Origin of the sequence: Pseudomonas sp. B21-032 (assembly GCF_024748965.1) — a bacterium.
Taxonomy (GTDB): domain Bacteria; phylum Pseudomonadota; class Gammaproteobacteria; order Pseudomonadales; family Pseudomonadaceae; genus Aquipseudomonas.
The window spans coordinates 1,202,279-1,258,848 of the sequence record NZ_CP087180.1 but is presented as its reverse complement, the minus strand read 5'-3'; the positions used below and the strand labels follow the sequence as shown (position 1 = coordinate 1,258,848).

General features: G+C 63.9%; 53 protein-coding genes (2 of these 53 running past the window's edge). 19 read left to right on the top strand and 34 right to left on the bottom strand.

The features are described 5' to 3' along the window. The 13 genes from LOY54_RS05685 to LOY54_RS05625 form a co-directional block, all read right to left on the bottom strand. Positions 1–351, bottom strand: the 5' portion of a protein-coding gene (locus LOY54_RS05685; RefSeq protein ID WP_045193667.1) for a flavohemoglobin expression-modulating QEGLA motif protein. The gene continues 927 nt to the left of window position 1, outside the view; 351 of the gene's 1,278 nt are visible here — the first part of the coding sequence; its start codon is at positions 349–351; the stop codon falls past the left edge of the window. Between the two features lie 24 nt (positions 352–375). After that, positions 376–921, bottom strand: coding sequence for a hypothetical protein (locus LOY54_RS05680; RefSeq protein ID WP_258609744.1), 546 nt, complete (start codon positions 919–921; stop codon positions 376–378). Between the two features lie 28 nt (positions 922–949). Continuing rightward, positions 950–1,654 (bottom strand): TetR/AcrR family transcriptional regulator, encoded by a 705-nt coding sequence (locus LOY54_RS05675; RefSeq protein WP_045193669.1) that lies wholly within the window; start codon positions 1,652–1,654, stop codon positions 950–952. 100 nt (positions 1,655–1,754) lie between these two features. Continuing rightward, a complete protein-coding gene (gene lysS, locus LOY54_RS05670; RefSeq protein ID WP_045193670.1) occupies positions 1,755–3,257 on the bottom strand; it encodes a lysine--tRNA ligase in 1,503 nt (500 codons plus the stop codon). A gap of 93 nt (positions 3,258–3,350) precedes the next feature. Then, a protein-coding gene (gene prfB / locus LOY54_RS05665) for a peptide chain release factor 2 (protein ID WP_143013309.1) occupies positions 3,351–4,446 on the bottom strand; the annotation gives its coding sequence in 2 pieces (ribosomal slippage) (positions 3,351–4,373 and positions 4,375–4,446; 1,095 coding nt in all). A 153-nt stretch (positions 4,447–4,599) separates the two neighbouring features. Continuing rightward, entirely contained in the window at positions 4,600–5,604 is a 1,005-nt protein-coding gene (locus LOY54_RS05660; RefSeq protein ID WP_045193671.1) for a PleD family two-component system response regulator, read from the bottom strand. A gap of 51 nt (positions 5,605–5,655) precedes the next feature. After that, the gene (locus LOY54_RS05655) at positions 5,656–6,669 is read right to left on the bottom strand and encodes a chemotaxis response regulator protein-glutamate methylesterase (RefSeq protein WP_045193672.1); all 1,014 of its coding nucleotides are present in this window, start codon (positions 6,667–6,669) and stop codon (positions 5,656–5,658) included. Next, positions 6,666–8,951: a hybrid sensor histidine kinase/response regulator gene (locus LOY54_RS05650; RefSeq protein WP_045193674.1), complete on the bottom strand. Its 2,286-nt coding sequence runs from the start codon at positions 8,949–8,951 to the stop codon at positions 6,666–6,668. The genes LOY54_RS05655 and LOY54_RS05650 overlap by 4 nt, the downstream gene beginning before the upstream one ends. After that, on the bottom strand, positions 8,948–9,613 hold the full coding sequence (locus LOY54_RS05645; protein ID WP_045193675.1) for a chemotaxis protein CheW: 666 nt from the start codon (positions 9,611–9,613) through the stop codon (positions 8,948–8,950). Before LOY54_RS05645 ends, LOY54_RS05650 begins: the two co-directional genes overlap by 4 nt. Beyond that, positions 9,610–10,884, bottom strand: coding sequence for a CheR family methyltransferase (locus tag LOY54_RS05640; protein WP_258609742.1), 1,275 nt, complete (start codon positions 10,882–10,884; stop codon positions 9,610–9,612). Before LOY54_RS05640 ends, LOY54_RS05645 begins: the two co-directional genes overlap by 4 nt. Further along, complete coding sequence (locus tag LOY54_RS05635; RefSeq protein ID WP_045193678.1) at positions 10,881–11,411, bottom strand: chemotaxis protein CheW; 531 nt, start codon at positions 11,409–11,411, stop codon at positions 10,881–10,883. The genes LOY54_RS05640 and LOY54_RS05635 overlap by 4 nt, the downstream gene beginning before the upstream one ends. Before the next feature lie 7 nt (positions 11,412–11,418). Continuing rightward, complete coding sequence (locus LOY54_RS05630) at positions 11,419–13,041, bottom strand: methyl-accepting chemotaxis protein (protein ID WP_045193679.1); 1,623 nt, start codon at positions 13,039–13,041, stop codon at positions 11,419–11,421. A gap of 130 nt (positions 13,042–13,171) precedes the next feature. Then, a complete protein-coding gene (locus LOY54_RS05625; RefSeq protein ID WP_258609740.1) occupies positions 13,172–13,891 on the bottom strand; it encodes a tellurite resistance TerB family protein in 720 nt (239 codons plus the stop codon). Between the two features lie 152 nt (positions 13,892–14,043). Between LOY54_RS05625 and ydcS the strand changes: the two genes are divergently transcribed. The 8 genes from ydcS to LOY54_RS05585 all read left to right on the top strand — a co-directional run bounded on the left by ydcS (position 14,044) and on the right by LOY54_RS05585 (position 22,032). Then, a complete protein-coding gene (ydcS, locus tag LOY54_RS05620) occupies positions 14,044–15,195 on the top strand; it encodes a putative ABC transporter substrate-binding protein YdcS (RefSeq protein ID WP_258609738.1) in 1,152 nt (383 codons plus the stop codon). A gap of 72 nt (positions 15,196–15,267) precedes the next feature. Then, complete coding sequence (locus LOY54_RS05615) at positions 15,268–16,308, top strand: ABC transporter ATP-binding protein (protein WP_258609736.1); 1,041 nt, start codon at positions 15,268–15,270, stop codon at positions 16,306–16,308. Position 16,309: 1 nt separating this feature from the next. After that, entirely contained in the window at positions 16,310–17,248 is a 939-nt protein-coding gene (locus LOY54_RS05610) for an ABC transporter permease (RefSeq protein WP_258609734.1), read from the top strand. Next, complete coding sequence (locus LOY54_RS05605) at positions 17,238–18,044, top strand: ABC transporter permease (RefSeq protein ID WP_258609732.1); 807 nt, start codon at positions 17,238–17,240, stop codon at positions 18,042–18,044. The genes LOY54_RS05610 and LOY54_RS05605 overlap by 11 nt, the downstream gene beginning before the upstream one ends. 18 nt (positions 18,045–18,062) lie before the next feature. Continuing rightward, on the top strand, positions 18,063–19,487 hold the full coding sequence (locus LOY54_RS05600) for a gamma-aminobutyraldehyde dehydrogenase (protein ID WP_258609730.1): 1,425 nt from the start codon (positions 18,063–18,065) through the stop codon (positions 19,485–19,487). Between the two features lie 13 nt (positions 19,488–19,500). Further along, positions 19,501–21,363: an NAD(P)/FAD-dependent oxidoreductase gene (locus tag LOY54_RS05595; RefSeq protein WP_258609728.1), complete on the top strand. Its 1,863-nt coding sequence runs from the start codon at positions 19,501–19,503 to the stop codon at positions 21,361–21,363. An 85-nt stretch (positions 21,364–21,448) separates the two neighbouring features. Next, positions 21,449–21,703: a type II toxin-antitoxin system HicA family toxin gene (locus LOY54_RS05590; protein ID WP_258610693.1), complete on the top strand. Its 255-nt coding sequence runs from the start codon at positions 21,449–21,451 to the stop codon at positions 21,701–21,703. Next, a complete protein-coding gene (locus tag LOY54_RS05585) occupies positions 21,700–22,032 on the top strand; it encodes a type II toxin-antitoxin system HicB family antitoxin (RefSeq protein ID WP_093386790.1) in 333 nt (110 codons plus the stop codon). Before LOY54_RS05590 ends, LOY54_RS05585 begins: the two co-directional genes overlap by 4 nt. 85 nt (positions 22,033–22,117) lie before the next feature. Here the strand turns inward: LOY54_RS05585 and LOY54_RS05580 are convergent, their stop codons facing one another. The 3 genes from LOY54_RS05580 to LOY54_RS05570 all read right to left on the bottom strand — a co-directional run bounded on the left by LOY54_RS05580 (position 22,118) and on the right by LOY54_RS05570 (position 25,645). Then, complete coding sequence (locus LOY54_RS05580) at positions 22,118–23,224, bottom strand: NADH:flavin oxidoreductase/NADH oxidase (protein WP_045193692.1); 1,107 nt, start codon at positions 23,222–23,224, stop codon at positions 22,118–22,120. A 117-nt stretch (positions 23,225–23,341) separates the two neighbouring features. Further along, positions 23,342–25,051: a single-stranded-DNA-specific exonuclease RecJ gene (gene recJ / locus LOY54_RS05575; RefSeq protein ID WP_258609726.1), complete on the bottom strand. Its 1,710-nt coding sequence runs from the start codon at positions 25,049–25,051 to the stop codon at positions 23,342–23,344. Between the two features lie 54 nt (positions 25,052–25,105). Continuing rightward, positions 25,106–25,645, bottom strand: a complete 540-nt coding sequence (locus LOY54_RS05570) for a YaeQ family protein (protein ID WP_045193694.1) — start codon at positions 25,643–25,645, stop codon at positions 25,106–25,108. Between the two features lie 130 nt (positions 25,646–25,775). Between LOY54_RS05570 and LOY54_RS05565 the strand changes: the two genes are divergently transcribed. Both LOY54_RS05565 and LOY54_RS05560 read left to right on the top strand, forming a co-directional pair. Further along, the gene (locus tag LOY54_RS05565; RefSeq protein ID WP_258609724.1) at positions 25,776–26,975 is read left to right on the top strand and encodes a CaiB/BaiF CoA-transferase family protein; all 1,200 of its coding nucleotides are present in this window, start codon (positions 25,776–25,778) and stop codon (positions 26,973–26,975) included. Between the two features lie 44 nt (positions 26,976–27,019). Further along, positions 27,020–27,907 carry a TIGR02285 family protein gene (locus LOY54_RS05560; protein ID WP_093386805.1) on the top strand — a complete coding sequence of 296 codons (888 nt, stop codon included), beginning with the start codon at positions 27,020–27,022 and terminating at the stop codon, positions 27,905–27,907. Positions 27,908–28,066: 159 nt separating this feature from the next. Here LOY54_RS05560 and LOY54_RS05555 read toward each other — a convergent pair whose 3' ends face one another. Next, entirely contained in the window at positions 28,067–28,363 is a 297-nt protein-coding gene (locus LOY54_RS05555) for a DUF3509 domain-containing protein (protein WP_408980558.1), read from the bottom strand. Between the two features lie 138 nt (positions 28,364–28,501). Between LOY54_RS05555 and LOY54_RS05550 the strand changes: the two genes are divergently transcribed. Beyond that, positions 28,502–29,164 (top strand): response regulator transcription factor, encoded by a 663-nt coding sequence (locus LOY54_RS05550; RefSeq protein ID WP_045193697.1) that lies wholly within the window; start codon positions 28,502–28,504, stop codon positions 29,162–29,164. 7 nt (positions 29,165–29,171) lie between these two features. On the opposite strand, the gene LOY54_RS05545 is transcribed toward LOY54_RS05550, so the two are convergent. The 6 genes from LOY54_RS05545 to xerD all read right to left on the bottom strand — a co-directional run bounded on the left by LOY54_RS05545 (position 29,172) and on the right by xerD (position 38,837). Continuing rightward, the gene (locus tag LOY54_RS05545; RefSeq protein WP_258609720.1) at positions 29,172–30,392 is read right to left on the bottom strand and encodes an EAL domain-containing protein; all 1,221 of its coding nucleotides are present in this window, start codon (positions 30,390–30,392) and stop codon (positions 29,172–29,174) included. Between the two features lie 84 nt (positions 30,393–30,476). Then, positions 30,477–34,073, bottom strand: coding sequence for a transporter substrate-binding domain-containing protein (locus LOY54_RS05540; RefSeq protein WP_408980557.1), 3,597 nt, complete (start codon positions 34,071–34,073; stop codon positions 30,477–30,479). Positions 34,074–34,162: 89 nt separating this feature from the next. Next, positions 34,163–35,572, bottom strand: a complete 1,410-nt coding sequence (gene thrC / locus LOY54_RS05535; RefSeq protein ID WP_045193698.1) for a threonine synthase — start codon at positions 35,570–35,572, stop codon at positions 34,163–34,165. Between the two features lie 105 nt (positions 35,573–35,677). Next, positions 35,678–36,982 (bottom strand): homoserine dehydrogenase, encoded by a 1,305-nt coding sequence (locus LOY54_RS05530; RefSeq protein WP_093386830.1) that lies wholly within the window; start codon positions 36,980–36,982, stop codon positions 35,678–35,680. A gap of 79 nt (positions 36,983–37,061) precedes the next feature. Further along, positions 37,062–37,790 carry a bifunctional protein-disulfide isomerase/oxidoreductase DsbC gene (dsbC, locus tag LOY54_RS05525; RefSeq protein WP_045193700.1) on the bottom strand — a complete coding sequence of 243 codons (729 nt, stop codon included), beginning with the start codon at positions 37,788–37,790 and terminating at the stop codon, positions 37,062–37,064. 150 nt (positions 37,791–37,940) lie between these two features. Next, a complete protein-coding gene (xerD, locus tag LOY54_RS05520) occupies positions 37,941–38,837 on the bottom strand; it encodes a site-specific tyrosine recombinase XerD (protein WP_258609718.1) in 897 nt (298 codons plus the stop codon). A 76-nt stretch (positions 38,838–38,913) separates the two neighbouring features. Here xerD and LOY54_RS05515 point away from each other — a divergent pair, with 76 nt between their 5' ends. Continuing rightward, a complete protein-coding gene (locus LOY54_RS05515; RefSeq protein WP_258609716.1) occupies positions 38,914–40,710 on the top strand; it encodes a sodium:proton antiporter in 1,797 nt (598 codons plus the stop codon). Positions 40,711–40,784: 74 nt separating this feature from the next. Here LOY54_RS05515 and LOY54_RS05510 read toward each other — a convergent pair whose 3' ends face one another. From LOY54_RS05510 to ffh, 6 genes are all read right to left on the bottom strand, one after another. Further along, entirely contained in the window at positions 40,785–41,192 is a 408-nt protein-coding gene (locus tag LOY54_RS05510) for an acyl-CoA thioesterase (protein WP_045196557.1), read from the bottom strand. Between the two features lie 95 nt (positions 41,193–41,287). After that, positions 41,288–41,638, bottom strand: a complete 351-nt coding sequence (gene rplS / locus LOY54_RS05505) for a 50S ribosomal protein L19 (protein ID WP_038996821.1) — start codon at positions 41,636–41,638, stop codon at positions 41,288–41,290. 43 nt (positions 41,639–41,681) lie between these two features. Next, complete coding sequence (trmD, locus tag LOY54_RS05500; protein WP_045196554.1) at positions 41,682–42,434, bottom strand: tRNA (guanosine(37)-N1)-methyltransferase TrmD; 753 nt, start codon at positions 42,432–42,434, stop codon at positions 41,682–41,684. A gap of 3 nt (positions 42,435–42,437) precedes the next feature. Then, positions 42,438–42,974 (bottom strand): ribosome maturation factor RimM, encoded by a 537-nt coding sequence (gene rimM / locus LOY54_RS05495; RefSeq protein ID WP_093386845.1) that lies wholly within the window; start codon positions 42,972–42,974, stop codon positions 42,438–42,440. A 5-nt stretch (positions 42,975–42,979) separates the two neighbouring features. Further along, entirely contained in the window at positions 42,980–43,231 is a 252-nt protein-coding gene (rpsP, locus tag LOY54_RS05490; protein ID WP_028942918.1) for a 30S ribosomal protein S16, read from the bottom strand. Between the two features lie 238 nt (positions 43,232–43,469). Further along, the gene (gene ffh / locus LOY54_RS05485) at positions 43,470–44,846 is read right to left on the bottom strand and encodes a signal recognition particle protein (protein ID WP_038996825.1); all 1,377 of its coding nucleotides are present in this window, start codon (positions 44,844–44,846) and stop codon (positions 43,470–43,472) included. Between the two features lie 196 nt (positions 44,847–45,042). Here ffh and LOY54_RS05480 point away from each other — a divergent pair, with 196 nt between their 5' ends. The 3 genes from LOY54_RS05480 (at position 45,043) to LOY54_RS05470 (ending at position 48,655) form a co-directional block, all read left to right on the top strand. Next, entirely contained in the window at positions 45,043–45,855 is an 813-nt protein-coding gene (locus LOY54_RS05480) for an inner membrane protein YpjD (protein ID WP_045196549.1), read from the top strand. 13 nt (positions 45,856–45,868) lie between these two features. Next, positions 45,869–47,083, top strand: a complete 1,215-nt coding sequence (locus LOY54_RS05475) for a transporter associated domain-containing protein (protein ID WP_045196547.1) — start codon at positions 45,869–45,871, stop codon at positions 47,081–47,083. Positions 47,084–47,350: 267 nt separating this feature from the next. Next, entirely contained in the window at positions 47,351–48,655 is a 1,305-nt protein-coding gene (locus LOY54_RS05470; protein WP_258609711.1) for an MFS transporter, read from the top strand. A 59-nt stretch (positions 48,656–48,714) separates the two neighbouring features. On the opposite strand, the gene purT is transcribed toward LOY54_RS05470, so the two are convergent. The 5 genes from purT to LOY54_RS05445 all read right to left on the bottom strand — a co-directional run bounded on the left by purT (position 48,715) and on the right by LOY54_RS05445 (position 51,886). After that, positions 48,715–49,896 (bottom strand): formate-dependent phosphoribosylglycinamide formyltransferase, encoded by a 1,182-nt coding sequence (gene purT, locus LOY54_RS05465; RefSeq protein WP_258609709.1) that lies wholly within the window; start codon positions 49,894–49,896, stop codon positions 48,715–48,717. 88 nt (positions 49,897–49,984) lie between these two features. Then, complete coding sequence (locus LOY54_RS05460) at positions 49,985–50,452, bottom strand: VUT family protein (RefSeq protein ID WP_093386864.1); 468 nt, start codon at positions 50,450–50,452, stop codon at positions 49,985–49,987. Between the two features lie 63 nt (positions 50,453–50,515). Then, complete coding sequence (locus tag LOY54_RS05455) at positions 50,516–50,719, bottom strand: DUF1289 domain-containing protein (RefSeq protein WP_045196539.1); 204 nt, start codon at positions 50,717–50,719, stop codon at positions 50,516–50,518. Further along, a complete protein-coding gene (locus LOY54_RS05450; RefSeq protein ID WP_045196537.1) occupies positions 50,719–51,243 on the bottom strand; it encodes a gamma carbonic anhydrase family protein in 525 nt (174 codons plus the stop codon). Before LOY54_RS05450 ends, LOY54_RS05455 begins: the two co-directional genes overlap by 1 nt. A gap of 43 nt (positions 51,244–51,286) precedes the next feature. After that, positions 51,287–51,886 (bottom strand): CoA pyrophosphatase, encoded by a 600-nt coding sequence (locus LOY54_RS05445; protein ID WP_010220257.1) that lies wholly within the window; start codon positions 51,884–51,886, stop codon positions 51,287–51,289. A gap of 134 nt (positions 51,887–52,020) precedes the next feature. Between LOY54_RS05445 and LOY54_RS05440 the strand changes: the two genes are divergently transcribed. The 4 genes from LOY54_RS05440 to LOY54_RS05425 form a co-directional block, all read left to right on the top strand. Further along, positions 52,021–52,575, top strand: coding sequence for an NUDIX hydrolase (locus tag LOY54_RS05440; RefSeq protein WP_195885790.1), 555 nt, complete (start codon positions 52,021–52,023; stop codon positions 52,573–52,575). A gap of 21 nt (positions 52,576–52,596) precedes the next feature. Then, complete coding sequence (locus LOY54_RS05435; RefSeq protein WP_045196533.1) at positions 52,597–53,154, top strand: murein L,D-transpeptidase family protein; 558 nt, start codon at positions 52,597–52,599, stop codon at positions 53,152–53,154. Positions 53,155–53,305: 151 nt separating this feature from the next. Further along, a complete protein-coding gene (locus LOY54_RS05430; RefSeq protein WP_408980556.1) occupies positions 53,306–55,003 on the top strand; it encodes a ShlB/FhaC/HecB family hemolysin secretion/activation protein in 1,698 nt (565 codons plus the stop codon). Positions 55,004–55,031: 28 nt separating this feature from the next. Next, positions 55,032–56,570 carry the 5' end (the start) of a hemagglutinin repeat-containing protein gene (locus LOY54_RS05425; protein WP_258609705.1) on the top strand. It continues 2,934 nt past the right edge of the window, so 1,539 of the gene's 4,473 nt are visible here — the first part of the coding sequence; its start codon is at positions 55,032–55,034; its stop codon lies beyond the right edge, outside the window.

The window sequence follows — 56,570 nt, the reverse complement described above, 5'->3', positions numbered from 1 at the left end:
GGAGATCAGGCCGAAATCCTCGGTGCCGCGCGCTTCGAGCATGCGCACCACCATGCGGTATTCCTTGCACATGCGCCGCATGATCTGCCCGACCGGGTTGAACTGGCCAAGCTGGCGGGTGATGTCGCGCTCGATGTTCTGGAACTCAAGCTTGACTGCCGCCGAGTCGAACGACAGCGGCCGGCCTTGGTAGTAGGCGCGGTCTACCGCTGGCAGCTCCTTGCCCTTGGCCTTGAGGAAACCCTGGCGGATATTGTCGTCCCACTTCACCGCATCGAGCACGCGAATGGGCGTTTGCGCCAGGACAATGCGATCAGACAGGGCACGTATCGTCTGCTGGTACTCGTCCACCCTACACTCCTTGAATTGCGCTGATTACTTGCCGGCCCGCTTGAAGCGCGCCACTTCGATGAACAGGTCGGAGTTGGCCGGGTCGTCCAGGTAAGCCAGGACGCGCTCGGCCGGGCTGTCGATTAGAACCCCTTCGCCGTTTTCTTCGGGCACCTCGATGCTGCGGCCGCTGAGCTCTTTCTTCTGCACGGCCTGGTTGACCTGCTCGACATCAAGGTTGTAGACCACCAGTTCCTTGTTATCGAGCACTTCAAAACCGCCGATCAGGAAGTTGCCGCCCAGACGCTTGGGCACGCCGGCCGAGAGGTACCAGCGATTGCCGTGCTGGGACACGGTGAAGGCGTACTCGTCGCGCTTCTTGTTCTTGCCGATGGCCACTGCCTTGTAGGCGTTGCCGCCGCTGCGGCTGATCTGCAGGGTCAGCGGCTCGCCCCAGGCGTCCTTGCTGGTCCATTTGCCGAGCAGAGCCTTGGGCGCGGGCTTATTGGCCGGGATCGGCTCGTTGAAGGTGACCAGACAACCGCCAAGCAGCAAGAACGACAATGCCAACAGCAGGGTTCTGGCTTTCATCAACCTCTCCTTGAAATAGGTTCGCGCCTTACACCGACGCCAAGACCAGATGCAGGTACCGGGTAAGAATAGCGAGCATCGGCGCTTCAGCCTGGGCTTGTTCAGCGTCGAGCAGGCCCTGATATTCCATCTGCTCGATAATCGCCGTCAACACCAGGGCATCCTGTTGTGGCTGACACGAGCCTACCACCTGCAGCATCTGCACGGCGCCGCGCAGCAGAATCTGCTCGTGCAGCTTGACCAGCTCGGCCAGGCGCGGGCACAGCAGCGCCTCCTGGCGAAAGGCCTGCTCGGCCATCAGAAAGTCGCGGCGGTTATGCAACTGGCGCTGCACATAGTCGGTGGTCATCTTCGCTACTTCATCGGCCAGGCGCGCCCGCCACTGCGGGCTGCCATCGCCCTGGGAGAGCAACTGGCGCAGCACCACCTCGGTGTTCTCCCAGAGCTTGGCCATGTAGGCCGCGCTGCGTTCGACATACTGGGCGAAGGTGTCGGTGAGCAGGTCTTCGATGTCCTTGAAGTAATAGGTGGTCGCCGACAGCGGCACGCCGGCCTCGGCTGCCACCGCGCGGTGGCGCACGCCGCGCACGCCATCACGCACGACGATGCGCATGGCCGCGTCGAGGATCTGCTGGCGGCGCTGCTCGCTGCCTTCGCGGCTGGCCTTGCGGCCCTGGTACTGCACGCTTTCGGCCACCGCTGTAGCCACGCAGGCGGCGCCTTGTTGAGTCATTGCAGGAGTCACTGCTGGTCTACCCCAAACGTTGGATCCGATCGATGAATTTCTTCCAGGCATGAAAAAGCCGCCCCGGAAGGCGGCTTGTTCAGTTCGCTCAGGCCTGTGGGCGCATGTGCGGGAACAGGATGACGTCGCGAATCGATGGCGAGTTGGTCAGCAGCATCACCAGACGGTCGATGCCGATGCCTTCACCGGCGGTTGGCGGCATGCCGTATTCCAGGGCACGGACGAAGTCGGCATCGTAGTGCATGGCTTCGTCGTCACCGGCGTCTTTCTCGGCCACCTGGGCCATGAAACGCTCGGCCTGGTCTTCGGCATCGTTGAGCTCGGAGTAGGCGTTGGCGATTTCACGGCCACCGATGAACAGCTCGAAGCGGTCGGTGACGTTCGGGTTGTCATCGTTGCGACGGGCCAGCGGCGAGACTTCGAACGGGTACTGGGTGATGAAGTGCGGCTGCTCGAGCTTGTGCTCGACCAGCTCCTCGAAAATCATCACCTGTAGCTTGCCCAGGCCTTCGAAGCCGAGCACCTTGGCGCCGGCCTTCTTGGCGATTTCGCGGGCCTTGTCGATGTCCTGCAGGTCGGCGGCGCTGATCTCGGGGTTGTACTTGAGGATCGAGTCGAACACCGACAGGCGCACGAACGGCTCGCCGAAGTGGAACACCTTGTCGCCGTACGGCACGTCGGTGCTGCCCAGAACCAGCTGGGCCAGTTCGCGGAACAGCTCCTCGGTGAGGTCCATGTTGTCTTCGTAGTCGGCGTGGGCCTGGTAGAACTCGAGCATGGTGAACTCGGGGTTGTGCCGGGTCGAAACGCCTTCGTTACGGAAGTTGCGGTTGATCTCGAAGACCTTCTCGAAACCACCGACCACCAGGCGCTTGAGGTACAGCTCCGGGGCGATGCGCAGGAACATCTGCATGTCCAGGGCATTGTGGTGGGTTTCGAACGGCTTGGCTGCGGCGCCACCAGGAATGGTCTGCAGCATTGGCGTCTCGACTTCGAGGAAGTCGCGGGCCATCAGGAAGTTGCGGATGTGGGCGATGACCTGCGAGCGAACGCGGAAGGTGTGGCGGGTTTCATCGTTGACCATCAGGTCGACGTAGCGCTGGCGGTAGCGCTGCTCGGTGTCGGTCAGGCCGTGGTGCTTGTCCGGCAGCGGGCGCAGCGACTTGGTCAGCAGGCGCACGCTGGTCATTTCGACGTACAGGTCGCCCTTGCCGGAGCGCGCCAGGGTACCTTCGGCGGCGATGATGTCGCCCAGGTCCCAGGTCTTGACCGCGGCCAGGGTTTCTTCCGGCAGGGTCTTGCGGTTGACGTAGACCTGGATGCGCCCGGTCATGTCCTGGATCACCATGAACGAGCCACGGTTGAGCATGATGCGCCCGGCAACCTTGACCGGAATCGCTGCTGCTTCCAGCTCTTCCTTGGTCTTGTCGACATACTGTTTCTGCAGGTCGTTGCAGTAGCTGTCACGGCGGAAGTCGTTGGGGAAGGCGTTACCCTTGGCGCGCTCGGCAGCAAGTTTTTCCTTGCGCAGCGCGATCAGGTTGTTTTCTTCCTGTTGCAGGTCTTGCGATTCGGTCTTCAGGTCGCTCATGTCGTCATTCTTTCCATCAGGTATTCGTTGCCCTTTTCGGGCAGGGCACGCGATGCCGGCGGGCGGCCGGGCATCGCGGCGGTGGTGTGCGGCTTACAGCCCCTGCTTGAGGCTCGCTTCCAGGTACTGGTCGAGGTCGCCGTCCAGCACCTTCTGGCAGTCGCTGCGCTCGACGCCGGTACGCAGGTCCTTGATACGCGAGTCATCCAGCACGTACGAACGGATCTGGTGGCCCCAGCCGATGTCCGACTTGCTGTCTTCCAATGCCTGCGAGGCGGCGTTGCGCTTCTGCATTTCCAGCTCGTACAACTTGGCCCGCAGCATTTTCATGGCGGTGTCCTTGTTGGCGTGCTGGGAGCGTTCGTTCTGGCAGGCCACCACGGTGTTGGTCGGCACGTGGGTGATACGTACTGCCGAGTCGGTGGTGTTTACGTGCTGACCACCGGCGCCCGAGGAGCGGTAGGTGTCGACGCGCAGGTCGGACGGGTTGATGTCGATTTCGACCTTGTCGTCGATCTCGGGCGACACGAACACCGCCGAGAACGAGGTGTGGCGACGGGCGCCGGAGTCGAACGGGCTCTTGCGCACCAGGCGGTGCACGCCGATCTCGGTACGCAGCCAGCCAAAGGCGTACTCGCCCTTGATGTGCACGGTGGCACCCTTGATGCCGGCGACTTCACCCTCGGAAAGCTCGATGATGGTGGCGTCGAAACCGCGCTTGTCGGCCCAGCGCAGGTACATGCGCAGGAGGATGTTGGCCCAGTCCTGCGCTTCGGTACCACCGGAGCCGGCCTGGATGTCCAGGTAGGCGTTGTTCATGTCCATCTCGCCGCTGAACATGCGACGGAACTCAAGCTGTGCCAGGCTTTCTTCCAGACCTTGCAGCTCGGTCACGACGTCGCTCGCGGCGCCTTCGTCATTTTCCTCGACGGCCATGTCGAGCAGGTCCTGGCAGTCGGCCAGGCCACCGGACATCTTGTCCAGGGTCTCGACGACCTGCGCCAGCATGGCACGTTCGCGGCCCAGGGCCTGAGCGTACTCGGGCTTGTTCCAGACGTTCGGGTCTTCGAGCTCGCGGTTGACTTCGATCAGGCGGTCATGCTTTTGATCGTAGTCAAAGATACCCCCGAATGGACTCGGAGCGCTCGGTGAGGTCCTTGATGGTGTTCAGGATCGGTTGGATTTCCATGGGCGGGCAGCTCTCGTGCGTATTCTGTAGAAAAGCCGGAGAGTATAGCGGAGTTACAGCTTCAAGCGGCAAGCTACAAGCGACAAGAGGCCGGAGAAAAACCCGGCGCCAGGTTTTTTCTTGCAGCTTGAAGCTTGCCGCTTGTAGCTACCGTCAATCCACCCCGACCTGGTTACGGCCGTTGTTCTTGGCCAGGTACAGGCCTTTGTCCGCTGCCGAAATCAGTTGTCGGCAATGGCTGCCGATGCCCGGGGTAAGGGTCGCCAGGCCGATACTCACGGTGAGCACCGAGTCGGCGTTGGGCATGGTGTGGGCGATGTTCATGGCCGCGACGGTCTGGCGCAGTTTTTCCGCCACCAGGCGGGCGCCACCCGGCGAGGTGTTGGGCAGCACCAGGGCGAATTCCTCGCCACCGTAACGGGCCGGCAGGTCGCTGGGGCGGGCGCAGGAGGCGCGAATGGCTTCGGCGACCTTGCGCAGCGCTTCGTCACCGGCCAGGTGGCCGAAGGTGTCGTTGAACGACTTGAAATAGTCGACATCGATCATCAGCAACGACAGCTGCGCCTGTTCGCGCATGGCCCGGCGCCATTCCAGCTCCAGGTACTCGTCGAAGTGGCGACGGTTGGAAAGCCCCGTGAGGCCGTCGGAGTTCATCAGCCGCTGCAGCACCAGGTTGGTGTCGAGCAACTGCTGCTGGCTGACGCGCAGGGCCCGGTAGGCCTCGTCGCGCTGCAGCAGGGTCAGGTAGGAGCGCGAGTGGTAGCGGATACGCGCCACCAGCTCGATGTTGTCCGGCAGCTTCACCAGGTAGTCGTTGGCCCCGGCGGCAAAGGCGGCGCTCTTGACCAGCGGGTCCTCCTTGGTCGACAGGACGATGATCGGGATGTCCTGGGTGGCCGGGTTGTTGCGGTATTCGCGCACCAGGGTCAGGCCGTCGAGGCCGGGCATGATCAGGTCCTGGAGAATCACCGTGGGCTTGATGCGCACAGCCTGGGCCACCGCCTGGTGCGGGTCGGCGCAGAAGTGGAAATCGATGTTCTCTTCGTGAGCCAGGCCACGCCGCACCGCTTCGCCGATCATTGCCTGATCGTCGACCAAGAGGACCATTGCCGAATTTTCATTCATGGTCGGAAAACCGTCGAGCGGTAAATCATTCATGCGCTGTCACCTGGTCACTGCCGGCCAGCCGGCGTGGCTCAATACATATCGTCATTTTGGAAAAATTTCCATCAATCGCGCGGCGATTCGCTCCAGAGGGCGAATTTCGACGGCGGCGTCTATCGCGGCGGCTGCCTTGGGCATGCCGTACACCGCGCTGCTCTGCTGATCCTGGGCGATGGTCAGAAAGCCCTGTTGGCGCATCAGCTTCAGGCCCTGGGCGCCATCGCGCCCCATGCCGGTGAGCAGTACGCCGACCGCGTCGCCGCGCCAGTAGCGGGCCACGCTTTCAAAAAATACGTCGATCGAGGGCCGGTAGATTTCGTTTACCGGCTCAGCGGTATAGGCCAGGTTGCCGTTCTTGAGCAGGCGAATGTGGTGGTTGGTGCCGGCCAGCAGCACCTGCCCCGGTTGCGGCGGCTCGCCTTCGCTGGCCAGGCGCACCGCCAGGCCCGAGGCGCTGCTGAGCCATTCGGCCATGCCGGCGGCGAACACCTGGTCAACGTGCTGGACCAGCACGATGGCCGCCGGAAAACTGCGCGGCAAGCCCTTGAGCAGCACTTCCAGGGCCGCCGGGCCGCCCGCCGAAGAGCCAATGGCAACCAGGCCCTGGCGCTGCGCGGCTTCTCGAACCGGCGCGGCCATGGCCCGGGTCGGGGTGCTGCGCTGCTGGCCGATCAGCCAGCCGATATTGAGGATCTTGCGCAGCAGCGGCGCTGCCGCTTCACGCGGATCGCCGGCGCCAAGGGCCGGAGTATCGACCACGTCGAGGGCGCCATGGCCCATGGCCTCAAACACCCGGTGGACGTTCTGCTGGCGGTCGACGGTGACGATCACGATGGCGCACGGCGTCTCGGCCATGATCCGCCGGGTGGCCTCGACGCCATCCATGACCGGCATGATCAAATCCATGAGGATCAGGTCCGGTAACTGCTCGGCACACAGCTTGACCGCATCGGCGCCATTGCTGGCGACCCAGATCACCTGATGGGCCGGTTCGAATGCCAACGCCCGGCGCAAGGCCTCCACGGCCATGGGCATATCGTTGACGATGGCGATTTTCATCCCTGCGCTCCCCCGATCAGCTCGACGACGGCGTCGAGCAAGGCATCATCGTGAAAACTGGCCTTTGCCAAATAGTAGTCGGCCCCGGCGTCCAGTCCACGGCGACGATCTTCTTCGCGGTCTTTGTACGACACCACCATCACCGGCAGCGATTGCAGGCGGCTGTCGCGCCGCAGCAGCGTGACCAGTTCGATACCGTCCATGCGCGGCATGTCGATGTCGGTGATCAGCAGGTCGAAGTCTTCGCTGCGCAAGGCGTTCCAGCCGTCCATGCCGTCGACCGCAACGGCCACTTCATAGCCCTTGTTGCTCAGCAGCTTGCGCTGCAGTTCGCGCACGGTCAGCGAGTCGTCGACCACCAGCACGCGCTTGCGCGCCGCCTCGCGCACGCTGCGCTGGCCGCGCTCGATACGCTCCAGGCGGCCGGTGCTGAGGAGTTTTTCCACCGAACGCAGCAGGTCTTCGACGTCAATGATCAGCACCACCGCGCCGTCGTCGAGCAAAGCCCCGGCGGAAATATCCTGGACCTTGCCCAGGCGCGCATCCAGCGGCATCACCACCAGCACCCGTTCGCCGATCAGGCGCTCGACCGCCACGCCGTAGAGCATGTCGCGCTCGCGAATCACCACCACCTTGATGCTCTGCCCTTCGCCCTGGCTTGGCGGACGGTTGAGCAACTGACTGGCCGCGACCAGGCCGATATGCCGGCCCTCATGCCAGAAATGCTGGCGGCCCTCGATCTGCACGATGGCCTCGGCCGGCAGCTCCAGGGTGCGTTCGATATGTGCCAGCGGGAAGGCATAGGCTTCGGCGCCAACCTCAACCACCAGGCTGCGCACCACCGACAGGGTCAGCGGCACTTCGAGGTGAAAGCAACTGCCCTGGCCGCTGGTCTGGGTCAGCTCGATCGAGCCGCGCAACTGGCGAACCATGTGCTGCACGGCGTCCAGGCCGACACCGCGCCCGGACACCTCGGTAACCCGGTCACGCAGGCTGAAACCGGGCAAAAACAGGAAGGTCAGCAGCTCGGCCTCGCTCATCTGCGCCACGGTTTCGGCCGGTGACAACTGGCGCTCGACGATGCTCTGGCGCAAGTGTGCCAAGTCGACGCCGCCGCCATCGTCGCTGATCTCAAGCACCAGCAGGCCGGCCTGGTGCGAGGCACGCAGGCGGATCTGCCCTTCCAGGGGCTTGCCGGCCACCAGGCGCCGCTCGGGCGATTCGATACCGTGATCGACGGCATTGCGTAGCAGGTGGGTCAAGGGCGCTTCGAGCTTTTCCAGTACGTCGCGGTCGACCTGGGTCTTCTCGCCGTCGATGTCCAGGCGCACCTGCTTGCCCAGCGAGCGACCAAGGTCACGGACCATGCGGCTTTGCCCGGTCAGCACATCGGCAAACGGACGCATGCGACAGGCCAGTGCAGTGTCGTACAGCAGCTGCGCGCGCTGGCTGGCCTGCCAGCCGAACTCATCGAGATCGGAGGCTTGCTGCAACAGAATTTGCTGGGTCTCACCGAGCAGACGCTGGGCCTGGGCCAAAGCGTCCTGGACTTCGGCGCTCTGGCCGCTGCTTTCCAGTTGCTGCTTGAGGCCGTCGAGGGCACGGATGCTTTGCCCGTGCATGCGCTTGAGGCGCTGCAGGGTGGCCAGGTAAGGCTTGAGCCGCTGGGTTTCGACCAGCGATTTGCTCGACAGGTCGAGCAGGCTGTTCAGGCGCTCAGCCGTGACCCGCAAGACCCGCTCACCGCCCTCGGTCGTGCGTTTGCCGCTGCGCACCGGCGCGGCTTCAACCTCGGGCTCGGGGTCAACGCTTGGCAGCTCGACCGCCAGTGGTTCGGGTTCGGGCTCGGGTTCCGGCAATGGCGGCGCTGCGATCGCAGGCGCTGCTGGTGCACCTGGGTCGAGCAACGCGGCCATCTGCACCAGAAAGGTCTGCACCGCGGCGTCGATACTGGCATCGCCCGGAGTGGCGATGCGCATCAGCAGGTCGGTGCCCTGCAACAGCGCATCGATGTGCTCCGGGCGCAGCAGCAAGCGGCCTTCCTGGGCGCCGACCAGGCAGTCTTCCATGACATGGGCGACGCTGACCCCGGCATCGACGCCGACAATCCGCGCCGCGCCCTTGAGCGAATGGGCTGCGCGCATGCACGCTTCAAGCTGGTCGGCCTGGGTCGGGTTGCGCTCCAGCGCCAGCAGCCCGGCACTGAGCACCTGGGTCTGGGCTTCGGCCTCCAGGCTGAACAGCTCGAGCAACGAGGCGTCGCGCATTTGCTCTGGGGTCATGACAGGCTCCGGTTCACGGCAGACAGCACTTGGTCTTCATCCAGCACGCGAACACTGCGTCCGCGCCATTGCAGCACCGCTGCGGTAAAACGCGTTTCGCCCTGCTCGGCCCCCAGACGGACGGGGTCCAGAGCATGGATGCCGTCCACTTCATCGACCTGGACCACCACCGAGCCGCCGGCAGCGGCGATGATCAGCATGCGCGGCATGATCCGCGCCGAGGTTGGCGCCGAACCCTGGGTTTCAAGGCCGAGCAGGTCGCCCAGCGACAGGCAGGGCACCAGCGCGCCACGTACATTGGCCACGCCATGCAGCACCCGCGAGCGCTGGTGTGGCAGGGAATGCACCTGCTGCAGCGGCGCAACCTCGACCAGGCAGCGGGTGGCCAGCGCCAGCCACTCCTCGCCCAGGCGAAACAGCAGCAATGAGCGGCCACTGCTGGCTTGCTCAGGCGCCTCGCTCTGCTCGTGGGCTTCCTGAGACAACGAATAGCGGTCCAGCAGGCGCGTCGCTGCAGCGGCATAGACGTCGCAGTTGCGGCAGTGAATATGTTCATCAAGCAGCGGGCAGCTCTTGTCGCCGTGTACGCCGATACGGTTCCAGCAATCGTCGATGCTGGCGGCGTCACTGGCGACCAGTTGCACGTCGTTGTCACCCATCATTGCTCAGACTCCCGGTCAGCGCGCCGTGCGGCCCGTTCCTGCAGGCGCCGGGCGCCTGCGACATCACCTTGCGAAGCCAGCAGCGCGGCCAGGTGCACCAGTGCCTCCGGATGCTGGGGGTCAAGGTACAGCGCCTTGCGGTAATGGCTCAGGGCTTCGCCGCTGTCGCCGGCGGTATCACTGAGCAAGCCCAGCCAGTAGAACACCTGGGCAGTGGGCGGATACTGCTGCAGGTAACGGGTACACGCGGCCTGGGCCTCGGTGCTGCTACCGGCATTGGCCAGTTGGGCGATCTGCGCCAGCAATTGGCTGGCCGCATCCTGCGCGGCGGGCTTCGCCGGCGGCGGCGCAATCGGCTTGAGCTTGCGCACCGTCAGCGGCGCCGACGCCGGGCGCGGCACGCTGGCCGCCGTCACTGGCACTGTCAACGGCAAAGGGATCGCCAACGGCTTGCTCGGCGGCGTCGGCTGCATTTCAGCCTGGCGTACGTAGGCAAAGGATTGGGCAATGCCCACCGGGCGCATGCCCATGCGCGCCAGCAGGCTGCCTTCGGCCGGGCCGATGAACAGCACACCTTGCTCATGGATCAGGCTTTTGAGCACCTCGAACACCCGCTGCTGGGTGGGGACGTCGAAATAGATCAGCAGGTTGCGGCAGAACACGAAATCGTAACTGCCCTCCCGAGCCTTGAGCGCCGGATCCAGGACATTGCCGACCTGCAGCTTGACCTGCTGGCGAACCCGCTCGTCGAGGCGCTGGCCTTCGTCGCTGTCGCTGAAGTGCCGCTCGCGAAAGTCCAGGTGCGAGCCACGGAACGAGTTACGCCCGTACAGCGCCTGTTCGGCGCGATCAATCGAATTGGGGCTGATGTCCATGGCGTCGACGCGAAAGCTGTGCCCGGCAAAGCCGCCGTCGAGCAGGGCCATGGCAATCGAGTACGGCTCTTCGCCGGTCGAGCACGGCAGGCTGAGGATGCGCAGCGGACGCATGCCACCGAGCTCGGCCAGGCGTTTGCGCGCCAGGGTCACCAGGGCGTTGAACGACTCCGGATAACGGAAGAACCAGGTTTCCGGGACGATCACCGCCTCGATCAGCGCCTGCTGCTCCTGGCTCGACTGCTGCAGGCGCAGCCAATAGTCATCCAGGTCGCGGGCTTCGAGGGTGGCGCAGCGCTGACGCAAGGCGCGCTCGACCATCGCTGCGCCGACCGAGGCGACATCCAGACCGATCCGATCCTGCAAAAAGCGAAAGAAGCGCTGTTCGCCACTCATGCCAGGCCCTCGTCGCTCGCCGCCAGCTCAGGCGGGAACAGCAGCTGGCGCACCTCGGCGCTGAGCAGGTCCTGCACACCGATGCACTGCAGCAAACCGTGGGCATCCTCGCGCACCGGCCCCAGGTACGGCGCCTGCTGGTTGTCCAGGCCATAGGGCTGGAACTCGGCGGGGTCGCAACGCAGGGTATCGGTGGCCTGTTCGAGGATCAGCCCCAGCCGCAAGTGCGGGCGCAACGGGTCGGCACGGTAGTGCACCAGGACCAGGCGCGTGCTGGTGCGCACCGGCGCCGGCAAACCGAAGCTCAAGGCGCCGACGTCGATCACCGGTACCAGCGCGCCTCGATGCGCCAGCACCCCGGCCACCCAGGCCGGGGTCTGGGCAATGGGCTTGAGCGGCAAGCGCGGCAGCACTTCGGCGACCTCATGGGCGTCCAGGGCAAAGCGCTGGTCGCCGATGCGAAACACCAGGTACAGGGTGCCGTGGGAGGCCGCATCCTGATTGCGGCGAGGCTGAAGGTCGTTCATCGGCAGGTCAGACTTTGAACCGCGACACGCCGCCACGCAGGCCGGTGGCCACCTGGCTCAGTTCGTCAATGGCAAAGCTGGCCTGGCGCAACGATTCGACCGTCTGGCTGCTGGCATCGCCCAACTGCGCCAGGGCATGGTTGATCTGTTCGGCGCCGGTGGCCTGGGCCTGCATGCCTTCATTGACCATCAACACCCGCGGCGCCAGGGCCTGGACCTGGTGAATGATCTGGGTCAGTTGCTCGCCGACCTGCTGCACCTCGAACATGCCGCGGCGCACTTCTTCGGAGAACTTGTCCATGCCCATGACCCCGGCCGACACCGCCGACTGGATCTCGCGAACCATCTGCTCGATGTCGTAGGTGGCCACGGCAGTCTGGTCGGCCAGGCGCCGCACTTCAGTGGCGACCACGGCGAAACCGCGGCCGTATTCACCGGCTTTTTCCGCCTCGATGGCGGCGTTGAGCGACAGCAGGTTGGTCTGGTCGGCGACCTTGACGATGGTCACCACCACCTGGTTGATGTTGCCGGCCTTCTCGTTGAGGATCGCCAGCTTGTTGTTGACCAGATCGGCCGCGCCCATCACCTGGTGCATGGTCTCTTCCATGCGCGCCAGGCCCTGCTGGCCAGAGCCGGCCAGGATCGAAGCCTGGTCGGCGGCCGAGGTCACTTCGGTCATGGTCCGCACCAGGTCGCGGGAAGTCGCGGCGATTTCCCGCGAAGTGGCGCCGATTTCGGTGGTGGTGGCGGCGGTCTCGGTGGCGGTGGCCTGTTGCTGCTTGGAGGTGGCGGCAATCTCGGTCACCGAAGTGGTGACCTGCACGGAGGAGCGCTGGGCCTGGGACACCAGGTTGGTCAGTTCGCCCATCATTTCGTTGAAGCCGGTTTCCACCGCGCCGAACTCATCCTTGCGGTCCAGGTTCAGGCGCACGCTGAGGTCGCCGCCGCTGAGCTTGTCCAGGGCATGGACGATACGCTGCATCGGTGCGGTGATGGCGCGCATCAGCACCAGGCCGCAGATGGTTGCGGCAACGATGGCCAGCAACAGCGAGACGATCATGCTGAACTTGGCCGTGGCCACGGCGCTGACGATGGAGTCGGTGGCGGATTCGGCCGAATGACGGTTGCGCTCGATCACCCCGTTCAGGTGCTTGCGGCCATCGACCCAGGCCGGGGTCAGCACCTCGGCGAGCAGGCGCTGGGCTTCGGGGTAATCCTTCTTGCGGTAGGCCTCCAGGACGCTATCCACCGCTTTCAGGTAGCCCGCTTCGAGCTGGCCGAACTGGTCGAAGCTGGCCTGGTCGTCCTTCTCGCGAATGGTCGCCTGGTAGCTGGCCATGTGCTGTTTGAGGCGCTCTTCAAAGCCCTTGTACAGCTCCATGTCGGCCGAGGTGAGCTCGCGGTGGTCGCTCAGGCCCACCAGCTGCTGGGTCAGTACATAGCTGTCGACCCAGGCGCTGCGGATCATGGAGCTGTAGTAGACCCCGGGGATGCTGTCGGTTCGCACCGCTTCCTCGCCGGACTCTATGGCCACCAGTCGCGAATAGGCAGCGACCACCATCAGCGACATGATGGCGATAATCACGGCGAAGCTCGCCAGGATCCGTTGGCGCAAGGTCCAGTTTTTCACAGTCAGCCCTCAAGTGTTCTACGCGAGCAGGAAAAATGGGCAGAGTATAGCCCAGCGGCTGCGCGCTTTTGCGGCTGACTTAACGGCTGGATCGGGCCAAACGGGCTAGATACTGGCCATTAGCCCGGTTTCATTGACTGGCAGCACGTTTTACCTGGTTTTCCAGCTCGCTCTTGAGCGCCGGGTCAAGCTTGAGCTGGCGCGCCAGTTCGTCCAGGTAGGCGCGCTCCATGAAATGCTCCTCGTCCACCAGCATGACACTGGCGATGTACATTTCGGCGGCCATTTCCGGGGTGCTGGCGGCGCGGGCGACGTCGGCCGGGTCCAGCGGTTTGTTCAGCTCGGCGTGCAGCCAGTGTTGCAGTTCCTGGTCGCTGGACAGCTTGACGAATTCGCCCTCGATCAGCGCCCGCTCGCGGTCATCGACATGGCCATCGGACTTGGCCGCTGCCACCAGCGCCTTGAGGATCGCCTGGCTGTGCTGCTCGACCTGGGCCGGCGGCAGGCGGTCGAGGGTTTGCGGCTCACCCTGCACCGCAGTGCCCTGCTTGGCCTGCCAGTTGCCGTAGGCCTTGTAGGCGATCACCCCGAGGGCCGCCAGGCCGCCGTAGGTCAGGGCCTTGCCGCCGTACTTGCGAGCCTTTTTGTTGCCCAGCAGCAAGCCCATCGCCCCTGCCGCCAGGGCACCGCCGCCGGCACCGGAGAGCAGGCTGCCCAGGCCACCACCGCCCTTGCCGCCGAGCAGGTCGCCAAGGCCGCCGGATTTGCCGGCAGGGCTTTTGCCGCCCTGGTTCTGCAGCAGGTCCTGGCCGGATTTGAGCAGTTGATCAAGCAAGCCGCGGGTGTTCATGGGGCATCTCCATGGGGAGGAAAGAAGCCCAAAGAGTACTGCCGCAGGCTGAAGCGAAGCTGAATGCATTTGCTTCCAGATGTTGCCTACGCTTAAACCAGCTATACCTGCACTTTCACCGCCCCGAGATAATTCCAACAAGAGGGAACACCATGTTCGTGCACAAGACCGCCACGCTCTGCGCCCTGAGCACCGCCCTGCTGGCCAGCGCCAGCCTGCAGGCCGCCGAGCCCCTGAAAGCCGTGGGCGCCGGCGAAGGCCAGCTGGATATCGTCGCCTGGCCGGGTTACATCGAGCGCGGTGAAAGCGACAAGGCCTACGACTGGGTGACCGGCTTCGAGAAGGAAACCGGCTGCAAGGTCAGCGTCAAGACCGCCGCCACCTCCGACGAGATGGTCAGCCTGATGACCAAGGGCGGTTACGACCTGGTCACCGCCTCCGGTGACGCCTCGCTGCGCCTGATCGCCGGCAAGCGCGTGCAGCCGATCAATACCGCGCTGATCCCCAACTGGAAGAACCTCGACCCGCGGCTCAAGGACGGCGCCTGGTACGTGGTCAACCAACAGGTGTACGGCACGCCCTACCAATGGGGTCCGAACGTGCTGCTGTACAACACCGAGGTGTTCAAGCAGGCGCCGACCAGCTGGAGCGTGGTTTTCGAGCCGCAGCAACTGCCCGACGGCAAGCCCAACAAGGGCCGGGTGCAGGCCTACGACGGGCCGATCTACATCGCCGATGCGGCGCTGTACCTGAAGTCGGCCAAACCTGAACTGGGCATCCACAACCCCTATGAACTGAACGAAACCCAGTACCAAGCGGTGCTCGACCTGCTGCGCCAGCAACAGCCGCTGATCCACCGTTACTGGCACGATGCCACGGTGCAGATGAGTGACGTCAAGAACGAGGGCGTGGTCGCCTCCAGTTCCTGGGGCTACATGGTCAACGGCCTGCAAGCCGACAAACAGCCGGTGGCCTCGACCATTCCCAAGGAAGGCGCCACCGGCTGGGCCGACACCACCATGCTGCACAGCGAGGCCAAGCACCCCAACTGCGCCTACAAGTGGATGGACTGGTCGCTGCAGCCCAAGGTCCAGGGCGACGTAGCGGCCTGGTTCGGCTCGCTGCCCGCGGTGCCGGCGGCCTGCAGCGCCAGCGAACTGCTCGGCGCCGAGGGCTGCAAGACCAATGGTTTCGACCAGTTCGACAAGATCGCCTTCTGGAAGACCCCGCAGGCCGAAGGGGGCAAGTTCGTGCCCTATAGCCGCTGGACCCAGGACTATATTGCGATCATGGGCGGCCGTTAGGGCCCTGTCGCGGGGCAAGCCCGCTCCCACCTGAAGACGCGGGCTTGCTCCCTCTTGCTGGAGCTTCGCACCATGACCCTTGCAGTGCAGTTCACCAATGTCTCGCGCACCTTTGGCGAGGTCAGGGCGGTTGACCAGGTGTCGATCGACATCCACGACGGTGAGTTCTTCTCGATGCTCGGCCCCTCGGGGTCGGGCAAGACCACCTGCCTGCGCCTGATTGCAGGCTTCGAGCAACCCAGTGCCGGGTCGATCCGCATCCACGGTGAAGAGGCGGCGGGGTTGCCGCCTTACCAGCGCGACGTCAACACGGTGTTCCAGGACTACGCGCTGTTCCCGCACATGAACGTGCGCGACAACGTCGCCTATGGCCTCAAGGTCAAGGGCGTGGCCAAGGCCGAACGCCATGCCCGCGCCGAAGAGGCCCTGGCCATGGTTGCCCTGGGCGGCTATGGCCAGCGCAAGCCGGTGCAACTGTCTGGCGGCCAGCGCCAGCGCGTGGCCCTGGCGCGGGCGCTGGTCAATCGCCCGCGGGTGCTGCTGCTCGATGAACCGCTGGGAGCGCTGGACCTGAAACTGCGCGAGCAAATGCAGGGCGAGCTGAAAAAGCTGCAGCGCCAATTGGGCATCACCTTCATCTTTGTCACCCATGACCAGACCGAGGCGCTGTCGATGTCGGACCGCGTCGCGGTGTTCAACCGCGGCCGCATCGAGCAGGTCGACACTCCACGCAACCTGTACATGAAGCCGGCGACCACTTTCGTCGCCGAGTTCGTCGGCACCTCGAATGTGCTGCGCGGCGCATTGGCGCAGCAGCTCAATGGCAGCCAGCTGCCGTTCTCGATCCGCCCGGAACACATCCGCCTTGGCGACCAGCCGGCGGCCAGCAACGAAATCCAGGTCAGCGGCCTGCTCCACGATATCCAGTACCAGGGCAGCGCCACCCGCTACGAGCTGCAGCTGGACAACGGCCAGTTGCTGAGCATCAGCCAGGCCAACAACCAGTGGCAGGAACACGCCGCGCCCTGGCAGCCCGGCCAGCGCCTGCAGGCACGCTGGGCCCGCGAGGCGATGACGGCGTTGCAGGAAACCGTGCCCGGCGAGGGCCACTGAAATGACCCAGGTATTGGCAAACAGCGCGCCGGGCGTCATGCGGCGCTTCTCTACCCTGCTCTACCGGCGCCCCAACCTGTACCTGGCGCTGCTGCTGGTGCCGCCGCTGCTGTGGTTTGGCGCGATCTATCTGGGGTCGCTGCTGAGCCTGCTGTGGCAGGGTTTCTACACCTTCGACGACTTCACCATGGCGGTCACCCCTGACCTGACCCTGGGCAACTTCGCTGCGCTGTTCAACCCATCGAACTTCGACATCATCCTGCGCACCCTGGGCATGGCCATCGCCGTGTCGCTGGCTAGCGCCGTGCTGGCCTTCCCCATCGCCTACTACATGGCCCGCTACACCAGCGGCAAGACCAAAGCGTTCTTTTATATCGCGGTGATGATGCCGATGTGGGCCAGCTACATCGTCAAGGCCTACGCCTGGACCCTGCTGCTGGCCAAGGGCGGCGTGGCCCAGTGGTTCGTCCAGCAACTCAACCTGGGGCCGGTGCTGCAGTTCATCCTCGCTATTCCCGGGGTCGGCGGCAGCACCCTGTCGACCTCGCACCTGGGGCGCTTCCTGGTGTTCGTGTACATCTGGCTGCCGTTCATGATCCTGCCGATCCAGGCTTCACTGGAACGCCTGCCGCCATCACTGCTGCAAGCCTCGGCAGACCTTGGCGCGCGGCCGCGGCAGACCTTCATGCAGGTAATCCTGCCGCTGTCGGTACCTGGCATAGCCGCAGGCTCGATCTTCACCTTCTCGCTGACCCTGGGCGACTTTATCGTCCCGCAACTGGTCGGCCCGCCCGGCTACTTCATTGGCAGCATGGTCTATGCCCAGCAGGGCGCCATCGGCAACATGCCCATGGCTGCCGCCTTTACCCTGGTGCCGATCGTGCTGATTGCCGTGTACCTGACCATAGTCAAACGCCTGGGGGCCTTCGATGCACTCTGAACGCGCCTCGATCGGCCTGCGCCTGGCGGCCTGGGGCGGGCTGGTGTTCCTGCACTTCCCGATCCTGATCATCTTCCTCTATGCCTTCAACACCGAGGACGCCGCCTTCAGCTTTCCGCCCCAGGGCTTGACCCTGAAGTGGTTCAGCGTGGCGTTTGCGCGCCCGGACGTGCTGGAGTCGATCAAACTGTCGCTGCAGGTCGCCTGCCTGGCGACGCTTATCGCCCTGGTGCTCGGCACCCTGGCCTCGGCGGCGCTGTACCGGCGCAGCTTTTTCGGCAAGGAGAGCATCTCGCTGATGCTGATTTTGCCCATCGCCCTGCCCGGGATCATCACCGGCATCGCCCTGCTCTCGGCATTCAAGACCCTGGGGATCGAGCCGGGCATTTTCACCATCGTCGTCGGCCACGCGACCTTTTGCGTGGTGATCGTCTACAACAACGTCATCGCCCGCCTGCGGCGCACCTCGCAGAGCCTGATCGAGGCGTCGATGGACCTGGGCGCCGACGGCTGGCAGACCTTTCGCTACATCGTTTTGCCCAACCTCGGCTCGGCACTGCTGGCCGGCGGCATGCTGGCCTTTGCCTTGTCGTTCGATGAAATCATCGTCACCACCTTCACCGCTGGCCACGAGCGCACCCTGCCAATCTGGCTGCTCAACCAGTTAAGCCGGCCGCGCGATGTGCCGGTCACCAACGTAGTGGCCATGTTGGTGATGCTGGTGACCATGCTGCCGATCCTCGGCGCCTTTTACCTGACCCGCGGCGGCGAAAGCGTAGCCGGCAGCGGCAAATAACTCCTGGAGGACTGGACCATGCAAACCCGACTGTTGATCAACGGCCAACTGGTGGACGGCGAAGGCGCAGGCTACGCGGTGCTCAACCCGGCGCTGGGCAGCGTGCTGGTGGAAGTCAACGAGGCCAGCGAGGCCCAGGTCGATGCTGCCGTGCGCGCCGCCGACCGTGCCTTCGACAGCTGGTCGCAGACCACGCCCAAAGAGCGTTCGCTGTTGCTGCTCAAACTTGCCGACGCCATCGAGGCCCACGGCGAAGAGCTGGCCCGCCTGGAGTCGGACAACTGCGGCAAGCCCTATGCCGCTGCGCTCAATGACGAGATCCCGGCGATCGCCGATGTGTTCCGCTTTTTTGCCGGCGCCAGCCGCTGTCTGGGCGGCTCGGCTGCCGGTGAATATTTGCCGGGGCATACCTCGATGACCCGTCGCGACCCGCTGGGCGTGGTCGCCTCGATCGCGCCGTGGAACTACCCGCTGATGATGGTTGCCTGGAAGATCGCCCCGGCGCTGGCCGCCGGCAACACCGTGGTGCTCAAGCCGTCGGAGCAAACGCCGCTGACAGCGCTGCGCCTGGCAGAACTTGCCAGCGAGCTGTTGCCGGCCGGCGTGCTGAACATTCTTTTCGGCCGCGGGCCGAGCGTCGGCACGCCGCTGGTAACCCACCCGAAAGTGCGCATGGTGTCGCTGACCGGCTCGATCCCAACCGGCGCCAACATCATCGCTAGCACCGCCGACAGCGTGAAGCGCATGCACATGGAACTGGGCGGCAAGGCCCCGGTGATCATTTTTGATGATGCCGATATCGACGCCGCGGTCGACGGCATCCGCACCTTCGGCTTCTACAATGCCGGCCAGGACTGCACCGCCGCCTGCCGCATCTATGCCCAGAGCGGCATCTACGAGCAGTTCGTCGAAAAGCTCGGCAAGGCCGTGGCCAGCATCAAGCATGGCCTGCAGAACGACCCGAACACCGAGCTCGGCCCGCTGATCACCGCCCAGCACCGCGACCGGGTGGCGGCCATGGTCGAACGGGCGATTGCCCAGCCGCATATTCGCCTGGTCACCGGTGGCAAGGCGGTGGCCGGTGACGGTTTCTTTTTCGAACCTACGGTGCTGGCCGATGCCCAGCAGGATGACGAGATCGTCCGCCGCGAGGTGTTCGGGCCGGTGGTCTCGGTGACCCGTTTCGACGATGAAGCGCAGGCCCTGGCCTGGGCCAACGATTCCGACTACGGCCTGGCGTCGTCGCTGTGGACCGCCGACGTCGGCCGTGCCCACCGCGTTTCGGCGCGCCTGCAGTACGGCTGTACCTGGGTCAACACGCACTTTATGCTGGTCAGCGAAATGCCCCATGGCGGTCAGAAACTGTCTGGCTATGGCAAGGATATGTCCATGTACGGGCTGGAGGACTACACCTGCGTCCGACATGTGATGTTCAAACATTAAGGTAAGGACACCCATGGAAATCACCCGACGCGACTTCATCAACGGAGTCGCCATCGGCGTCGCAGCGGGCCTGACCCCGCTGCAACTGCTTCAGGCGGCCCCCAGCGGGCGCTATTACCCACCGGCCTTGACCGGTTTGCGTGGCAGCCATGTCGGCGCCTTCGAAGTTGCGCACCAGATGGGCTGGGAGAAAAAGACCTTCGCCACCGACGCCCTGGCGATCAGCGAGGAATACGACCTGGTGGTGGTCGGCGGCGGCATCAGCGGCCTGGCGGCGGCGTTCTTCTATCGCGAGAAACATCCCGCCGCGAAGATCCTGATCCTCGAGAACCATGACGATTTCGGCGGCCACGCCAAGCGCAACGAGTTCAGCGCCGGTGGGCGGATGATCCTTGGCTATGGCGGCAGTGAAGCCTTGCAGTCGCCCAACCATCTGTACAGCAAGGAGGTCAACGGCCTGCTGCAAAAGCTTGGCGTCGATATCAAGCGTTTCGAGACCGCCTTTGACCGCAGCTTCTACCCCGACCTGGGCCTGTCGCGCGCGGTGTTCTTCGACCAGGAAACCTTCGGCGAAGACAAGCTGGTCACTGGCGACCCGACGCCGATGGTCGCCGACGACATCGCCCCGAGCCAGCTCAACGCCCGCCCGATTGCCGACTTCATCAATGACTTCCCCCTGCCCGCAAGCGACCGCAAGGCGCTGATCGACCTGCACCAGGCGCCGCGCGACTACCTGGCCGGCAAGTCGCTGGAGGACAAGACGGCCTATCTGGAGCGCACCAGCTACCGCGACTTCCTGCTCAAGGACGTCGGCCTGTCGGCCAGGGCGGTCAAGTACTTCCAGGGCCGCAGCAACGACTTCATGGCCGTGGGCATCGATGCCGTCGCCGCTGCCGACGCCTACTCTGTCGGCTTCCCGGGTTTTGCCGCGATGAACCTGGCGCCGCTCAGCGAGGAAGCCAAGGCGGAGATGGAAGAGCCCTACATCTACCACTTCCCCGACGGCAACGCCTCGCTGGCACGCCTGCTGGTGCGCAGCCTGGTGCCATCGGTGGCGCCGGGCCAGAGCATGGAAGACATCGTCCTCGCCAATTTCGACTACAGCCAGCTCGACCGCGCCGGGCAACCGCTGCGCCTGCGCCTGAACAGCACGGCGGTGAGCGTGCGCAACGTCGCGGGTGGAGTCGATGTCGGCTACAGCCGCGCCGGGCAACTGGCCAAGGTGCGCGCCAAGCACTGCGTCCTGGCCTGCTACAACATGATGATCCCCTACCTGCTGCGCGACCTGTCGGCCGAACAGGCCCACGCCCTGAGCCAGAACGTCAAGTTCCCGCTGGTGTACACCAAGGTCATCGTGAGCAACTGGCAAGCGTTCCAGAAGCTTGGCGTGCACGAGATCTACGCCGCCACCCAGCCCTACAGCCGGATCAAGCTCGACTACCCGGTGAGCCTCGGCGGCTACGAACATCCACGCGACCCGGCGCAGCCCATCGGCCTGCACATGGTGTTTGTCCCGACCAGCCCCGACAGCGGCATGAGCAGCCGCGACCAGGCCCGTGCCGGACGCGGGCGCCTGTACGGCACCTCATTCGAGGTACTGGAAAGCCAGCTGCGCGAGCAGTTGCAACGCATGCTGGGTCCTGGTGGCTTTGACCACAACAAGGACATCCTGGCGATTACGGTCAACCGCTGGCCCCATGGTTATGCCTGCTCCACCAATACCCTCTACGACGACCCGGCGCAGATCGAGCAGTGGATGGAGCTGGCGCGCCAGCCCGTGGGCAAGGTCAGCATCGCCAACTCGGACGCGGCCTGGAGCGCCTATGCCCATGCGGCGATTGATGAGGCGTGGCGTGCGGTGGGGGAACTGGGCTAAATCCAGGAAACCTCCTTCATCCATAAAGGCTTCGCCCTACGGACACCCCATTGCTGCATCGCAGACGGTATCATAATCTGATACCATTAATAATCATCAGCGCAGTACGCTGAAGTCAATCTTCAGCAAACCGATACCCGGCAATCTGGAATGGGCTCGCATCGAATCTTTGTTGGTCGGTGCGGGAGGCCGGGTAATCGAAGGCAGAGGTTCACGCGTGCGCTTTGAACTCAATGGTGTGATCGCGACGTTCCATCGCCCTCATCCGGATAAAGATGCCAAGCCTTATCAGATCCGCGATGCGCGGTACTTTCTGGAACAGGCAGGAGTGACCCCATGAATGTCATGAACTACAAGGGCTACGCCGCCCGTATTGAATACAGCGATGAAGACCAATTGCTGATCGGCCATGTCGCCGGTATACGCGATGTGATCGGCTTTCACGCGCAATCGGTCCCGCAGTTGCGCAGCGCCTTCGAAGAAGCCGTGGATGATTACCTTGATACCTGCGCGCGCCTGGGACGTGAACCACAGAAAGCTTACTCGGGGAAATTGAGCTTGCGCCTTGAGCCGACGCTGCATGCCAGCGTCGCGCAAAAAGCTGAGTTGGCAGACAAGAGCATCAACCAGTGGGTCAGCGATGTGTTGAGCCAGGCCGCACATGCCTAAGGCCCGCTCCCACAGAGGGTTTATGTACGCCGAACCTGTGGGAGCTGGCTTGCCTGCGATCGAGCGCGAAGCGCTCGCCATTCAGTCAATCGCGTAAATCAGACTCATGTATCGGCTGGTCGCGGCTGGTAGCCCGTTGATACTGCGCCGGCCACACCGCCTTGTTGCCGCCCAGGTCGTCGTCGGCATGCAGCGGCCAGTACGGGTCGCGCAGCAATTCGCGGGCGAGGAAAATGATATCGGCCTGCGCCGTACGCAAGATGGTTTCAGCCTGCATCGGGTCGGTGATCATGCCCACCGTCCCGGTGGCGATTCCCGCCTCTTCCCGCACTTTGGCCGCGAACTGAGTCTGATAGCCCGGCCCGGTCGGGATCTCGGCTTTTACCGAGGTGCCGCCAGAGGACACGTCGATCAGGTCCACGCCCAGTTTGCGCAGGCGCTTGGCCAGCTCCACGGTCTCATCCGGGTTCCAGCCATCCTCGACCCAATCAGTGGCCGATAGCCGCACGAACACCGGCAACTCGGCCGGCCACACCTCGCGCACCGCTTCGGTCACTTGCAGGGTCAGGCGAATGCGGTTTTCAAAGCAGCTGCCGTACTGGTCGCGGCGCTGGTTGCTCAATGGCGACAGGAACTGGTGCAACAGGTAGCCATGGGCGGCATGCACTTCGACCACCTTGAAACCGGCCTCAAGGGCGCGCCGGGCAGCGGCGACAAAGGCCTGGATGATCTCGCCGATCTGCGCTTCGTTCAGTTCGCTGGGTGCGGTGTGCTCCGGGTCGAAGGCAATTTTCGAGGGCCCCACTGGCACCCAGCCGCCATCGTCAACCTTGACGCTGCCATGCTTGCCCAGCCACGGCCGATGGGTGCTGGCTTTGCGCCCTGCATGGGCCAGCTGAATGCCGGGCACCGCGCCCTGGGCGGTGATGAAACGGGTGATGCGTTGCAGCCCCGGGATCTGCGCATCGTCCCACAAGCCCAGGTCTTGCGCGGTAATGCGCCCGTCGGCAGTCACGGCAGTGGCTTCGGTGAAAATCAGCCCGGCACCACCCACCGCGCGGCTGCCCAGGTGCACCAGGTGCCAGTCATTGGCCAGGCCGTCGACACTGGAATACTGGCACATGGGTGAGACGGCAATGCGGTTGGGCAGGATCAGCTGGCGCAGGGTATACGGCTCAAGCAGCAGGCTCATGGGGCACCTCTCAAATCAAGTGGTAAGGCTCCAGGTAGTTGACCGGCCGACTACAGAATCTTCCCCGCAGGTTCTTCGACCCATCATTCGAAGCCTAGACCACTTTGCCCCGTGAGATCAGCGCGGCTCGATATGCGCGATCATCAGTTGCACGCTTTCCTGGCCGCGAAACTCGTTGACGTCGAGCTTGTAGGCCAGCTCGACCCAGCGCACGGTGGGGTTGGGCCAGACTTCCCGGTCGACGCCAAAGGCGATGCCATCGAGCTTGAGCGAACCGCATTCGCTCTTGAGCACCACCTTCAGGTGCCGCTCACCGACGATCCGTTGCTCGACCAGCTGGAACACCCCGTGGAACAGCGGCTCGGGGAAGTGCTGGCCCCACGGCCCGGCATTGCGCAAAGCCCGGGCCAGCTCCAGGTGGAACTCCTCGACCGCCAGGGTGCCGTCCGACAGCAAGCGGCCGGTGAGGTCTTCTTCACGCAGCTGGCGACGGGTTTCTTCGTCGAAGGCCTGGGCAAAGGCCGGAAAGTTATCAGCCGGCAGCGACAGGCCGGCGGCCATGGCGTGGCCGCCGAACTTGCTGATCAACTGCGGATGGCGCGCCGCCACGGCATCCAGCGCATCGCGAATATGAAAGCCCGGCACCGAGCGCGCCGAGCCCTTGAGCATGCCGTCGCCGGCATCGGCAAAGGCGATGGTCGGGCGGTGGTAACGCTCTTTCAGGCGCGAGGCAAGGATGCCGATCACGCCCTGGTGCCAGTCCGGCTCGAACAGGCACAGGCCGAACGGCATCGAGTCCAGCGGCAGGTCCTTGAGCTGGGCCAGGGCTTCGCGCTGCATGCCCTGCTCGATGGATTTGCGGTCCTGGTTCAGTTCGTCGAGCTGGCCGGCCATTTCCCGAGCCAGGTTGGCATCGTCACTGAGCAGGCACTCGATGCCCAGGCTCATGTCGTCCAGGCGCCCGGCCGCATTGAGCCGTGGGCCGAGAATAAAGCCAAGGTCGGTGGAGGTGATACGCGCATGATCGCGGCGGGCCACTTCAAGAATGGCCTTGAGCCCCGGCCGAGCCCGTCCGGCACGAATGCGTTCCAGGCCCTGGTGCACCAGGATGCGGTTGTTGGCATCCAGCGGCACCACGTCAGCGACGCTGCCCAGGGCCACCAGATCGAGCAGCTCGCCAATGTTCGGTTGCGGCGTGTTGTCGTAGTGCCCGAGGCTGCGCAACCGCGCGCGCAAGGCCATCAGCACATAGAAAATCACCCCGACCCCGGCCAGCGCCTTGCTGGGGAACTCGCAGCCCGGCTGGTTGGGGTTGACGATGGCGTCGGCCGCGGGCAGCTCATGGCCAGGCAGGTGGTGATCGGTCACCAGGACCTTCAATCCCGCAGCTTTGGCGGCGGCCACGCCTTCGACGCTGGAAATGCCGTTGTCGACGGTGATCAGCAATTGCGGCTGGCGCTGCAAGGCCACTTCGACAATCTCCGGAGTCAGGCCATAGCCGTACTCGAAGCGGTTGGGCACCAGGTAATCAACATGGGCAGCACCCAGCAGACGCAGGCCGAGCAGGCCGACGGTGCTGGCGGTGGCGCCATCGGCGTCGAAGTCGCCGACGATGAGGATGCGCTGGCGTTCTGCCAGTGCCGTCACCAGCAGGTCGACTGCCGCCTCGATGCCCTTGAGCTGCTGGTAAGGCAGCAGGCGCGCCAGGCTCTTATCCAGCTCGGCTGCCGATTGCACGCCACGGGCGGCATACAGGCGGGTCAGCAAGGGTGGCAGGTCGCCGAGAAAGGGCAACGTGGACGGCAACGGGCGGGGATCGATACGCATGGGGCGTTGGGGCTTCTCGTCAATCAGGGATGTTCGGCTTGAAAGGACGCGCGATCAGCGCTCGCCCATCAGCCATTGCAGCTGGACTTCGTGCTGGCCGCGATCGTCGGTGACGAACACCGTGCCTTCGCTGATCATCACGTCCCACTTGATCGCCCGCGGCATGTCCTTGGCCAGGGTTTCCAGAACTTCCTGGGGCACGGCGGCGATGTTGAGGTTTTTCAGGTTCTTGACCGCCGGCAGCACCTTGGTTTCCCACACGCGCAGGCTGCCATAGGCCAGCAGGCTGGTGCGCTCGGTGCGACGCGAGCACCAGGTCAGACGATCGGCATCGGGCTGGCCGACTTCGATCCAGTGCAGGATGCGATCGTCCAGGCTCTTTTCCCACACCGCCGCTTCGTCCACGTCCGACAGACCGCGGCCAAAAGACAGTTGCTCGTTGTACCACAGGGCGTAGGCCAGCAGACGCACGGCCATGCGCTCTTCGGTTTCCGACGGGTGACGGGCGATGGTCTGCTTGACGCTTTCGTACACGCCGCGGTCAAGGTCGGTGAGGTTCAGTTCAAACTTGTAGGTGGTGGATGGCTGGGCCATGGACGGGCTTCTTGCGGCAAGGAAAGTCGCCCAGTCTAACCGATCCGCATGTTCCTTGCGCCGCAGCAGTATCTGGGCGCGCCCAGCTATGATAAAAACGGGGGCCCTGACCCGCTGCCACGGACGCCTCATGCCTACGCCCAGCAAACCTCTCGCCGGCCTCAAAGTCATCGAACTCGGCACCCTGATCGCCGGCCCGTTCGCTTCGCGCATCTGCGCCGAATTCGGCGCCGAGGTAGTCAAGGTCGAGTCGCCCGATGGCGGCGACCCGCTGCGCAAGTGGCGCAAGCTGTACGAAGGCACGTCGCTGTGGTGGTTCGTCCAGGCCCGCAACAAGCAGTCGCTCACGCTCAACCTCAAGCATGCCGAAGGGCTGGATATTCTCAAGAAGCTGCTGGCCGAGGCCGACATCCTGATCGAGAACTTCCGCCCCGGGGTGCTGGAAAAACTCGGCCTGGGCTGGGACGTGCTGCACGCCCTCAACCCGAAGCTGGTGATGGTGCGCCTGTCCGGCTTCGGCCAGACCGGGCCGATGAAAGACCAGCCGGGGTTCGGCGCCGTCGGCGAATCCATGGGCGGGCTGCGCTACATCACCGGTTTCGAGGACCGCCCACCGGTACGTACCGGCATCTCCATCGGTGACTCGATTGCGGCCTTGTGGGGCGTGATCGGGGCGTTGATGGCCCTGCGTCATCGCGAAGTCAACGGCGGCCAGGGCCAGGTGGTGGATGTCGCCTTGTATGAGGCGATCTTCGCCATGATGGAAAGCATGGTGCCGGAGTTCGACGTGTTCGGCTTTATCCGCGAGCGTACCGGCAACATCATGCCCGGCATCACCCCCTCCTCCATCCACACCAGCGCCGATGGCAAGCACGTGCAGATCGGCGCCAATGGCGATGCGATCTTCAAGCGCTTCATGCAGGCCATCGGCCGCAATGACCTGGCCGACGATCCGGCGCTCGCCAGCAATGACGGCCGCGACCTGCGCCGCGATGAGTTGTACGGGGTGATCGACCGCTGGGCGCGGACCTTGCCACTGGATGCGCTGATGCAGGTGCTCAATGAGGCCCAGGTACCGGCCAGCCGCATCTACAGTGCCGAAGATATGTTCAGCGACCCGCAGTTTCTCGCCCGCGAGATGTTCCTGCAAGCCAAGCTGCCCGACGGCACGCCGTTCAAGATGCCGGGAATCGTCCCCAAGCTCTCGGACACCCCCGGCTCCAGCGAATGGGTCGGGCCGGAGCTTGGAGCCCACACCGAGCAGGTACTGGCCGGGCTGGGTTATGACACAGCAGCGATTGCCCGGCTACGCACGCAAGGCGCAGTCTGAACACGGCACTACTCAAGTTGCGTGGCAACGGTGGAGACCTGGACATGACCCATCACTGGCAAGCGAGCATGCGTCGTGGATTGCCGCTGTTGCTAGGTCTGTTGCTTTGCCTGGGCCTGCCCGCTCCGGCCTCGGCCAAGGAGCGTTTGTTCTGGTTGTTGCGCGACTTGCCGCCGCTGACCATTTTCGAAGGCACCGGCAAGGGCCAGGGGGTGATCGACCGCTTGCTGCCGCTGCTGATCGAACAGATGCCCGAGTACGATCACAGCATCGTCCGGGTCAACCGCGCCCGCGGCATCCAGATGCTCCAGGCGCCCACCTTCACCTGCGATCCGACCCTGCTGTGGACCCCGGAGCGCGCGCGCTATGTGCATTTCTCGATCCCCAGCCTGGGCGTGCTCAGCAGCGGCCTGGTGGTCCGGCGCAAGGACCAGCACCTGCTTGACCCCTACCTGCACAACCAGCAGGTCGACCTGCAGACGCTGCTCGGCAGTACCGCGCTCAAGCTGGGTGTGGTGGCTCAGCGCAGCTACAGCCCGGCGGTTGATGAACTGCTCAAGACCCTGCCCGACACTACCCTCAGCCGCCACTACGGCAATGACGCAGTGACCAGCCTGCTGCAAATGCAGCAGCATGACCGCCTGCAACTGGTGCTCGGCTACTGGCCGGAAGTGCGCTACCTGCTGCAACAGCAAGGCTGGCCCAGCGACGACTATGCCTTCTACCCGATCCAGGGAGTCGAGCAGTACCAGTTGCTGCGGGTCGGCTGCTCCGACACGCCGCTGGGGCGCGAAGCCATCAGCCATATCAACAAACTGCTACTGCCGCTGCGCAACGACACCTTGCCCGACCTGTACGCCCAGTGGCTGGCGCCGCAAATGCGCGAACAGTACCTGCACGACAGCCTGCACCTGTTTGGCGAGCACCCCTGAGGCCCGATCGCAGGCAAAAAGAAACCCCGAACGGTGGGGAGGCCGCCCGGGGCTAAACAAAAGCCCATAGGGCTTCGCACGACAGCTTCACGACATCGGAGCAAAATCCCGATCAGCTGTCCTTGTCAGGTCTGATTGCCTTGCCCGGCAAAGGTTCCGTCACACCCCGGCGCTGATCGAGCGGCCTTGCTGCAGATGGCGCTGCGCCGCGATGACACAAGGCTGCAGGCGGCCCTCTACAATCAGCAGGTCACGCTGCAGGCCATCGACCAGGTCGACCAGCAGGCGCTGGTCCTGCAACTGGCTGGGCTTGACCGTGCGCCGCAGCACACTGCGGTTGGCTTCGTCGGTCAGGCGCAGGTCGAAATCACAGCCGGTGCTCAGGCGCACCAGCCTGACCCGGTACGGTGCCAATGCTTGACCAAGCAACAATCTGATACATTCCATCTCATTCATTGTTCACCTACCTGTCGAGAAGGGGTCTTTCACTGACCCTGAGGCAGCCGGAAAAGTTCTCTCAGTGCGATTTCCTTTACCCAGCATGCCCGGCAAAAATGACAGATTGAAATCCAGCACGTTGAGCGGAGCCTGCCTGTGACAGCCCCTGCCCCCAGTGAACTGCGCATCATCCTGGCCGATGATCACCCGATCTTTCGCATCGGCCTGCGCGCCGTGCTCGAGCAGCTTCCGGGCATTCGCGTAGTGGGCGAAGCTGGCGGCCCGCTGGAGCTCACGACGCTGCTGCAAAGCCTGGAATGCGACGTGCTGGTGACCGACTTCATGATGCCGCTGGAGCAGCAGAACGATGGCTTGAAGCTGCTCGAACAACTGCGCCGGCACCATCCGCAGTTGCCGCTGCTGGTGGTGACCATGCTCAACAATGCCGGGCTGTTCCGGGCCATGCTGGCCCTGGGCGTCAATGGCCTGCTGAGCAAGGCCAGCCTGGCCGACGAATTGCCCCAGGCCATCGCCCGCCTGCGCAGCGGCAAGATTTACCTGGCCGATTCGGTGCAGCAGTTGCTGTTGCAGGACGGTGCCGTGCGTGAAGACCTGGCTCGCGACCAGACGGCGTTGTCACCGCGCGAGCTGGAAGTCGCCCGCCTGCTCGCCGGCGGCCACACGGTCGGCCAGATCGCCACCCTGCTCAACCGCAGCAAGCAGACAGTGAGCAGCCAGAAGGTCAGTGCCATGCGCAAGCTGGGCCTGGCCAATGACGCCGCGCTGTACCTCTATTTGCAGGAGCACGGCCTGGGCTGAAGGCTGTTCACGCCCTGCGCCGCAGCCTGGACTCGGCCGGCTCACGCTCGAGCATCCACCGGCGCAGGTCCTGCCCCGCCATCGGCCGGGCAATGAAATAGCCCTGCATGATCGGGCTGCCCAGGGCCTTGATCGCCATCAGGTCATCCACCGTCTCGACGCCCTCGACCACCACGTTCAGGTCCATGCGCCGGGCCATGATCAGCGCCCCCGCCACCACCGCGGCCTTGCGGCCGTCATCGGCCATGCCCCGGACAAACTCGCTGGGCAGTTTCAACTCGCTGAATGGCAGTTCGAGCAGGCGCTGCAGATTGGACACGCCCGTGCCGAAATCATCGATCGACAGTTGGCAACCCTGGATGCGCAGGTGCAGCAGCCCTTCGAGCTGCTTGCTGTCGAGCTGGCAGCTGTGGGTTTCGATGACCTCCAGGGTCAGGGCGCTGGCCGGCACGTCATGGCGCTTGAGGGCCGCAACAACCTGCGCGGCGAAATCATCGCGGGTGAGCATCAGCGGGGCGATGTTGACCGCCACGGGTAGCGGCTGGCCACTGGCGAGCCTGGCCTGGGCACTGAATGCCAGGGCCTGGTCGAGCACATGCCAGCTAAGCATCTCCAGCAGCCCGGCGCCTTCGATCAAGGGGAAGAACTGCGCCGGGCTAAGCAAGCCAAGGCTTGGGTGTTGCCAACGTACCAACGCCTCCACCCCGACCAGGGCACCGTCGAAAGCCACCTTGGGCTGGTAATGGGCCTGCCACTGCGCCTGGCTCTGCGCCAACTCGGCGGGCGACATGGCCAACAGCTCGGCATGGGCCGGTGCGGCGAGCGCCTGGGGCGAATCGCCGGGCTCGTCGAGGTAGCGGCGCAGCAACTTGTGCAGCGACACGCTGCAAGCCGGCTTCTGCAGACTGCCGAGCACCCGCAAGCCCAACTGTCGCGCCAGGTCGGCAACGCTATCGAGCACACCACGTTCGGCGCTGCTGAGGATAATCAAGGCCGCCGCCAGGCCGCTGTCAGCCAGGTGACGGATCAGCTCCAGGCCGTCCTGGCCGTCCATGTGCAGGTCGCAGATGGCGATATCGACCCGCCCGCGCCGGGACAGCGTCTGCCGTGCGCCGTCGACCGACTCTGCCGTCAGCACATCGAAGACGCCATTGGCATTGAGCATCTGATGCAAGGCCATCAGTTGGAAAGGATGATCCTCGAGAATCAGAACCTTAAGTGAGCGCATGAAAATTTCCCCGCAGTAGCCGATCTGAACGACAGCACTGTGCAACTCTAGGAAAATTGGCCTAGGACGCCCATAGGACATGTCCTAAAGTTTAGGTGACATTTTCCACAGCTCTTGTTCAATGTCCTGATTTAACTGGTCGATTGCCGCCTGCAATGCTGCCCATCCCGGGTCGGCAGCCTGCATCGAGCGCACCTGGCTGGCCTTTTCCAGTTGCGCGCACGCCTGTGCCAGGGGCAGCGCATCAATCAGGCAGGCGACGCCCTTGAGGCGGTGCAATGCCACGCCAATGGCTTCCCAGCCTTGGGTCTGGACGGCAGAAGCGAGCAAAGCGGACTCTTCCCGCAGGTTTTTGCGCAACTCCTCAAGCATGCGCCGCAGTACCGCATTGTTGGCCTGGGTCATCTTCTGCAGGGTATCCATCCTGAAGCTGGGCCGTGCGGCCAGCCTGTCGATCACCGCAACAAGCTGGGCCAGCGCAACCGGCTTGACCAGGCATTCATCCATGCCGGCCTCCAGGCAGCGGGCGCGCTCCTCTTTCATAGCGTTGGCGGTGCAGCCAACGATGGCGATCGCTGGGCGCTGGCTGTCGCGTTCCAGGCGGCGGATGCCACGGGCCAGCGCATAACCGTTCATCACCGGCATGTTGCAATCGCTGAGCACCAGGTCGAAATCGCCGTCCTGCCAGGCCTGCAAAGCACTCTGGCCGTTCTCCACAGCCAGCACCTCATGGCCAAGGAATTCCAGTTGCTGGCTGAGCACCAAGCGGCTGGCCGAAAGGTCATCAACCACCAGAATCCGCCGCGCCGGCCCGCCCGCCAGCCCACGCGTCGGCGCTGGCGCTACAGGCTCGGCAGCCAGCGCTTCGAGGGTCAGCTCGACACTGACCTCGGTACCTTTGCCCGGCACGCTACGCAGGGCAATGTTGCCGCCCATCAACTCGACCAACTGCCGGCAAATGCTCAGGCCCAGGCCCGAGCCGCCATATTCGGCACCCGCGCCTGCCTGAGCGAAGGGCTGGAACAGCGCGCTCTGCTGTTGCTTGCTGATACCGATGCCGGTGTCACGCACACACAGGCGCAAGCCAATGCCCTGCAAACTGTCGCAGCCCGTGCGGCTGACCTGCAGCTCTACCAGGCCCAGGTGGGTGAATTTCAGGGCGTTGCCCAGCAGGTTGGTCAGCACCTGGCGCAAGCGCAGCGGGTCGAACCAGTACACCCCTTCTGCTTCGCTGGCCAGTTGCAGGCGCAAGTCCAGGCCCTGAGCCAGGGCCTGGGCCTGGAACTGCTCGACGATAGCCTTGAGAAACGGCGCCAGTGCCCGGGCCTGGGGTTCGAGCTGCAGGCTGCCGGCCTCGATCCGGGCAAGGTCGAGGCTGTCACCGATCAGCGCAATCAGCTCACGGGCTGATTGATGGGCGGTTTCCAGCCGCCGGGACGGTTGCTCGCCGCGGCCCAGGGTGGTTTCCCGCTCAAGTTCGAGCAGGCCGATGATCACCGCCATGGGCGTGCGAATCTCGTGGCTCATGGTCGCCAGAAAGGTACTTTTGGCCTGGTTGGCCTGCTCGGCCTGCTGCCGGGCTTCGACCAGCGCCACCTCCAGTTGCTTGCGCTCGGTGATGTCGATCCAGCCCCCCAGCAGGCCTTGCAGCTGCCCGTCGGCACTGTAGAACGGCACGGTCCACTGGTAGGCATCGGTGCGCTGGCCCTCAAACTCGATACAGCGGTCCGCGAACACCGGTTGCGGATCTTCGAGCAGGCTCAGGTAATCGGCATGCAGTTGCCTGGCCAGCGCCTCGGGAATGACATCGATGTCTGTCAGCCGCCGGCCCTTGACATCTTCCAGGCGCATCGAGAAGGCCTGTTCGTAGCTTTTGTTGCAGGTGATCAGCCGCCCTTCCAGGTCGCGCACGTAGATCGGGTTGGGGATTCCGTCGAGCAGTGCGCGCTTGAACGCCAACTGGTCGTTGAGGGCTTGCTCGGCCTTCTGCCGCTGGTTGATCTGCGCGCGCAAGCGACTGCTCCAGACCAGCGACACCAGCCCGAACAGTACCGCCGCCGCCACGGTCCAGTAGATCCACGGTGCAATCCGCTGCCAGGCCGGCGCTGGCGGCGCCAGCGCGCCCAGCCACTTCATGCGCACGGCACGCAACTCGGCGACCGGGAAGGCTTCCAGGGCCTTGTTGAGGATGCTTTCCAGCTCCGGAGCGCTGCGCCGTACCGAGAACCGGTCCGGTGCCCACTTGCCCTCGACTCCACGCCCGACCTTGAGCACCGGGTCGTTGCCGATCACGCTGTAGGCGCCGATTTCGCTGTCGATGGTGGCCAGGGCTTCGCCGTTGCGGACCTTTTCCCGGGCTTGCTCCAGCGAGCCCACCAACAACAGGCGAATACCCGGGTGATCCTCGCGAAGGGTGCTCTCCAGCGCATGCTGCGCCGGCAGTGCCAGGGTCTGCCCGGCCAGTTCGTCCAGCGACGCCAGGCCCAGTTGCGGCGCACGAACGATGAACACCCAGCTCTGCCCGCCAATGGAATGAGTGAACCCGAGAAACTCGCGGCGCTCCGCGGTTTCACTGAGGGTTGTGCTCATGTCGGCCTGCCCGCTCCTGAGCAGCTCCAGGCTCTGGGCAATCGATTCGGACGGCGCATAGTCAAACTGCAGGCCCGTCATCTGCGCAATGGTCGCCAGCACATCGCTGTTAAGCCCCACCCAGGCGCCCTGGCGAGTGCGGAACAGGTAAGGCGGATACTGGCTACCAACCACGGTCACCCGCGGATGGCTGGCGATCCAGCGGCGCTCGGCGACGCTCAGCTCGACCCGGTGATGAGCCACGTCCGAGCCCAGGCCGGAGGTCCAGCGGCCAAGAATTTCGCGGCGCACCGACTCCTCGATACTGGCCAGCGCCTGGTTGAACATCTCCTGCAGTAGCCGGTCTTCGGCACGCACGGCAAAGGCGAAGCCAATCGGCGGCAAGGCGCTGGGTCCGACCACCTGCAGGCCCAGGTACGGACGCAGCGCGTTGAAGGCGCGGATGATGATCTCGTTGCCGACAAACGCATCCACTTCACCCTGATTGAGCGCCTCCAGGGCACTGCTGAGGTTGGGCGCCAGCAGCACCTGGCTGTCGGGATAAACCTGGTGCATGACCCGGGTGTCGGCATAACCGTCGAGCAGGACCACTTTCTTCCCCGCCAGCGACTTTGGCGGCACCGGCGCGCCGCCACGCACCACGACCATGGAGCGGTCCGGAATGTAATCGTCGGAGAACGCCAGGCCCGCCACGCTGCGCTCAAAGCCGTTGGCGCTGGTCAGGACATCGATGTCGCCATGGCGCAGGGCCTCGATCGCCTCCTCGCGCTTGGCGAAGGCCAGCACCTGGGTTTTCACCCCCAGGCGTTCGGCGACCAGGCTCAGGTAGTCGGCGCTGATGCCCTGGTAGCGGTTGCGGTCGATGGTGATGTCCACCGGCTCGTAATCGGCAAACGAGATGCCGACCCGCAACACCCGCGCCGGGCCCAGCCATTGTTGCTGGGCCGCGGTCAATGGCATCGGCCCAAGCTCGGTGAACGGCGGTACCAGGGTAAAGGGCAGGCTCTGGGCGGCCTGGGCCCAGGGCCCGATACCCAGCCAGAACAGGCAGGCCAGCAACAGCCCTGTTGTGCGTCGATGTCCGGTGCTCATTGATACCCTTGATCCGTTGCTGCAAACCATTGCCAGTGTAGAAATAAAAAAGCCCGTCAGAGACGGGCTTTGTTGTGCCGATCAGTCGATCAGAGCGGTTTGCCGCGATTACCGTGCTGGCTGACGAAAGCCTGAACGGCTTTCAGGTCATTGGCCAGTACCGTGCACTTCTCTTCGCGGGCGAACAGGTCAGTCAGGTGCGCCGGCAGTTCCAGAGCCTTGCCGACACCGGCCTTCTCCACCGCTTCCGGGAACTTGACCGGGTGCGCAGTGCCCAGCACCACCATCGGCGTGTCCAGGCTGCGGCGGCACTCGCGTGCGGCCTTGACGCCGATCGCGGTGTGCGGGTCGAGCACCTCACCGGTCTGGGCAAAGACGTCGGCGATGGTTTCGCAGGTTTGCGCATCATCGACCGCCAGCGAATCGAACAGCTTGCGCGCTTCGGTCCAGCGATCCTGTTCGACGCTGAAACCGCCGCCCTGCTTGAAGTTGTCCATCAGCCCGGCGATAGCCGCGCCATTGCGACCGTGCAGGTCGAACAGCAGGCGTTCGAAGTTCGACGAAACCATGATGTCCATGGACGGCGACAGGGTTGCGTGCAAGGTTTCCTTGACGTACTGGTTGCCGCTCATGAAGCGGTGCAGGATGTCGTTGCGGTTGGTGGCGACGATCAGCTGGCTGATCGGCAGGCCCATGTTGCGCGCCAGGTAGCCGGCGAAGATGTCGCCGAAGTTGCCGGTCGGAACCGAGAACGCCACCGAACGCGCCGGGCCGCCCAACTGCAGGGCTGCATGGAAGTAGTAAACGATCTGGGCCATGATCCGCGCCCAGTTGATCGAGTTCACTGCCACCAGGCGGGTGCCCTTGAGGAAGCCCTGGTCAGCGAAGCTGGCCTTGACCATTTCCTGGCAGTCGTCGAAGTTGCCTTCGATGGCGATGTTGTGGATGTTCTCGCCGAAGATGGTGGTCATCTGCCGGCGCTGAACTTCCGACACGCGCTGGTGCGGGTGGAGGATGAAGATATCGACGTTGTCGCAACGGCGGCAGCCTTCGATGGCGGCGGAACCGGTATCACCACTGGTGGCGCCGATGATCACCACGCGCTCGCCACGCTTGGCCAGCACATGATCAAGCAGGCGACCGAGCAGTTGCAGGGCGAAATCCTTGAACGCCAGGGTTGGGCCATGGAACAGCTCCAGCACCCATTCGTTGCTGTTCAGCTGACGCAGCGGTGCAACCGCGGCATGGGCGAACTCGCCGTAGGTTTCTTCGAGAATCTTCTTGAAATCGGCATCGGCGATGCTGCCGGTGACGAACGGGCGCATCACCCGGAACGCCAGCTCGTGGTAGGGCAGGCCGGCCCAGGAAGCGATTTCTTCCTGGGTGAAACGCGGCAGGTTTTCCGGCACGTACAGGCCGCCGTCGCTGGCAAGACCGGCCAGCAGCACGTCTTCAAAGTTCAGGGCCGGTGCCTGGCCGCGGGTACTGATGTAGCGCATTTTTGCAAACCTTCGGTTTGAGCTTCAAGCTTCAAGCTTCAAGCTGCAAGTCACCGCAGTCCCGCTGTGATCTTGCCGCTTGCCGCTTGCCGCTTGCCGCAGTTGTCAGTTGAGTTGTTCGACGCGGATACGCACGACGTTGCCGACCACATCCTGCAAGGCTTCCAGGGCGGTGATGGCGTCGTTCATGCGTTGCTCGATCACTCGATGAGTGAGCAGGATCATGGGCACCAGGCCGTCCTGTTCCTCGACTTCCTTCTGCATGATCGATTCGATATTGATGCCGCGCTCGGAAAGGATGCTCGCCACCTGGGCCAGCACGCCCGGGTGATCCTTGGCCTGGATGCGCAGGTAGTAGGCGCTTTCGCAGGCTTCGATCGGCAGGATCGGGTGGGCCGACAGCGAGTCAGGCTGGAAGGCCAGGTGCGGTACGCGGTTCTCCGGATCAGAAGTCATGGCGCGAACCACATCGACCAGGTCGGCAATCACCGACGAAGCGGTAGGCTCCATGCCGGCGCCAGCACCGTAGAACAGGGTCGAACCGGCAGCATCACCGTTGACCATCACGGCGTTCATCACGCCGTTGACGTTGGCGATCAGGCGGTCGGCCGGGATCAGCGTCGGGTGCACTCGCAGCTCGATACCGTTGGCAGTGCTGCGGGCCACGCCCAGGTGCTTGATGCGATAACCCAGCGCTTCGGCGTAGTTGACGTCAGCGGTGGTCAGCTGAGTGATGCCTTCGGTGTAGGCCTTGTCGAACTGCAGCGGGATCCCAAAGGCAATGGACGCCAGGATGGTCAGCTTGTGCGCGGCATCGATGCCTTCGACGTCGAAGGTCGGGTCGGCTTCGGCGTAACCCAGGGCCTGGGCTTCGGCCAGCACGTCGGGGAACGCACGGCCTTTTTCACGCATTTCGGTGAGGATGAAGTTGCCGGTACCGTTGATGATCCCGGCCACCCAGTTGATACGGTTGGCCGACAGGCCTTCACGGATCGCCTTGATCACCGGGATGCCACCGGCCACAGCCGCTTCGAAGGCGACGATAACGCCCTTCTCACGGGCCTTGGCGAAGATCTCGTTGCCGTGCACGGCAATCAGCGCCTTGTTGGCGGTGACCACGTGCTTGCCGTTGTCGATGGCCTTGAGCACCAGCTCGCGGGCAATGGTGTAGCCGCCGATCAGCTCGATGACAATGTCGATTTCCGGGTTCGTTGCGACCTCGAACACATCAGCGGTAATGGGGGTACCGGTAATCTGGCAATTCGGGTTTGGCGAACGCATGGCAATCTGTGCCACTTCAATACCACGCCCGGCACGGCGGGCGATCTCCTCGGCGTTACGCTGAAGTACATTGAAGGTACCGCCACCGACGGTCCCCAACCCACAGATGCCTACTTTGACCGGTTTCACTGTGAACTCCCCATGAAACGACCGGCTGGCAGCCGATCGTGAAACTGCCGTCACCCCAAGGCAACGGCTTGCGATTGAATTACTTGGCCAGGGCCAGCTTGGCCACTTGCGGCGCCGGCTGGTAGCCCGGAATCACCTGGCCGTTTTCCAGGACGATGGCCGGCGTGCCGTTGACGCCGATCGACTGGCCCAGGGCGAACTGCTTGCCGACCGGGTTGGCGCACTTGGCGGCCTTGATTTCCTTGCCGTCGATCATCTTGTCCAGCGCCGCCTTGCGGTCGCTCGAGCACCAGACCGCCTGCAACTGCTCGTCACCCGGCGAACCCAGGCCCTGACGCGGGAAGGCGACGTAGCGCACTTCGATACCGCGACGGTTGAGCTCAGGCACTTCGGCGTGCAGCTTGTGGCAGTACGGGCAGGTGGTGTCGGTAAACACGGTGATGTGCGACTTGGTTTCGCCCTTGGCAGGATAAACCACCATCTCGGCCGCTGGAATGGCATTGATGGTCTTGGCGATGGCCTGCCGTTCGGTCTTCTCGGTCAGGTTGACCGGCTTGCCGTCCTGGATCTGGAACAGATAGCCCTGCATGACGAACTGGCCATCGGCGCTGGCGTACAGCACGCGGCCGCCTTCGAGCTTGACTTCATACAGGCCGTTGAGCGGGCTGCTGGCAACGCTATCGACCGGCACGCCCAGTTCCAGGGACTGCAGGGTCTTGCGGATCGCCTGCTCGGCGTTGTCGGCGGCAGCGGCAAAGGTGCTGACCAGCGCCAGGGCGGCGGCGGCGAAAATCTGGGTCACGCGCATGGGAACTCCTGAGGGCGGACGGGGGCCGGAAGCTGGACGCACGTGCTTAAACCACGGCGATTACACGGCCCTTGATGCAAACCGCACAAGCCTACCACAGATGCCAGCACAGACCGACTGCGGGCGATGCACGCAATGTTCGATCAGCGCTCAGCCGCGCGGGTGATGCCGGGCATGCAGTTCCTGCAGCCGCGCGCGGGCCACATGGGTGTAGATCTGGGTGGTCGACAGGTCGCTGTGGCCGAGCAGCATCTGCACCACGCGCAAGTCGGCGCCGTGGTTGAGCAGGTGAGTGGCGAAGGCATGGCGCAGGGTGTGCGGCGACAGGCTCTTGTCGATACCGGCCACCAGCGCCTGGTGCTTGATGCGGTGCCAGAAGGTCTGGCGGGTCATCTGCTCGCCGCGCAGGCTGGGGAACAATACATCGCTGGGACGCCCGCCGAGCAGTTCGTTACGGCCGTCACGCAGGTAGCGCTCAATCCACACCACCGCCTCTTCACCCATGGGCACCAGGCGCTCCTTGCTGCCCTTGCCCATCACCCGCAGCACGCCCTGGCGCAGGTTGACCTGATCGAGGGTCAGGCTGACCAGTTCGGTGACACGCAAGCCACAGGCATACAGCACTTCAAGCATGGCGCGGTCGCGCTGGCCGATCGGCTCGCTCAGGTCCGGTGCCTGCAGCAAGGCTTCGACGTCGGCTTCCGACAGGGATTTGGGCAATGGCCGCCCCAGTTGCGGCATTTCCACCTGCAGGGTCGGGTCAATGCCGATCAGTTTTTCCCGCAACAGGTAGCGATAGAAGCCTCGCACCCCGGAGAGAAAACGCGCGGTCGAGCGTGGCTTGTAGCCCTGCTCCAGGCGCCAGGCCAGGTGATCGAGGATCAGTTCGCGCCCGGCATTGGGCAGCTCGACGCCCTGCTCCGTGAGCCAGCCGTTGAACAGCGCCAGGTCGCTGCGGTAGGAATCGCGGGTGTTGTCGGCCAGGCCCTTCTCCAGCCACAGGGCGTCCAGGAACTGATCGATAAGCGGATGTTCAATAGCGGGCATGACAACTCTGCGGCAAGCGACGAAAACGACGAATTGCCGCTAGTCTTCCATAACACTGCCGGCATAGGGAGCCCGAATGAACGAACAACAGATATTGCTGGCATTTGGCGGGATAGGTCTGGCAGCGCTGTGCTGCCAATGGCTGGCCTGGCGCCTGAAGCTGCCGGCGATCCTTTTCCTGCTGCTCAGCGGCATTCTCGCCGGCCCGTTGCTCGGCTGGCTCGACCCACAGGAACTGTTCGGCCCATTGCTGATGCCGCTGGTGTCGCTGGCGGTGGCGCTGATCCTGTTCGAAGGCAGCCTGACCCTGCACCTGTCGCAATGGAAAGACATCGGCAGCGTGGTGCAGCGCATGGTCACCCTCGGCGCGCTGTCGACCTGGCTGGTAATCACCCTGGCCACCCACTGGCTGCTGGGCTTCGACTGGCTGCTGGCAATCTTGTTCGGCACCCTGACCCTGGTGACCGGGCCGACGGTGATCGTGCCGATGCTTCGAGTGGTACGGCCCAAGGCAACGATCGCCAACATCCTGCGCTGGGAAGGCATCGTTATCGACCCGATCGGCGCGCTGCTGGCGGTGGTGGTCTACAGCTTCATCATCGCCAGCGCCGCCGGCGACGGCCTGAGCCACAGCCTGGTGACCTTTGCCGGGGTGATTGTCTGCGGCAGCGCGTTCGGCGTGGCCGGCGGCTGGCTGCTCGGCCAGGTGATGCGTCACCAATGGCTGCCGGAGTATTTGCACAACCTGGCGTCGCTGGCGGCGGTGCTGGGGATTTTCATTGGTGCCAACCAGGTGATGCATGAGTCGGGCCTGCTGGCGGTCACCCTCATGGGCATGTGGCTGGCCAACATGAAGGGCGTGGATGTCCGGCAGATTTTGCACTTCAAGGAGAACCTCAGCGTGCTGCTGATCTCCGGGCTGTTCATCCTCCTGGCCGCGCGCCTGGACCTCAATGCCTTGATCGGCCTGGGCCCAGCGGTGCTGGCCCTGCTGCTGATCATTCAGTTCGTGGCCCGGCCGCTTAACGTCGCGCTGTCGACCTTTGGCTCGCAATTGAACTGGCGCGAACGCGCCCTGCTGGCCTGGATCGCCCCGCGCGGCATCGTTGCCGCCGCGGTGTCGGCGATCTTTGCCATCCGCCTGGATGAAGCCGGGCATGAAGGCGCACTGCTGCTGGTGCCATTGACCTTCGCGGTGATCATCGGCACCGTGGTGCTGCAGAGCGCCACTTCGCGGCCCTTGGCACGCCTGCTCAAGGTTGCCGAACCTGCCCCCAGCGGTTTTTTGATCGTCGGCGCCAACCCGCCGGCCCGCGCTGTGGCCAAGGCTTTGCAACAGCTCGATTGCCGGGTGCTGCTGGCCGATTCCAGCTGGGAGAACATCCGCGCGGCACGCATGGACGGCTTGCCAACCTACTTCGGCCACCCCGCCTCGCAGCATGCCGATGCCCACCTGGACCTGGTAGGCCTGGGGCATTTGCTCGGGTTGTCACCGGCAGGTGAGCTCAACACCCTGGCCTGCACGCGCTTTCGCCACGACTTTGGCCCGCAGCGGCTGTTTGTCCTGGCCAGTGGCCTTGAGGCCAAGCGCAGCGACAAGCACCGCGCCAGCGATGAGCACCGCGGGCAGACACTCGGAAGCCAGCCGCTGACCTACGGGCAGTTGGCCGGATTACTGAACAATGGCGCCGAGCTGTACAGCACGCACCTGACCGAGGCATTCGGCTGGGCGGACTACCAGGCGCTGCATGGCGAGCGGGCCAACCCGTTGTTTGCCCGCGATGGCAGTGGCTGGGTGCATGTGTTCGGGCCCGACAGCCTGCTCAAGCCCGGGCCTGGGTGGACACTGGTGGCGTTGATTCAGCCGCAGTAGGCGCGGGCTTGCCCCGCGATAAGGCCGGTGAAGTCTACACATTATCGCGGGGCAAGCCCGCTCCTACAGGATGGTCAGAACCCGGGCAATACCGGCACCGGGCGCTTGTCTTCATCGATGGCGACAAAGCTGAACAGGCCATGGATGGCCTTTTCGCGACTGTCGCAGCTCATGCTTTCGACAAACACTTCAACCTCGACCTTGAGGCTGGTGTTACCCACTGTCGCCACCCGCCCGACCAGCTCGACGATGGAGCCGGCGGCAATCGGGTGCTTGAAGTCGATACGGTCGGTCGACACCGTTACCAGCGGCAAGCGGCAGAAACGCGTGGCAGCAATGAACGAGACTTCGTCCATCCAGGCCAGCGCGGTGCCGCCGAACAGGGTGTTGTGGTGGTTGGTGGTGGACGGGAATACCGCCTTGGTCACGCGGGTCACCGACAGTTCGGTGCGGCGCTCGATTTCCTGCTCTCTGGAGGTCATGGGCTTCACATTGGACGACAAATTTCAGACAACAAAAAAGCAGCCCGAAGGCTGCTTTTTTCGCATGGTGGCCGTAGCCACCGGTCAAGCTGTCCTCAGGACAGTTTTTCCTTGATGCGAGCGGCTTTACCGGACAGGTCGCGCAGGTAGTACAGCTTGGCTTTACGCACGTCACCACGACGTTTCACGGCCAGGCTGTCGATTTGCGGGCTGTAGGTCTGGAAAGTACGCTCAACGCCAACACCGTTGGAGATCTTGCGAACAGTGAAAGCACTGTTCACACCACGGTTACGCTTGGCGATGACAACGCCTTCGAAAGCCTGCAGACGCGAACGATCGCCTTCCTTCACTTTCACCTGAACGACGATGGTGTCGCCCGGGGCAAAGGTCGGGATCTCTTTGGTCATCTGCTCTGCTTCGAGTGCAAGAATGATTTTGTTGGTCATGCTGTGCTCCTAAGGTAAATCAGCTGGATTTACCATCGATACGTTAACTATCGTCCCGCTCACGGAGGTATTCCGCCAGCAGCTTCTTCTCTTCTCCAGAAAGTGAGCGACTTTCCAGAAGATCGACGCGTCGTTCATAGGTCCGCCCAAGGGACTGCTGTAAACGCCATCGCCGGATGTGTGCATGGTTGCCACTAAGCAACACGTCGGGAACACGCTGATCCGCATACACCTCAGGTCGGGTGTAGTGCGGGCAATCAAGCAGACCATCGGTGAAGGAATCTTCCTGCGCCGAGTCCGCATGCCCTAAAGCTCCAGGCAGCAGTCGTGTAACCGCATCGATCAGGACCATCGCCGGCAGCTCGCCGCCAGACAGGACATAGTCTCCAATCGACCACTCTTCATCGACATGAGCTTCAATAAAGCGCTCGTCGATGCCTTCATATCGACCGGCTATCAGAATCAACGATTCGTGCTTCGCCAGGTCTTTGACCGCCGACTGAGTCAGTTTGCGGCCTTGTGGGCTCAGGTAAATCACCTTTGCCGCCTCTCCGGTTGCCTGCCTGGCATTCACCAGGGCGTCTTCCAGAGGCTTGATCTTCATCACCATGCCCGGACCACCGCCAAACGGCCGATCATCTACCGTATGGTGACGATCTGTGGTGTAGTCCCGCGGGTTCCAGCAGGTCAGTTGCAACAACCCCTGTTTCACCGCGCGGCTGGTAATGCCGTACTCACTGATGGCCGAGAACATCTCGGGGAACAGCGTGATGACGTCTACGCGCAGGCTGGCCATTGCTTAGAAGTCCGCGTCCCATTCGACCCTCATTTCGCCTGCAACCAGGTCGATCTTCAACACGCATTGCTCGGTATAGGGCAACAGGCGTTCTCGATCATCCAGGCTGCCCGCGCAGGGCTTGACCACCATTACATCGTTCGCGCCGGTCTCCAACAGGTGATCAATCGTGCCGAACAGCTGTTCGTCCTGATTGATGACTTTCAGACCCACCAACTGGTACCAGTAGTACTCGTCGGCAGACAGGTTGGGCAAAAGGCTACGCGAGATACAAATCTCATAACCGCTCAGAAGACGGGCTTCATCACGATCGTCGAGGCCTTTGAGCTTGGCGACCAGGTCCTTTTGAGTGGAACGGCCACTGACCAGCTCGACCTGTTTTACCTTCCCTTCGTGCCGAAGCGTCCAGTTACGGTAATCCAACAGGTTTTCAATCGGATCGGTAAAGGAGAAGACCTTTACCTCGCCGCGAACGCCGTGAACCGAAAAAATCTTGCCAACGACGATCAGGTCATCAGCTTTTTCTGGCGTCGCGCTCATACTATTCAGGCAGCAGCCTTAGCAGCATCTTTCAGCAGTTTTGCAACGCGCTCGGATGGCTGTGCGCCAACGCTCAGCCAGTGAGCAACGCGGTCTTGTTTAACGGACAGGCGAACTTCCTGGCCACGAGCGATAGGGTTGAAGAAACCAACCTGCTCGATGTGCGAACCGGTAACCGGGTTACGCGAGTCGGTCACGGTCAGGGTGTAGAATGGGCGCTTTTTAGAGCCACCACGGGCAAGACGGATGGTTAGCATTGAACATCGTTCCTGTAGTCGGTGCTGCAAATCATAATGCACAGCGGGCACACGGGTGCCCGAAAGGCCGCATATTCTCAAGGAATACACGGACTTTTGCAAATGCCTTTTTACGCCAGGTAAAAAGGACAGCCTGCAGATCTGCGCTTCGTACAGCCTCTATATAAAGGCTGCGTTGTTCCCGCCGGGGCGGGAGTCCGATCGTCGGCCCGTTTCCAGGCCGCCGATGCGAATAGGGTTACAGTTTGGGCATGCCGCCGCCGGGCATCATGCCACCCAGGCCGCGCATCATCTTGGCCATGCCGCCTTTGGCAGAAAACTTCTTCATCATCTTCTGCATCTGCTTGTGCTGCTTGATCAGACGGCCGATGTCCTGCACCTGGGTGCCGGAACCAAGGGCGATACGGCGTTTGCGCGAACCGCTGATCAGCTCAGGGTCGCGGCGCTCGGCCGGGGTCATCGAGTTGATGATCGCTTCCATCTGCTTGAACTGCTTCTCGGCGGCGCCCTGGGCGCTGCCCATCTGGGCCAGGTTGACACCGCCGATGCTCGGCAGCTTGTCCATCAGGCCGCCCAGGCCACCCATGTTCTTCATTTGTTGCAGCTGGTCGCGGAAGTCTTCGAGGTCGAAGCCCTTGCCCTTCTTCAGCTTCTTGGCCAGTTTGTCGGCCTTGTCCTTGTCGAGGGTCTGTTCGGCCTGCTCGATCAGGCTGAGCACGTCGCCCATGCCCAGGATGCGCGAAGCGATACGGTCGGGGTGGAACGGCTCGAGCGCGTCGCTTTTCTCGCCCATACCGATGAACTTGATCGGCTTGCCGGTAATGGCGCGCACCGACAGCGCGGCACCGCCACGGGCGTCACCGTCGACCTTGGTGAGGATCACCCCGGTCAGCGGCAATGCATCGCCGAACGCCTTGGCCGTATTGGCGGCGTCCTGGCCGGTCATGGCGTCGACCACGAACAACGTCTCGATCGGCTTGACCGCAGCGTGCAGGTCCTTGATCTCGGTCATCATTTCGGCGTCGATGTGCAGACGGCCGGCGGTGTCGACGATGACCACGTCGATGAACTTGAGCTTGGCTTCGCGGATCGCCGCCTCAGCGATGGCCACCGGCTTCTGGCTGATATCCGACGGGAAGAAGGTCACGCCGATGTCGCCCGCCAGGGTTTCCAGCTGCTTGATCGCCGCCGGACGGTAGACGTCGGCCGAGACCACCATCACGGTCTTTTTCTTGCGCTCTTTAAGAAAGCGCGCCAGCTTGCCGGCGGTGGTAGTCTTGCCCGCGCCCTGCAGACCGGCCATCAGCACTACCGCAGGCGGTGCGGCGTTGAGCGCCAGGTCTTCGTTGGCGGCGCCCATCAGGCCTTCAAGCTCGGCCTGGACGATCTTCACGAACGCCTGGCCCGGGGTCAGGCTGCGCGACACCTCGGTGCCGACCGCACGCTCCTTGACCTTGTTGACGAAATCCTTGACCACCGGCAGGGCGACGTCAGCCTCGAGCAACGCCATGCGCACTTCACGCAGGGTGTCTTTGATGTTGTCTTCGGTCAGCTTGGCCTTGCCGGTGACATGGCGCAGCGTCTGTGACAGACGGTCGGTCAGGTTTTCAAACATGGTGATCCTTTCGGGCTCTGTAGAACCGAGGTTTATCAGCTGCCTCTGGCGTATTCGGCCGGCCTTGGGCAGGGGCAGGCCGGCGATTATAACGAAGACTTGGCCCAGCGCACACCATGCCGTCGGCTGGCAGTCTTCCTAGGCGGGCGCGATCTATGCCAAACTCAGTCCCTTTCGGGCTTGCCTAACAGGACTTATGCTCCCCTTGTCACCCAGCTTGCTACCCAATCTCATCGCCGCCTGCCTGTATGCCGCCGCGACCTTCTATCAAGGCTCACGCCTGGCCCAGGGCACCAAGGCCGACAAACGCCTGCTCGGCCTGCTTGGCGCGCTGGCGGTCATTGCCCAGGGCACTGCGCTGTTCTGGCAACTGCTCACGCCCCTGGGCCTGAGCCTGGACTTCTTTAGCGCCGCCAGCCTGATCGCCACCGCGGTGATCGCCCTGACCCTGCTGGCCTGCCTGCGCATCCCGGTGGAGAACCTGCTGCTGTTGCTGTTCCCGCTGGGCATGGCCACGGCGCTGATCGCCCAGTTCGCGCCGTCGGGCACGGTGCCGCTGATCAACGAAGAGCCGGGCATCCTCGCGCATATCCTGCTGTCGATCCTGGCCTATGGCATGTTCACCATCGCCGTGGTGCAGTCCCTGCTGCTGCTGTTGCAGGATCACCAGCTCAAGCACAAGCACCCCTCCGGGCTGATCAAGAACTTCCCGCCGCTGCAAACCATGGAAAGCCTGCTGTTCGGCTTCCTCTGGGCCGGCTGGGGCCTGCTGTCGCTGTCACTGCTGTCCGGCTGGCTGTTCCTCGACAACCTGTTCGCCCAGCACCTGGTGCATAAAACCCTGCTGGCGTGCCTGGCCTGGATCGTCTTCAGCGTATTGCTGTGGGGCCGCACCCGCCTCGGCTGGCGCGGGCACAAGGCGATCCGCTGGACCCTGGCCGGCTTCTGCCTGCTGATGCTGGCCTATTTCGGCAGCAAGCTGGTACGCGAATTCATCCTGCATATCTGACGGGCACAGGTAAATGGACGCTCTGCCGTTAGGACCGCTACTCGGCGTATTGGCACTGGCACTGCTGTGGTCGGCGCTGTTCACCGCAGTGGACGCCGCCCAGCAGCAACTCAACGGTGGCCGGCGCAACCCGCAGACCGGCGAGCACCCCGAACTTGCCGTAACCCCTCAGGCCCTGGTGCTGTGCTCGACCCTGGGCAAGCTGCTGGTATTGGCCCTGGCCTGCCTGATGGGCCAGCGCTACAGCGGCGAGCACGGTTTCTGGCTGGCCGGCCTGGGCGCCGCCGCCGTACTTTTGATCGTTGCCGAATACCTGCCGCGACAGCTGGCCAGGCGCAATCCGCAGGCCTTCATCGGCCTGGGTAACAGCTTGCTCAAAGTGCCGCTCAAGCTGTTGCAGCCCCTGGCCTGGCTGCTCGATGGCTGCGCGCGGGTGCTGCTGCGCCCGTTCCGGGTGCAAAGCCATGCGGTAGCGCTGCACGACAACGACGACAGCGACAGCTACGCCGCCGACGAGCCGGATGCCGACCAGCGCCTGAACCTGCCGGAAAGCCTGCTGGCGTTGGACAAAATCACCGTCAACGACATCCTCGTGCCGCGCAACGATGTCGACGGCATCAACCTCGACGAGCCGATCGAGGCAATCATCGAGCAGTTGATCATCAGCCGCCACACCCGCCTGCCGGTCTACCACAGCGATATCAACCAGGTGGAGGCGATCCTCAATACCAAGCTGATCAGCCACCTGCTGCCCAAGGCCGAACTGACCCGCGAAACCCTGCAGGCGGCCTGCTACGAACCCTATTTCGTGCCGGAAAGCACCCCGTTGCAGCTGCAATTGCTGAATTTCCACAAACAGCAGCGGCGCCTGGGCGTGGTGGTCGACGAGTACGGTGAAGTACTGGGCATCGTTACCCTGGAAGACATCCTCGAAGAAATCGTCGGCGAGTTCGAAGACGAACACAGCCTCGACAACCCGCATATCCACCCCCAGGCCGACGGGCGCTTTGTCATCGAAGGCAACGTGTCGATCCGCGAGCTCAACCGCACCCTGGGCTGGCACCTGCCCAGCGACGGGCCGAAGACCCTCAACGGCCTGGTCACCGAAGCCCTGGAAAGCATCCCGGCAAGCGCCGTGTGCCTGAAAATCGGCCGTTATCGCCTGGAAATCCTCGAAACCGAGGACAATTGTGCCAGTCGCATACTGGTCTGGACGCTCAAGCGCTAGCTATACTGACCCCACGCTTACCCAGCCCCAGCCGTCTCGCCCGCTACCCGCACCGGCGTCACACGGCCAGTCAGCCTGACTGAACATTGCGCGCACCAGCGGTACTGGTTCACACCCCGAGCCTTGCCCGCGCCCGCCCCCATCCCCAACGGGCGTATGTTTCGTCACGCGACCATAACAATTCGCTTCGGCGCACGCCCTTGCCTGCCTGCTCGTATCAGGCTGGCGGCGATGCCCATGGAGCTCTCGACTGACAGGGATAATCGCATGACCACCAGCAGCACCTACCCCGAAACCGCCCAGGCCAGCCCCGGCAACTCGCCGGCACGGGTTGCCACCGCCAGCTTCATCGGCACCGCCATCGAGTTCTACGACTTCTACGTGTACGCCACCGCGGCGGCGCTGGTGATCGGCCCGGTGTTCTTCCCGCAGACCTCCGGCACCGCGCAGATGCTCTCGGCGTTCCTTACTTTCGGCATCGCCTTCCTGGCCCGGCCCCTGGGTTCGGCGCTGTTCGGTCACTTTGGCGACCGTATCGGCCGTAAATCGACCCTGGTCGCATCCTTGCTGCTGATGGGCGTGTGTACCACCTTGATTGGCGTGCTGCCTGGCTATGACAGCATTGGCGCCTGGGCGCCGATCCTGCTTTGCGTGTTGCGCTTCGGCCAGGGGCTTGGACTTGGCGGTGAATGGGGCGGCGCGGCGTTGCTGGCCACCGAGAACGCGCCCAAGGGCAAGCGCGCCTGGTTCGGCATGTTCCCGCAGCTAGGCCCTTCGATCGGTTTTCTGGCGGCCAACGGCCTGTTCCTGACCCTGGCCATGCTGCTGACCGATGAGCAATTCCGCAGTTGGGGCTGGCGCATTCCGTTCCTGCTCAGCGCCGTGCTGGTGATGGTCGGCCTGTATGTGCGCCTGAAGCTCGAAGAAACCCCGGTCTTCGCCAAGGCCGTGGCCCGTCACGAGCGGGTGAAGATGCCGGTGGTCGAGCTCTTCGCCCAGTACTGGGCCCCCACCCTGCTGGGCGCGGCGGCCATGGTGGTGTGCTATGCGCTGTTTTACATCTCGACGGTGTTCTCGCTCAGCTATGGCGTCTCGACCTTGGGTTACAGTCGCGAGACCTTCCTCGGCCTGCTGTGCTTCGCGGTGCTGTTCATGGCCCTGGCCACGCCACTGTCGGCCTTGCTCAGCGACCGTTACGGGCGCAAGCCGGTGCTGATTGTCGGCGCTGTGCTGGCCATTGCCTCGGGCTTTACCATGGAGCCGCTGCTGACCTCGGGTTCGACCACGGGGGTGGCGCTGTTCCTGGCCATCGAGCTGTTTTTGATGGGCGTGACCTTTGCGCCGATGGGCGCCTTGCTGCCTGAGCTGTTCCCCACTCACGTGCGTTACACCGGGGCGTCGGCAGCCTACAACCTGGGCGGGATCGTCGGCGCCTCGGCGGCACCGTTCTTTGCCCAGAAGCTGGTGGCCATGGGCGGTTTGAGCTGGGTCGGCGGCTATGTCTCGGCGGCAGCTGTGCTGAGCCTGATTGCGGTGTTGTGCCTGAAAGAGACGCGCCACTCGGAGCTGTAAAATCATCGCGGGGCAAGCCCGCTCCTACCGGTGTAGGAGCGGGCTTGCCCCGCGATTGCTTAGAACTCTACCTTGACCGCCTGCGAAGCACGGGTGGCCTTGGCCCGGGCGGCTTCGATCGACTCGTCGCGGGCCAGGCACACGCCCATGCGCCGCTGGCCGTTGACCTCAGGCTTGCCGAACAGGCGAATGGCGGTATCCGGCTCGCTCAGGGCGGCGCCGAGGTTGGCGAAGGCGGTCTGCTGCGACTGGCCTTCCACCAGGATCACCGCCGACGCCGACGGGCCGAACTGACGGATCAGCGGGATCGGCAAGCCCAGGATCGCCCGCGCATGCAGGGCGAACTGCGACAGGTCCTGGGAAATCAGGGTCACCAGGCCGGTGTCATGCGGGCGTGGCGAGACTTCGCTGAACCACACCTGGTCGCCTTTGACGAACAGCTCGACACCGAACAGGCCGCGGCCGCCCAGTGCCTCGGTCACCGCTTTGGCCACCCGCTCGGATTCAGCCAGGGCCACCGGGCTCATCGCCTGCGGCTGCCAGGATTCCTGGTAATCGCCCTTCTCCTGACGGTGGCCGACCGGCGCGCAGAAGGTGGTGCCGCCGACATGACGAACGGTCAGCAGGGTGATTTCGTAGTCGAAATCAATAAAGCCTTCGATGATCACCCGGCCCTTGCCGGCACGCCCGCCTTCCTGGGCATAGTCCCAGGCCTGTTGCACGTCGTCAGCGCTGCGCAACAGGCTCTGGCCCTTGCCCGACGAACTCATCACCGGCTTGACCACGCACGGGAAGCCGAGGTCGTCGACGGCCTTGGCGTATTCCTCGAAGGTGTCGGCGAAATGGTACGGCGAGGTCGGCAGGTCGAGTTCTTCGGCGGCCAGGCGACGGATGCCTTCGCGGTTCATGGTCAATTGCGCGGCGCGGGCGGTCGGCACCACGGTGAAACCTTCGTTTTCCAGCTCGACCAGGGTCGCGGTGGCGATGGCTTCGATTTCCGGGACGATGTAGTGCGGCTTCTCGGCCTCGATCACTGCCCGCAGGGCGGCGCCGTCGAGCATGTTGATCACGTGGCTGCGATGGGCCACCTGCATGGCCGGGGCATTGGCGTAACGGTCCACGGCAATCACTTCAACGCCCAGGCGTTGCAGTTCGATCACCACTTCCTTGCCCAGTTCGCCGCAGCCACAGAGCAGTACGCGGGTCGCGGTCGGCGACAATGGGGTTCCGATACGGGTCATTTCAGGTCCTCAGAGGGAAGAACATCCTGGGCCGCCCCGTACTCGGTGCAACCCGGTGAAAAGGAGCGCCATTTTACATGAACCGTGCTCAGCCGGTGACCACCCGCTTGCGCGCGCGCCAGGCCATGGCCAGCCAGACCACGGTGACCCCAGCGAATTTCGAGGCCATGGCGGTGCCGACCACGGCCGGGGTCAGGGCGCCGATCATGCCGAAGAAGATAAAGGTGTCGATCGGGATGCTCAGCGCCGAACTCAGCCACAGGCGATCGTGCAGCGGCCGCTTGGTGATGGTGAACACCAGCCAGTCGATCAGCTCGGACACCGCGAAGGCAGTGGCGCTGGCCAGGGCGATGGCCGGCTCCGAGGTGATGTAGGACAGCACCAGGGCCGCCAGCATGGCCAGCAGCGCGCCGTGGCCGAAGCGGGTCTGGACCATGTCGCGCAGGATGAACACCAGCCCGCCCCAGGCGGACCAGATGACGTCCAGGTGCGGGGCACTGGAGAAGGCGTAGTTGATCAGCACTACGCTGCTGATATAGGCAATCAGAAAGAACATGGGATCGACCGCTGGGTAAGCGCTACAGGGTACTGCAGCGCTTGCCGGCGGCCAAGCGGCGGATCATGCGCCGACGCTGAAGATCAGCCCGGCCGCGACCGCGCGCTCGTGGCACAGCTTGAGCACCTGACGCCGCTCGCTGTTGTCCATCCGCCCCCAGCGGGTGATTTCAGCGGCGCTGCGTTGGCAGCCGGTGCAGATATCGGCGTCATCCAGCGCGCAGATCTGCACGCAGGGCGAGGCCACCGGGCGTTCAGGCGTGCTCATCAATCCTCCTGTGGGGCCAGGTCGCGGGCATAACGCTCGGCGTTGTGCACGTAGTGGGCGGCACTGGCTTCAAGCATCTTCTTTTGCGCCTCGGTCAGTTCGCGCACCACCTTGCCCGGCGAGCCCATCACCAGCGAGCCGTCAGGTATTTCCTTGCCTTCGGGGATCAGCGCGTTGGCGCCGATGATGCAGTACTTGCCGATCCGCGCACCGTTGAGGATCACCGCGTTGATGCCGACCAGGCTGTGGTCGCCAACCGTGCAACCGTGCAGCATGGCGTTGTGGCCGACGGTCACGCCCTTGCCCAGGGTCAGCGGCGAGCCCATGTCGGTGTGCATCACCGTGCCGTCCTGGACGTTGCTGTTCTCGCCAATGTCGATCAGCTCGTTATCGCCGCGCAACACCGCGCCGAACCAGACGTTGGCGCCGGCCTGCAGGCGTACCTTGCCGATCAGCGTGGCAGTCGGCGCAACCCAGCTGCGCGGATGGGTTTCGACCCGCAGGTCGCCCAGACGGTATTTCATGCGTGGATCCTCACGGTGCGGCGTGGCTGGCGGGTGGTCCCGCTCAAATGGGGGTAAAGCGTTCAGGCGGCTGATGCAGGCTGATGTTGGCATCGTAAAGCAAGTTGACCAGCTCGACGATCATGATCGCCGACAGCCCCCAGATCTTGTACTCGCCATAGCGGTAGCTGGGCACGTACCAACTGCGGCCCTGATAATCGATACGGTGGGTATGGTCACGCGGGTCCTGGCGAAAGAACTCCAGCGGCACGGTGAACACCGCAGCGATCTCGGCGTCGTTTGCCTGGTATTCGACAAAATCCGGAATCAGGCCGACGAAAGGCGTTACTTTCAGCCCATGCAGCGAGATCAGCGGGCTCAACGGGCCGATGATCTCCACCAGGCCCGGCGGCAGGCCGATTTCTTCTTCGGCTTCACGCAGGGCGGTGAAGATCAGGTCGGGGTCTTCCGGATCGCGGCGACCACCGGGGAAGGCCACCTCGCCGCCGTGGGTCGACAAGCCCTTGGCGCGCAGGGTCAACACCAGCTCCGGCTCTTCGCTGCGGGTGATGGGCAATAACACAGCGGCCTCGGGAAAACGTCGGTCCGTCTCCAGGGTACTCGGCGTATGACTGCTCACGCGGCGAAGTAGCTCGTCCAGCATTGCTCTCTCTCGATTCCAAAGCCTGTCGTGCATGATGCACCAAAGCCGCGGGCCGCCCAAGTCCCGGCGACGATCCGGCTTGCGGCCGCAGGGACAGTGGCGCCAAGATAGGCGCACCTAACAGGAATAAAAGCATGAAATTCTGCAGTGCGTGCGGCAATCAGGTGATTCAGCGTATTCCCGAGGGCGATACCCGCCTGCGCTATGTCTGCGATCACTGCCAGACCATTCATTACCAGAACCCCAACATCGTCGCCGGGGTGCTGCCGACCTGGGGCAGCCGGGTGCTGTTGTGCCGCCGCGCCATCGAACCGCGCCGGGGCTACTGGACCTTGCCCGCCGGGTTCATGGAGAACGGCGAAACCATCGAACAGGCCGCGCGCCGGGAAACCGATGAAGAAGCCTGCGCCCGCGTAGGCAACATGAGCCTCTACCAACTGTTCGACCTGCCGCACATCAACCAGGTGCACGTGTTCTTTCGCGCCGAGCTTGCCGACCTGGACTTTGCCGTCGGCGTCGAGAGCCTGGAAGTGCGGCTTTTCGACGAAAGTGAAATCCCGTGGGACGAGCTGGCTTTCCGCACCGTCAGTCGTACCCTAGAATGCTATTATCGTGACCGCATCGAGCAGCGCTTCCCGATCGGCAATGAATGCCTGTCACCCATGCTCGTCTCGTCACCCAACACCTAGCTTTTTCAGGGATATCGTTTCATGCGCTGGTTGCTTGCCCTTTTCTGCCTCAGTGTGGCTTCGATGTCCCAGGCGGGTTTCACCGAAACCATCATCACCCGGCCGGTCGACCAGACCGCGCCTTCGCCACTGCAACCGCAAGCGCCCAAGCCTGCGCTGATCGACAAGATCCTGGTGATCAAGTCCGAACGTCGTTTACAGCTGATCAGCGCCGGCACGCCGCTGAAAACCTACCGCATCTCCCTGGGCAAGCAACCCAAGGGCGCCAAGCTGCGCGAAGGCGACAAGCGCACCCCCGAAGGCTTCTACTGGATCGACTGGCGCAAGCAGAGCGACCGCTACAACCTGGCCATGCACGTGTCCTACCCGAATATCACCGACGCCGCCCGCGCCCGTCGTGAAGGCGTTCCGCCGGGAGGGATGATCATGATCCACGGCACGCCGCTGAGCGAGGAATACCCGGAAGAAGTCTTCCACACCCTGGACTGGACCGAAGGCTGCATCGCCATGACCAACCGCGACATGCGCGAGGTGTGGAACATGGTCCCGGACGGCACCATGATCGAGATCCGCCCTTGATCGCCCCTTAAGATGCTTCCGACAAATACGTCGGAAGCTTCCCTCGCAACTCAGGCTTCGGCCCTACCCGCCTACCGGCTCGGTAGCGCATCTATTCGAATAGTAGCGTCCATAAAATCCACGCATCTGGATATCGCCTGGACGCTACTGCATGCCCTGTTCACTCAGCATTGTCGCTGCACGCCTTGTCATCCGGCCTTCGGCCCTCTTTATTGTGCTGTTGATGGTGCGTCCCGCCAGTGCTCATGAACACCTGGGCATTCAGCCGTTGCGCGACCAGCGCCTGCAACTGGAACAACTCGAGCAACGTCAACGCCTGCGCAAGCTGCAACGTAGCGAAGAATTGGCCGAACCGGCCAGCGAAGCAGCAACCACCACCGAGGCCACGCCCTGCTGGCCGCTGAACGGCGTGCGCCTGGCTGGCAACCGGCAACTCGGCTCGGCAGAACTGGCCGCCAGCGTGCGACCGCTGCTGACCCCGTGCATGGACGTGGCACGGATCAACCTGATCCTCAAAACCATCACCGAGCAGTACTTGCAAGCCGGCTACCTGACCAGCCGCCCCTACCTGAGCCAGCCGCCGCAAGCAGGCGCGACCCTGGACATCGAGATCGTCGAGGGCTTTGTCGAGTCGATCGAGCTGGCCGACCCCGACTTGCCGCTGTCACTGCACAGCGCGTTCCCGACCCTGCTCGGCCAGCCCTTGCGCCTGAGCGAACTGGAACAGGGCATGGACCAGCTGAACCGGCTGCGAGCCTTCGACCTGGGCGCCGACCTGCTGCCCGGCGAGCTGCAAGGCGGCACCCGCATCCTCATCACGCCGCGGCAGATCAACCCGCGCTGGCGCCTGGGCAGCAGCTTCGACAACCGCGGCAGCGAGCTGACCGGGCGCGAGCGAGTCGGCGCCAGCCTGACCCTGGACAGCCCGTTGCAACTCAATGACTACAGCCAGCTGTCGCTTACCTCGTCGCTCGGTTCCGGCGCCAGTTACAGCCGCGGCTACGGCCTGTACTACAGCATCCCCTACGGCCCCTGGACCTACGCGCTCAACCTCAACCAGCTGCAGTACCAGGCGCAACTGCCGGGCCGGCGCGAACGCAGCAGTGGCCAGAGCGGGTTCTACGGCCTGAGCCTTGAACGCAACCTGTGGCGCAACCAGCACGGGCTGCTCAGCGCCAGCCTGCGCCTGGACCAGAAGCGCCTGGACAACCGCCTGGCCGGGCAACGCCTGCACGTGCAAAGCCCGACCCTTACCAGCCTGGAGGCAGGCCTGAACCTGCTGTGGCTCGACGCCAACCTGTGGAGTGCCTACCTGGGCATTGCCCAGGGCCTGGAATGGTTTGGCGCCGATACTGCGCCGCTGGCCAGCAACGCGCCGCAGCCGCAGTTTCGCAAGTACCGCGCAAGCGCCCTGCACCTGCGCCAGGGCCGTGACCCGGCCTGGCCCTGGCGTTGGCAGAGCGAACTGAACCTGCAGTACAGCGCCGACGCTCTGCCGGCAGTCGAGCAATTGCTGCTCAGCGACACCAGTGCCGTGCGCGGCTTTCGCCAACAGGTGGCGGCTGGTGCTAGCGGCGCCGCGTGGCGCAACACCCTGAGCCAGCCGTTGGCCCTGAACCTGCCCGCCGGGCTAGTGATTCGCCCGCAACTGGGCCTGGACCTGGGCTGGAGCAAATTCGACCACGGCCGCGCCGCACAGCGCTTGGCCGGCGCCCATGCCGGCCTTGAACTGAACCTGCCCGACAGCCTGCTCAAGCTTGACTACCAACGCGCGCTGCACGCCAGCAACACCCGCCGCCAGGACCTGGAGCCCGGCTACTGGCTGCTGGAGTGGGTACTGAACATCTGAAGTCCACAACAAAAAAGAGAAGACAGTGATGCCCAAGACGCCCTCCCCCGCTGTACAACGGCGCAGGCTCAATCGCCTGCGCTGGATAATCGCCCTGAGCCTGATGAGCCCGGGCATTGGCCTTGCCGCAAACGGCCTGCAAGCGGCAGCCGGGGTTGCCGGTACGCCGCTGATCACCGATCGGCACGGTGTACCGGTGATCGATATTGTCGCGCCCAACGCCAGTGGCCTGTCGCACAACCAGTTTCTCGATTACAACGTCAACAAATCCGGGTTGGTGTTGAACAACGCCCTGCAGACCGGGCAATCGCAACTGGCCGGCGCCCTGGCCGCCAACCCGCAGTTTCAGGGCCAGGCCGCCTCGACCATTCTCAATGAAGTGATCAGCCGCAACGCCTCGCGCATTGCCGGCCCACAGGAAATCTTCGGTCGCCCGGCCGACTACATCCTGGCCAACCCCAATGGCATCACCCTCAACGGTGGCAGCTTCATCAATACCACCCGTGCAGGCTTTCTGGTCGGTACGGTCGAGCTGCAAGACCAGCGCCTCAAGTACCTCGATACCCGTACCGCCAGCGGCACCCTGGAGGTCCTCGGCGCCGGCCAGAGCAACCACTACGGAGCTCTCGAACTGATCGCCCCACGCATCGACAGCCGCGGCACGCTCGCGGCGCGCGACGACTTGAACCTGGTGGTCGGGCGCAACCGCATCGACGCCACCGACGGCCAGGTCATCGAGCACCTGGCGGCGCCGGCTGGCAGTATCGATGCCAGCCTGTTTGGCGCCATGCAAGCCGGGCGCATCCGTATCCTCAGCACTGCGGCAGGCGCCGGTGTGCGCATGGCCAGCAGCCAGTTGCAAGCCCGCGACGGGATCGCCATAGACGCTGCCGGCACCTTGGAGATCAGCGCCGTACGCGCCCAGGCGCAACAGGTAAACATCAAGGCCGGCAAGAACCTCACCCTCGATGCCCAAGCGCGGGAAAGCATCAGCCGCGAACAGCAGAACCGCAAAGAAAAGTGGGGGCTCATCACCACCGAAACCTACGAGCGCGAAAGCACCCGCACCGAGCGCCAACAGGTCGGCAGCCAGATCAAGGCCAGCCAGGACATCAACCTGCAGGCGGGCGGCGACCTGCGCATGGTCGCCACCAGCGTCGAGGCCGGTGGCGACCTGTCGGTCAAGGCGGGCCAGAACCTGACCATCAGCGCCGGCGTCGACAGCCTGCAGGTCGATGAAAAAATCCGCCACCGCAAACATCTGTGGCGCGGTGACAAGGACAGCAGCAGCTACCAGGAAAGCGCCAAGGCCAGTGTTCTGTCCGGCCAGCAGGTTTCCCTGGCGTCCAAAGGCAACACGCAGATACTGGGCAGCGCCCTGAGCAGCGCCGGCGACATGAACCTTAAGGCCGGCAAGCTGGAGGTCGCCAGCATCGCACTGAGCAACGACGAAAACACCCGCAACTACAGTGGCGACCTGGTCTCCGGCAGCTTCTTCGGCAAGAACGGCCAGACCGAAGCCAAGGGCCAACAGGGTAGCGCCAGTAACCTTCAAGCTGAAGGTGCA

What these genes read in the sequence shown, in the direction of transcription:
- ffh (WP_038996825.1), bottom strand. Translation starts at nt 44,846, where the DNA reads ATGTTTGAAAACCTGACCGACCGTCTGTCACAGACGCTGCGCCATGTC.
- LOY54_RS05430 (WP_408980556.1), top strand. Translation starts at nt 53,306, where the DNA reads ATGCCCTGTTCACTCAGCATTGTCGCTGCACGCCTTGTCATCCGGCCT.
- LOY54_RS05625 (WP_258609740.1), bottom strand. Translation starts at nt 13,891, where the DNA reads ATGAACACCCGCGGCTTGCTTGATCAACTGCTCAAATCCGGCCAGGAC.
- LOY54_RS05680 (WP_258609744.1), bottom strand. Translation starts at nt 921, where the DNA reads ATGAAAGCCAGAACCCTGCTGTTGGCATTGTCGTTCTTGCTGCTTGGC.
- LOY54_RS05450 (WP_045196537.1), bottom strand. Translation starts at nt 51,243, where the DNA reads ATGAAATACCGTCTGGGCGACCTGCGGGTCGAAACCCATCCGCGCAGC.
- LOY54_RS05580 (WP_045193692.1), bottom strand. Translation starts at nt 23,224, where the DNA reads ATGAGCCTGCTGCTTGAGCCGTATACCCTGCGCCAGCTGATCCTGCCC.
- LOY54_RS05540 (WP_408980557.1), bottom strand. Translation starts at nt 34,073, where the DNA reads ATGAGCACCGGACATCGACGCACAACAGGGCTGTTGCTGGCCTGCCTG.
- LOY54_RS05675 (WP_045193669.1), bottom strand. Translation starts at nt 1,654, where the DNA reads ATGACTCAACAAGGCGCCGCCTGCGTGGCTACAGCGGTGGCCGAAAGC.
- thrC (WP_045193698.1), bottom strand. Translation starts at nt 35,572, where the DNA reads ATGCGCTACATCAGTACCCGCGGCCAGGCACCGGCCCTGAACTTTGAA.
- dsbC (WP_045193700.1), bottom strand. Translation starts at nt 37,790, where the DNA reads ATGCGCGTGACCCAGATTTTCGCCGCCGCCGCCCTGGCGCTGGTCAGC.
- LOY54_RS05510 (WP_045196557.1), bottom strand. Translation starts at nt 41,192, where the DNA reads ATGACCTCCAGAGAGCAGGAAATCGAGCGCCGCACCGAACTGTCGGTG.
- LOY54_RS05610 (WP_258609734.1), top strand. Translation starts at nt 16,310, where the DNA reads ATGACCCAGGTATTGGCAAACAGCGCGCCGGGCGTCATGCGGCGCTTC.
- trmD (WP_045196554.1), bottom strand. Translation starts at nt 42,434, where the DNA reads ATGGCCAGCCTGCGCGTAGACGTCATCACGCTGTTCCCCGAGATGTTC.
- LOY54_RS05445 (WP_010220257.1), bottom strand. Translation starts at nt 51,886, where the DNA reads ATGCTGGACGAGCTACTTCGCCGCGTGAGCAGTCATACGCCGAGTACC.
- LOY54_RS05455 (WP_045196539.1), bottom strand. Translation starts at nt 50,719, where the DNA reads ATGAGCACGCCTGAACGCCCGGTGGCCTCGCCCTGCGTGCAGATCTGC.
- LOY54_RS05585 (WP_093386790.1), top strand. Translation starts at nt 21,700, where the DNA reads ATGAATGTCATGAACTACAAGGGCTACGCCGCCCGTATTGAATACAGC.
- LOY54_RS05470 (WP_258609711.1), top strand. Translation starts at nt 47,351, where the DNA reads ATGACCACCAGCAGCACCTACCCCGAAACCGCCCAGGCCAGCCCCGGC.
- LOY54_RS05650 (WP_045193674.1), bottom strand. Translation starts at nt 8,951, where the DNA reads ATGACCCCAGAGCAAATGCGCGACGCCTCGTTGCTCGAGCTGTTCAGC.
- LOY54_RS05645 (WP_045193675.1), bottom strand. Translation starts at nt 9,613, where the DNA reads ATGATGGGTGACAACGACGTGCAACTGGTCGCCAGTGACGCCGCCAGC.
- rplS (WP_038996821.1), bottom strand. Translation starts at nt 41,638, where the DNA reads ATGACCAACAAAATCATTCTTGCACTCGAAGCAGAGCAGATGACCAAA.
- LOY54_RS05560 (WP_093386805.1), top strand. Translation starts at nt 27,020, where the DNA reads ATGACCCATCACTGGCAAGCGAGCATGCGTCGTGGATTGCCGCTGTTG.
- LOY54_RS05475 (WP_045196547.1), top strand. Translation starts at nt 45,869, where the DNA reads ATGGACGCTCTGCCGTTAGGACCGCTACTCGGCGTATTGGCACTGGCA.
- recJ (WP_258609726.1), bottom strand. Translation starts at nt 25,051, where the DNA reads ATGCGTATCGATCCCCGCCCGTTGCCGTCCACGTTGCCCTTTCTCGGC.
- LOY54_RS05605 (WP_258609732.1), top strand. Translation starts at nt 17,238, where the DNA reads ATGCACTCTGAACGCGCCTCGATCGGCCTGCGCCTGGCGGCCTGGGGC.
- LOY54_RS05515 (WP_258609716.1), top strand. Translation starts at nt 38,914, where the DNA reads ATGAACGAACAACAGATATTGCTGGCATTTGGCGGGATAGGTCTGGCA.
- LOY54_RS05570 (WP_045193694.1), bottom strand. Translation starts at nt 25,645, where the DNA reads ATGGCCCAGCCATCCACCACCTACAAGTTTGAACTGAACCTCACCGAC.
- xerD (WP_258609718.1), bottom strand. Translation starts at nt 38,837, where the DNA reads ATGCCCGCTATTGAACATCCGCTTATCGATCAGTTCCTGGACGCCCTG.
- rpsP (WP_028942918.1), bottom strand. Translation starts at nt 43,231, where the DNA reads ATGCTAACCATCCGTCTTGCCCGTGGTGGCTCTAAAAAGCGCCCATTC.
- LOY54_RS05655 (WP_045193672.1), bottom strand. Translation starts at nt 6,669, where the DNA reads ATGAAAATCGCCATCGTCAACGATATGCCCATGGCCGTGGAGGCCTTG.
- LOY54_RS05660 (WP_045193671.1), bottom strand. Translation starts at nt 5,604, where the DNA reads ATGAATGATTTACCGCTCGACGGTTTTCCGACCATGAATGAAAATTCG.
- LOY54_RS05635 (WP_045193678.1), bottom strand. Translation starts at nt 11,411, where the DNA reads ATGAACGACCTTCAGCCTCGCCGCAATCAGGATGCGGCCTCCCACGGC.
- LOY54_RS05545 (WP_258609720.1), bottom strand. Translation starts at nt 30,392, where the DNA reads ATGCGCTCACTTAAGGTTCTGATTCTCGAGGATCATCCTTTCCAACTG.
- lysS (WP_045193670.1), bottom strand. Translation starts at nt 3,257, where the DNA reads ATGAGCGACCTGAAGACCGAATCGCAAGACCTGCAACAGGAAGAAAAC.
- purT (WP_258609709.1), bottom strand. Translation starts at nt 49,896, where the DNA reads ATGACCCGTATCGGAACCCCATTGTCGCCGACCGCGACCCGCGTACTG.
- LOY54_RS05440 (WP_195885790.1), top strand. Translation starts at nt 52,021, where the DNA reads ATGAAATTCTGCAGTGCGTGCGGCAATCAGGTGATTCAGCGTATTCCC.
- LOY54_RS05555 (WP_408980558.1), bottom strand. Translation starts at nt 28,363, where the DNA reads ATGAATGAGATGGAATGTATCAGATTGTTGCTTGGTCAAGCATTGGCA.
- ydcS (WP_258609738.1), top strand. Translation starts at nt 14,044, where the DNA reads ATGTTCGTGCACAAGACCGCCACGCTCTGCGCCCTGAGCACCGCCCTG.
- LOY54_RS05480 (WP_045196549.1), top strand. Translation starts at nt 45,043, where the DNA reads ATGCTCCCCTTGTCACCCAGCTTGCTACCCAATCTCATCGCCGCCTGC.
- LOY54_RS05460 (WP_093386864.1), bottom strand. Translation starts at nt 50,452, where the DNA reads ATGTTCTTTCTGATTGCCTATATCAGCAGCGTAGTGCTGATCAACTAC.
- LOY54_RS05615 (WP_258609736.1), top strand. Translation starts at nt 15,268, where the DNA reads ATGACCCTTGCAGTGCAGTTCACCAATGTCTCGCGCACCTTTGGCGAG.
- LOY54_RS05640 (WP_258609742.1), bottom strand. Translation starts at nt 10,884, where the DNA reads ATGAGTGGCGAACAGCGCTTCTTTCGCTTTTTGCAGGATCGGATCGGT.
- LOY54_RS05595 (WP_258609728.1), top strand. Translation starts at nt 19,501, where the DNA reads ATGGAAATCACCCGACGCGACTTCATCAACGGAGTCGCCATCGGCGTC.
- LOY54_RS05565 (WP_258609724.1), top strand. Translation starts at nt 25,776, where the DNA reads ATGCCTACGCCCAGCAAACCTCTCGCCGGCCTCAAAGTCATCGAACTC.
- LOY54_RS05435 (WP_045196533.1), top strand. Translation starts at nt 52,597, where the DNA reads ATGCGCTGGTTGCTTGCCCTTTTCTGCCTCAGTGTGGCTTCGATGTCC.
- rimM (WP_093386845.1), bottom strand. Translation starts at nt 42,974, where the DNA reads ATGAGCGCGACGCCAGAAAAAGCTGATGACCTGATCGTCGTTGGCAAG.
- LOY54_RS05600 (WP_258609730.1), top strand. Translation starts at nt 18,063, where the DNA reads ATGCAAACCCGACTGTTGATCAACGGCCAACTGGTGGACGGCGAAGGC.